Origin of the sequence: Deminuibacter soli (genome assembly GCF_003412455.1) — a bacterium.
GTDB lineage: Bacteria > Bacteroidota > Bacteroidia > Chitinophagales > Chitinophagaceae > Deminuibacter > Deminuibacter soli.
In genome coordinates this window covers 230,687-288,357 of the sequence record NZ_QTJU01000005.1, presented here as the reverse complement: position 1 = coordinate 288,357, position 57,671 = coordinate 230,687, and the positions used below count along the sequence as shown (strand labels likewise).

Below are 57,671 nucleotides of genomic sequence, written 5' to 3'. Positions count from 1 at the left end.
GTCCAATGTGCTTACGCGTGAAAACGGTTTGCCGCATGCGGAGCGGATCAGCGAACTGATAGATGAAATGGCTGCACTGAAGCAGCAGGGCATTGAAGTGATACTGGTATCATCCGGCGCAGTGGCAGCAGGCCGCAGCATGGTAAAAGTATCTGACAAATATGATATCGTTGCCGCACGGCAGTTACTGGCTTCTGTTGGACAAATACAGCTCATCAGCAATTACGAACGCCTGTTCAGGGCGCATGATATAACCTGTTCGCAGGTGCTGGTTACACGGGAAGACTTCCGTGACCGCCTGCATTACCGCAATATCTACAACTGTTTTGACATACTGCTAAAGCACAGCATCATCCCCGTGGTAAATGAAAACGATGTGGTGTCTGTTACAGAACTGATGTTTACCGACAATGATGAACTGGCCGGTTTAATTGCCTCTATGATGAAGGCAGACGCGCTCATCATTCTCACCAATGTAGATGGCCTGTATACCGGTCACCCGGCAGATCCCGCATCACAGCTCATTGAAGCGGTTACACCCGCCATGGATGACCTCGCTGCGTTTATCAGTTCAGAGAAATCGAACTTTGGCAGGGGCGGTATGCTCACCAAGTGCAACATGGCTCGTAAAATAGCCGGGCTGGGTATTGCGGTGCATATTGCCAACGGCACTAAACCCGGCATACTGCAGCAGGTGCTGAACAATAGCATTCCGCACACCAGCTTTTTGCCCTTTGAAGGCAGTGTATCGGGCAGCAAACGCTGGATGGCGCATGCAGGCAACTACGCCAAAGCCGTGGTACACGTAAACAAAGGCGCAGGCGAAGCACTCAGGGGAGAACGCGCAGCCAGCCTGCTGCCGGTGGGCATAACAGCCATTGAAGGCGAATTCAGGAAAAAAGACCTGGTACGTATTGTAGATGAAAACCATGCGGTGATAGGCGTGGGGATAGCGGAATACGGATCAGACAAAGCACAGTCCTTACTGGGCATGAAGAACCAGAAGCCGCTGGTGCATTATGATTATTTATACCTCCATCATCATTAATATGGAAGCCAACTACATACAATTGTTCAACGAAGCGCGTGCCGCTGCTGATGCATTGTCCTTGCTGGATACACCATTGATCAACCGGGTACTCAATGCCATTGCCGATAAGGTAACGGCGAATGTTGCGTCCATACTCGAAGCCAACCGGGCAGACCTGGAGCGCATGCATCCTGAAAATCCCATGTACGACAGGCTGCTGCTGAACGAAGCACGTATACAGGGCATGGCAGCTGAGCTGCGGCATGTAGCGCAATTGCCATCGCCTTTGCAGGCTGTATTGAGCGAACAGGTATTGCCCAACGGCCTGCAGCTGTCGCGCATCAGCGTGCCGCTGGGTGTTATCGGTATTATTTATGAAGCACGGCCCAATGTTACGCTCGATGCATTCAGCCTGTGTTTTAAAACAGGCAATGCGGTACTGCTGAAAGGCGGAACAGATGCGCATCATTCCAACCTGGCTATTGTACAACTCATTCACAGTGTACTGCAGCAATACCAGCTGCCACAGGCAGCTGTAACCCTGTTGCCGCCCGAGCGTATTTCTACAGAAACATTATTGCAGGCCACTGGTTATGTAGATGTGGTGATACCGCGCGGCAGCCAGCAGTTAATTGATTTTGTGCGAAAAAATGCCCGTGTGCCGGTAATTGAAACAGGCGCCGGTATTGTACATACGTTTATTGATGCCACTGCCGATACCGAAAAAAGCAAGGCCATTATCCTGAATGCGAAAACGCGCAGGGTAAGTGTATGCAATGCGCTTGATTGTTTGCTGGTACATGAGGAACAACTGATTGACCTGCCCAATTTATTACAACCGCTCGCTGCTAAAAATGTAAAGCTGTATGCAGATGAACGCGCGTATGTTGCACTGCAACCACACTATCCCGCAGATCTGCTGGCGCATGCAACGGAAGAACATTACGGTACTGAGTTTTTATCACTGCAGATGGCGGTGAAAACAGTAGCGGATATTCATGAAGCATTGCAGCATATTCAGCGTTTCAGTTCCAAACACAGCGAAGCTATTGTATCACAAAACAAAAACAATATCGCCTTGTTCCTGCGTGCTGTAGATGCTGCAGCTGTATATGCCAATGCTTCCACTGCTTTTACAGATGGTGCACAGTTTGGCCTGGGTGCAGAGATCGGCATCAGCACTCAAAAGCTGCACGCCCGCGGGCCAATGGCATTACAGGCGTTGACAAGCTATAAGTGGATAGTGGTGGGAGACGGGCAGGTGAGGTTGTGAGTGAAGCGAATTTTTAACCACTAATAACACAGAGAATATGTGCAAAGGGCACAAAGTTTAACGGATTCGCTTCGTTTCTTTGTGCGCCAAAGGCCGTATTGGTTTTAACCAGGCCGATCAGGCTGCGTATACACCGGAAGCCAGTCGCCCCACGCAACTGGCACAGCAGTTTGAGCAGTACAACCTGCTGGTGCCGGAGTTGCTGCGTGTGTGCATTAACCGGGTGCGATTGCTGTCCTATGGTTATAGCGAAAACACCGGCATACCTGTGCCCGATGTAAGTGGTACATTAATAAACCCTGTTGCAATGGCGCTTGAATTGGCATAGCTATTAGGGGCAACAGGATAAAAATAGCCGATTAGCAGTGAATGGGGTTGGCTTTGTAATAAACGGGGATTTTTTCACCAGGCTGGTGTACGCAGGTGTTTAACAATACTCTTTTCTGAATAACAAAAGGCTGCACGGGATGTTCCGTGCAGCCGTTTTGTTTGCTATAGATGTGGTGATTATTGCAGGCGGCTTTTTTTGAATATGCTTACATTACCTGCTGCAGATATTTCCAGTATCAGGGCTTCTTTGCCATTGTTGAGCGATACATAGTAGTTTCTGCCGTTGTTGGCATCATCCAGTTCGGCTGCTTCTGTAATAGCATAGGCTGCATATTTTGCCTGCAGTGTACCCTGTGCTTTCATGGGTAAGGTAGCAGGCATAATGGCGCGGCTGATGCCGAAGCGTTTGCCGTCTGTATCATAGAATGCCTGCATGTGTTCGTTGTTCCAGGTAAAGCTTACAACAGTATAGCTGTCATTGGTGCGAACGTTGATGTCTGCTGCTTCCGGGAACTCTTTCAGCAGGGCTACTTTCAGTGATGCATTGTCACGGGCTATAGCAGCAGAAGCAAGGCTAACAAAGAGGAGGGCGGCAAGGATAAACTTTTTCATACACTGTGTTTTATAATTTTTTGGATGTTTTGTTTTGATAATAGGTATAGTGCCAAAGCGGTGCCAGTAGAAAATTAGTGTTGTAATAGATTGATAATGAGTTTGTTTGTATTTTGTGCAGATGCCTTCCATGTTCGATAGCGGACATTTTTTTGTTCGCAACCGAACAGGTTTCGGTGTTTAGGGGCTACATTTGAAGCTAAGCCCAGATGATTCACTTAATTAATGTAATGGTATGAGAAAACTAATCCTGGCACTTGCTTTATTGCCCGGTGTATCGTGTGTAACCGCACAGAAAAAAGTAGCCCAATCAGGTAATCCTATTTTTAAGGGTTGGTATGCAGATCCTGAAGCTGCCATCTTTGGCAAAGAGTATTGGGTATATCCCACGTATTCTGCGCCTTACAAAGAGCAGATTTTCTTTGATGCATTTTCTTCAAAAGACCTGGTGCATTGGACCAAACACAGCCGCATTCTCGATTCCCAGCGTGTAAGCTGGGCGCATATGGCCATGTGGGCGCCTGCTATTGTGCATAAGGAAGACAAATATTACCTGTTCTTTGGCGCCAATGATATTCATGATCCTGCCAAAGAAGTTGGCGGCATTGGTGTGGCGGTAAGTGATGCACCCGGCGGACCATTTAAAGATTACCTCGGTAAACCGCTGATCAGCGAAATAAAGAATGGTGCACAACCGATCGACCAGTTTGTGTTTCATGATAAAGACGGCCAGTACTATATTATCTACGGCGGCTGGCAGCATTGCAATATTGCCCGTTTGAAAAATGATTTTACCGGCCTGCTGCCTTATGAAGATGGCACAGTATATAAAGAAATAACACCTGAACATTATGTGGAAGGCCCGCTGATGTTTTTGAAAGACAACAAGTATTACCTCATGTGGTCTGAAGGCGGCTGGACGGGCCCTGATTATTGTGTAGCCTATGCTATTGCAGATGCACCAACCGGCCCGTTCAAGCGCATTGGCAAAATATTGCAGCAGGATGCTTCGATCGCAAGAGGTGCGGGTCATAACTCCGTACTGCATGTACCAGGTACAGACAAATGGTATATTGTGTACCATCGCCGCCCGTTAACAGAAACAGATGGCAACCATCGCGAAACCTGTATCGATGAAATGCACTTTAACGAAAAAGGAGAAATACTGCCTGTAAAAATTACCAACGAAGGCGTGCGTGCGCAGGTGATTCCTTAGCAGTGAGTAGTGAGTAAATAAAAGGAGCGCCATGAGCTCCTTTTATTTTAGACAGCAGTGTCCTTGTGGCTTAAATACACTAAGATCTTCGCTTCGATCACTCACTACTTACTACTCACCACTCACCACCTCACCACTCCACAATCACTTTCACACACGCATTCAGCCCCATATTATAAATACCGGAGCGGCCGTTGGGGGAGCTGCTGTAGTACTCGAAATACTTAAGCCTGCTCAGGTTGGATTGATACACCGTATTTAGCAGGTTGTTTACCTGCAGCTGGCATTGCAGTGTTTTATTGCGGGCATAGGCAATGGTGGCGCCTGCATTAATATTGATAAGCTGGTAAGCGGCCGTGGCTGTTTCTGTGCTGTTTAATGCCAGGAAGCGGTTTTGTGCACCCGTATACTGCCATTCTGCACCGCAGGTGACGGCAGGCAGCCACCTGGGACCGGGAGAAAAGGTCTTGCTGATGATTGCTGTATTCTGGAAAGGCGGTATTAGCGGCAGGTATTCTCCATATATGCCCTTTTTTTGAAAATTGCTTTCTTTATTAAATCCGTAAATAAGCGAAAAACTGTTGCCAACGGTAATGCTGCGGTCTGCGAAAGGCGCTGTGCTTACATAAGCTTCCAGGCCGATAAGCTGTGCATCAGCCTGCCCGTAACGGTAGGTTCTGTTGCCGGGTACAATAATTACCGGGTCGCCATGTGCATCGCTTACCTGCGACAGGTAAATGTAGCTGGTGATGTAATTGTGAAACAGGCTTAAGCCGGCATGCAGCAAGGCGTTTTCGGCCAGCAACCCCAGATCTTCTTCCAGGCTAAATTCAGGCTGTGCCTGCCGGTTGCCAAGGTATACAATGTGTGCGCCGGGGTCTAAACCATTGGAAGCAATCTCCGCAATATTCGGTGCCCTGAAACCGCGGGCTATATTGGCTTTCAGCGTAAGCAGGGTATTAATGCGGTAAGTAAAGCCCAGGCTGTATGAGGTGCCGGAGAAGCTATTGCGCAATGCAGGAAATTGCAGGCTGGCGCCTGCAGTATCGGTTGGTGATGTGTGGTAGTCATAGCCGGTGGCCGTATCGTGCCGCACATAAAAGTCCTTGCTTCGCATCAGCCGCTTGTCTTGCCGTATGCCGGCACTCACCGTAAAACGGCCGGTTTTCCATTTGGCAAAACCGTATATGCCTGCATCGTATAAATGATAATCGGGAATGGGGAAATCGGTACCGCTGCGGTTTTGGTTTTGCTGGTACATGCCATTGATGCCGCCGGATAATTCCAGTGCAGCAGAAATGGTACTGCTCCAGCGCAGGGCAGACTGTATGGTTTGCAACTGAACAAACAAGCCTGGCTGCTGCGTTTGTAACGGGTGGTTGTATTCGCGGCGGGTGTTTTGCTGCCACGATAACAGGGCATTCCATTCACTGTTGCCGGTATGCAGCTGCGCATTGGTATATATGCGGTAGTGTTGTATGTGCTGGTGCAGCGGGCTGATGCGGTAACTGCTTAATTCCTTGCTGCTCACTGCTGGCCGGGTGGTGATGTCATCAGCCGCACCGTCTGCAACCTGTTTGGTAAACTGCCGGGTAGACGAATCGCGGCTGCCATCGGGTATGCCCTGGATATTATCGTATAAAGTGCCATTGATGCTGATGCTGCCGTTGCGGCCTGTATAACCGGCCATGGCTGCGGCATGCCGTTCGTTAAAACCGGTAAGGTATACGCGGCCGTCTGTTGCATTGCGGTAGTTTTTAGCCAGTCGTTGTGCAGCACTTGCCGTCCACCGCCAGTGTTCATTGCTGCTGTGCAGCCGTATACTGTTGCCCAGCAGGCCATTGTTGCTTTGGTATTCTGTTCCTGCACGGCCATGCAGCTTACCGTCTTTTTCAATGGGTACAAATGAAAAGAAACTTACCACACCTGCCAGTGCATCTGAACCGTATAACAGGCTGGCCGGGCCTTTTACCAGTTCCACCTTCTGCACCTGGTAGGGGTCCAGCTCAATGCCATGTTCATCGCCCCATTGCTGGCCTTCCTGTTTAATGCCGTCATACAGGGTAAGCACGCGGTTGTACCCAAGGCCACGGATAAAAGGCTTGGATATATTGGGCCCTGTTTTTACGGCTGCCACACCGGGCACCTGTTTGGCCAGTACGTCAATAATATTGGCATCCAGTGTACGGTCCAGTTTCCTTCCGCTGATAACGCTGATGCTAACCGGTGTTTCGGCAATGGTGGCACGCCGGGCAGCACCGGTAGTAACGAAAACGCTGTCCAGCCGCCGTGTAGCCGTGTCTTGTGCCGTTGCGGCCAGCGGGGCCAGGAAAAATAGAAACAGGTATTTCATGCAGCAGGTATTTGCTTACAAAAGTAATAAGTTAGATTAGTCTAACAAATGAATTTGATGAAAGGTTGCTTTTTACACCAAATCGGCTAATTTTAGGTGAATGATCACGTTAACAGAAGAAAACTACCTGAAAGCACTCTACCGCCTGTCTATGGGCCAGGAGCCTGTTTCAGTGAAAAGCATTGCCGGGCTGCTGGATATTAAAATGCCTACAGTAACCAGCATGGTAAACAAACTGGCAGAAAAAAAGCTGGTACGGTACGAAAAGTACAAGGCCATTGAGCTTACGGAACGGGGTAAAAAAGCAGCCCTGCATATTTTACGCAAACACCGTTTAACGGAATTGTTCCTGACACAGGTAATGGGGTTGGGTTGGGAGGAAGTGCATGATATTGCCGAACAGGTAGAACACATTCAAAGCGAACGTTTCTTTAACCGGGTAGATGAAATGCTGGGCTTCCCGCGGTTTGATCCGCATGGCGAACCTATTCCTGATGCCAGCGGCAAGCTGCCGGTAATGAATGCCTTCCCGCTGAGCAACGGTACGCCCGGTAAAAAATACAAACTGGCCGGTGTGCTTAACCACGAGCCGAGTTTTCTTACCTTTTTAAATTCCCTGCAGCTGGCCCTGGGTACTGCTATTGAAATAAAACAGGTGCAGGTTTTTGACGCTTCTATGGAAGTGGTACTGAATGGAAAAACAAAAACCGTATTCAGCTCACTCGTATGTGAAAACCTGCTGGTGCTGTAAGAATAAAACAATGAAGCAATAAAACAATTAACCCTGCTTATTTTTGCCGGATGAAACTCTACATCAGGAATATGGTATGCAACCGTTGCATAATGGCAGTGGAAAAACTGCTGGCAGACGAAGGTTTGCAGGTGCAGTCTATACAGCTGGGCGAAGTGGAAGTGGCAGGCAAACCTGAAAAGGCCGTACTGCAAAAGCTGGATGCAGACCTGCAGGCCATTGGTTTTGCATTAATGGATGATAAGAAAAGCCGGCTGATAGAGCGCATGAAAAATGTGATCATCCAACACGTGCATCATTCTGATATGCCGGGCGACAAACACCTGTCTGACCTGATTACCGAATCCATTCACAACGATTATAATTATCTCAGCAACCTGTTTTCAGAAGTGGAGGGCATTACGCTGGAGAAATTCTATATCCGCCAGAAAATAGAACGGGTAAAGGAACTGCTTGCGTATGATGAGGATTCCATTACCAATATTGCTTACCAAACCGGCTACAGCAGTGCTGCACACCTCAGCCGTCAGTTCAAGGAAATTACCGGTTTTACACCCTCGGCATTCAAAGCCCTGAAAGGGCACCGCAAGCCATTGGATAAGCTGTAAATTGTGCAAGGCTTACCATCAATTGTGCAAAGGTTCTCTTAAAATGCGGTGCACATTTGCTGTACAAAAACAGCAATATGGCCAACCTTTCATCCGCCACTGTTACACAAACTTTCCCGGTACTGCATTTATCCTGCGCCGCCTGTGCCGCAAGCACAGAGCGCATGCTGCAAAGTTTGCCGGGTGTTGATACGGCAGGCGTTAATTTCGCCAATGCCACGGCTACGGTGCAATACCATCCTGCACAGGCCAATCCCGCACAGTTTAAACAGGCATTGCAAAGTATCGGGTACGATATGCTTACCGATACTACTGCAGATAATAAAGAACAACTGAATATAATTCAGCAGCAGTATAACAAACAACTGAAACGTGCAGTGATCACCGCGGTGTTATTCAGTATGCCGCTGGTAGTGATCAGCATGTTTTTCATGCACATGCCTTTGGGCAATTACATCATGTGGGCGCTGGCTACACCTGTTGTGTTTGTGTCAGGCCGCCGTTTTTTTGTGCAGGCATGGAGCCAGGCCAAACACCGTACTGCCAATATGGATACGCTGATTGCACTGGGGGCCGGTGTGGCTTATTTGTTCAGCGTATTTAACACTGTGTATCCCGCATTCTGGGAGCAGCGCGGTTTACAGGCGCATGTTTATTTTGAGGCTTCGGCAGTGATCATCGCTTTTATATTAACGGGTAAGCTGCTGGAAGAAAATGCACGCGGTAAAACAGCTGCTGCCATCAAAAAACTGGTGGGTTTACAACCCCGGCAGGTAACACGGCAATCTGCAGACGGTACATTTACAGCAGTGCCGATCTCAGCTGTACAGCCGGGTAATGTATTGCTGGTAAAACCCGGCGAAAAAATCCCGGTAGATGGCGAAGTGTTAAGCGGTACTTCTTATGTAGATGAAAGCCTGCTGAGCGGCGAGCCCATGGCGGTGTTGAAAGAAGCGGGTTCCCGGGTGCTGGCCGGCACCGTAAACCAGCAGGGCAGCTTCAGTTTTACGGCCCGGAAAACAGGCAGTGATACCATGCTGGCGCATATTATTCAGCTGGTAGAACAAGCACAGGGCAGCAAAGCGCCTTTGCAGAAAACTGCCGATAAAATAGCGGCAGTGTTTGTACCTGTGGTTATCGGTATTGCATTACTGGCCCTGTTGTGCTGGTGGATATGGGGTGGTGAAAGTGGTTTTTCGCAGGGCATTATGGCGATGGTTACGGTACTGGTGATTGCCTGTCCCTGTGCATTGGGACTTGCCACGCCTGCTGCCATTATGGTAGGGGTTGGCAAGGGCGCCGGTAATGGTATATTGATTAAAAATGCCCGCAGTCTTGAACTCGCCAAACGCATAAATGCCGTGGTGCTTGATAAAACAGGCACCATTACCGAAGGTAAGCCTGCGGTGACAGACAGTTTTTGGCTGCAGGGTGATGAAACACTGCAGCACATATTGGCGGCGCTGGAGCAGCATTCAGAACATCCGCTGGCAGCTGCTGTGCTGGCGCATTTACCCGGGCCATTGGATTATACCGTGAAAGACTTTAAGCGCATTACCGGCCAGGGTGTGCAAGGCTTTATTAACGGCAGATTGTATATCGCAGGTAATGAAGCCTTGCTGCATGCGCATCAGCTTGCGTTGCCGGAAACCTTGCAGGCAAAAATCCACACCTGGTTGCAACAGGCGCGTACCGTTATCTTTTTTGCAGATGCAACCACCGTTATTGCAGCACTGGCCATTGCAGATACTGTTAAAGCAGGCGCTGCAGCAGCCGTACAGGCATTGCAGCAACAAGGCATTGCCACGTATTTATTAACCGGCGACAATGCAGCAGCAGCTGCTTTTATTGCCGCAGAAACAGGTATTGAACACTATCGTGCAGGTGTATTGCCCGCAGAGAAAGCTGCTTTCGTAAAAGAATTACAACAGCAGGGCAGGGTGGTGGCAATGGCCGGCGATGGCATCAATGATAGTGCCGCACTGGCACAGGCAAATGTAAGTATTGCCATGGGCAAAGGCAGTGATATTGCGATGGATGTGGCAGACATTACTATTCTTTCATCAGATCTGCGCCGCGTGCCGGAGGTGATCTGCCTGTCTGCTGCTACGGTGCGCACCATTCATCAAAACCTGTTCTGGGCCTTTGTGTACAATGTGGTGGGTATACCGGTTGCAGCAGGCGTGCTCATTCCTTTCACGGATTTTATGCTTAACCCGATGATTGCAGGTGCAGCCATGGCGCTGAGTTCTGTGAGTGTATTGCTGAACAGTCTTCGTTTACAAATCAAAAACTAAACATATGCAACAGGTACAATTCAAAACAAATATCAATTGTGGTGGCTGTGTAGCCAGGGTAACCCCGTTCTTAAATAAAGCGGCAGGCGAACAAAACTGGGAGGTAGCCACACAGCAGAAAGATAAAATACTCACTGTTACGACCAGTGCCTTATCAAAAGAAGAAATTATTGCAGTAGTTAATGAGGCCGGGTTTAAAGCGGAGGCTATTTAAGCAGTACCGATAATAAAGGCGTGGACTTGCATTGCAGGGTCCACGCCTTTTTTGTACAAGGTTTATTTAGTGAGAAGAATCGTGCCGTCTGCCTGCTGACGGTAACTTGCTTTGTACGTCAGCGCCAGCCAGTCGAGCACTGTTTTCAGGTCTGCATTTCGAAAGATGTTGCTGGCCTTTATTGTATTTGTCCAGTCACCTGTGGTAACCAGGTTTACACTAAACCAGTCATTGATTTTTTTTACAGCCGCAGCCGCGGTGAGCTGGTCCAGTACAAGCCTGTTTTCCATGTTCTCGCGCAACGCCGTGGTATCGGTGGTTTCCTTTTCCATCAGGTCAACTTCGCGGTTAAACAAAATCATTTCACCTGCGTGTAATGTCTCGGGCAGGGTGTCAAAAGCAGACCGGTAGTTTTTCTGTACAGTAGCTGTTCCGCTCAATACTTCTACGGTAGCGCCATTCTCTTTGTTAAACGAATTAATACGTGCTGCTGCCTGGTGCAGCTGAATAGTAAGGCTGCGTGTATGAATGGTTAAGCCGGTGTCGCGGGTTGTAAAAAAAGCGTCTCCGTTTAAATGAACACTGCCGGCAGGGGCACCGGTAACCTGTGAGTTGCCGGTGAGTAATGCCCTGCTGTTGGGGTTTACCTGCTGCCATTGCCTGCTGCTGTTGGTTTGCAGCGTACCGGCAGTTGGTTGGCAGGCAAGAAAAAACGTAGTGCTGAAAACAGCTGTTGCCACTAATTTGTGCATGTATGCGAAGATAATGCTCAAATGCCTGCAGCCGGTTCACACATGGGTAAAAACAGTCATTGTTCAACGGCAGTTGCGGTGGCTACTGCTTTCCAGGTGTACATATCGGTTTGTACGGCTGCAATTTTTGCACCTGCACGCTGGTAAGCATCTGCACCCAGGAAAAGACGCAGGGGCGGCTGCGCTGCAGCTGCGGCTTTCAATATGGCTGCCACACCTTTATGCGGATCCCCGTTTTGCAAGCCATCGTTCTTTTGAAACAGCTGTATTCTTTCACGAACCAGTTTGTAATCGCTGTTGCTGTTTTGCGGTACTGCAAGTGAATCGCCTGCCAGGAAATTGGTGCGGAAAGCGCCCGGTGCCACAATGGTAACATGAATGCCAAACTCTTTCACATCCTGTGCGAGTGATTCTGAAAAACCTTCCACGGCAAACTTGGTGGCAGAATAAACCGCGGTAGCAGAGGCTGCCTGGAAACCGGCGATGGAAGAGAAATTGAGGATATGCCCGCTGCCCTGTGTGCGCAGGTAAGGCAAGGCTGCTTTTACTACCTGGATGGTGCCAAACACGTTTACCTCGAAATTGCGGCGTATTTCGTCCATGTGCAGCTCTTCGGGTGTGCCCAGTAAGCCGTATCCAGCATTGTTTACCACTACATCAATACGGCCGAAATGCGCCACCGTTTGCTGTATGGATTGCCCGATGCTTTCTGCAGAAGAAAGGTTTACGGCCAGCGGTAAAAATTGTGCGGTATTGGCAGTAACGCTGCTTTTCAGCGTTTCCACGTCGCGTGAAGTGGCGGCTACACGGTTACCGGCAGCCAGCAGCTGTTGCACCAGCTCAAGACCGAAGCCTTTGGAGGCGCCTGTGATGTACCAGACTTTGTTGTTGCTCATACTGTTTGTTTTTTGCAATAACAAAGCTATGCCTGCTATAGCCGGGCACTATTATGATATTCAAACCAATGGTTGTAAAAATCAAACATTTCTGAAGTGCCGGGGTGTTTGCTGGGTTCTTTTCTTGAAGAAGTTGTGGAAATGCGAGGTGTCTTCAAAGCCCAGGCAATAGCTTATTTCGCCGATGTTCCAGTCTGTATATTTCAATAAGGCTTTGGCTTCCTGCACCAGGCGGTCGGCAATGAGTTCAGAGGTGGTTTTGCCGGTCACTTCTTTCAAGGCACGGTTCAGGTGGTTTACATGCACGGCCAGGTGCCGCGAAAAATCAGTGGCAGTACGCACGCCGATCTGTTGCATGGGCGATTCAATGGGGAACTGCCGTTCGAGCAGTTCAGTGAACAGGGAAGAAATGCGCGTGGCAGCGCTGGTATGCTGAAACATGGTTTGTGCAGGCTCCAGCTTAATGGCCTGGTGTATCAGCTCAAATACATAGTTGCGCAACAGGTCGTATTTATAGGCATAGTCGGAATCGATCTCTGTCTGCATGCGTTTAAACACCTGGGTTGCCTGTTCCAGCTGTTCGGGCAGCAGCTTGAATACAGAGCGGTGCCCAGGTTTGAACACGGGGAAATCCCGCAGCTTGATGCTGCTGTTGTGGTTCATGAATGCTTCGGTGAAAATGCAGAAATAGCCGCTCTGGTTTTCATCCAGCGGCTCCCAGTCATACGGCACCAGCGGGTTGCCGAATAGCAATGCATTGTTTTCAATTTCAATGCTTTTATCGGCATAATGGTACCGGTTGCGGCCAATAATGAGCGTGATTTTATAGAAATCCTTGCGCCGGTAGCTCACCTGTTGCTTGGGTTTGGCGCCCAGGAACTCATCGAGTTTAAACACATTGAAATGGCCTATCTGCGATTGCAAATTTTCGGGCAGCCACATCTTTTTACTGCGGTAAAATTCCTCGATGGTTTGTACATTGCTCATACCTAAAGGTACAAAATTCAAACATTGCCGGAAATTAAATACCAGCCAATGCCTGCTGTCAAAGCTCCTGTCAGGGTATTGAGGGTGTTTACCATATCGTTTCCTATTACCAGTTTTCGCTCCAGCGTGGCACCGAGCACCGAATCGGCCAGGTTACCCAGGGTACCTGCCAGTACAATGAGCAGCCAGGCGGCATCAAACCTGTTCAGCAAGGCATATACGGTAGCGATAATGGCTGCCCCGGCTGTTCCCAGCAGGGTGCCTTCCAGGCTGATCAGCCCGTCCAGTCCTTTTTCTTCCTGTTTAAAATGGAGAATATGGTAAAACCTGCGCCCGTATACCATGCCCAGTTCAGACGAGAGGGTGTCTGCTGTGGCCGATGCAAAACAGCCCGCAATCATTATCCCGGCCAGGTGCCGGTACCCGGGGAAACACCAGGCGATGAGGGCGATTGCGGCAGCCACCCCTGCATTGGCCAGCACCTGGCCTGCGTTGCGGGTGGTTTGGTGTGCATCTGAAGCGCGGCTGCTGCGTTTCTGTTCCTTTTTCCAGGAGCTGGCGGCTGTACCCAGTATAAAAAAGCCGGTCATCAGCAATATCCCGGTAAGTCCGCCACCCAGGTACAATACCGCCCCGGTAGCTGCGCCGGTAAAAGCTGCTGCCGGCGTAAGTTTCCGTTTCCATAGGCTGAACACAACGCCTGCAATAAGCAATACCGCTATCCATATGTCAGTTGGCTGTACCTGGTTAAACATAGGCAATGTTAGGGAATAATGCGTGAATCGTCAGACGTCAGTCGTGAGTGATCTGAGCGGGTACCAGTTTCGAGAATCGACACGTCGACACGTCGAGACTATCTGAGCGGGTATCATTTTCGAGAATCGACAGTCGACACATCGACACTATCTTAGCGAGTATCATGACTTTCGCCGGAGGCGATGTATGCCAGGCAAGCTATCAGCTGATCGCTTGAAGCTTGCAGCTGCTTTCCAGTCGTGAGTGATCTAAGCGGGTACCAGTTTCGAGAATCGACAGTCGACACTATCTGAGCGGGTATAAGTAACCGTTTACCATCGCCGGAGGCGATTTATGCCAGGCAAGCTATCAGCTGATCGCCTGAAGCTTGCAGCTGTTTTCCTTTGCTTACTGCTCACGGCTATTTCGTACCTTGCGCCCTTTACCACATGCATGAGATTACTGTTTACTTTTTGCTGTTTATTTATCGCTGCCGGCGCTTATGCCCAGCAAACCATCCGCGGAACTGTGCTGGATGCCCAAAGCCGTGAGCCGCTGGAGCAGGCCCTTGTACAATATGGCAATGCCTCTGTAACCACCAATAAACAGGGTGTTTTTGAAATTAGCGGTTCCGCCATTTCCCATATCACCGTTTCTTTTATCGGCTACCAGCCACAGCAGGTAATGCTTGGCCCGCAGCAACGTACTGTGCTGGTGCAGTTACAGCGGGGCGCACCCAACCTGGGCGATGTGGTGGTGAACAGCGCTGCGCCGCAGCAGGTGTTGCATATCATCAGCAGACTGGATTTGAATACCGAGCCCGTTAAATCGGCGCAGGAGGTATTGCGTAAAGTGCCCGGTTTGTTTATTGCACAACACCAGGGCGGCGGAAAGGCTGAGCAGTTGTTCCTGCGCGGGTTTGACCTGGATCATGGCACAGACATCAATATCAGCGCAGACGGTATCCCGGTGAATATGGTAAGTCATGCACACGGACAGGGATATGCCGACCTGCATTTTATTATCCCAGAGCTGGTGAAAGACATCGACTACGGCAAAGGCCCGTACTATGTGGGCTACGGCAACCTGGCCACAGCAGGGTACGTAAACCTGAGCACCATTAACAGTGCACCGCAAAATACTTTGAAGGCAGAAGGCGGCCGTTTTGATACTTACCGTGTTTTCGGCATGATGAACCTGGTATCTGCCAAACAACAGGAGCAGGGAACTTATGCACTGGCAGCAGGCGAATACCAGTACAGCAACGGTCCGTTTGTATTGCCGCAGCATTTTAACCGCATCAACCTGTTTGCCAAATACGGCACCCAGCTAAATACACGCAACCAGCTAAGCATAATGGCCAGCACACTCAGCAGCAGCTGGAATGCTACCGGGCAGGTACCTGAACGTGCCGTAACGGAAAAACTGATTGACCGTTTTGGGTACATCGACAGTATTGAAGGCGGCAACACGCACCGCACCAATGTGTCCGTATCGCTGAACACGCAGCTCAGCGATCATGTGTACTGGGATAACCAGGTATACTACACGCGCTATGATTTTAAACTGTTCAGCAATTTCACGTTTTACGCAACGGATACCATCAACGGCGACCGCATTCGCCAGCAGGAGGGGCGTAACCTGTTTGGTTACAATTCAAGGCTGCACAAACAGGTAAGCACCACCGCGGGTGCATATGATGCGGTATATGGTGCAGGCATGCGGCTGGATAAAACTAACGGCAGTTCTTTATCGCACATGTATAACCGTGATTCGCTGTTAGCTTATGCGCAATACGGCGACATAACCGAAAGCAATGAATGGCTGTATACAGATCAGTCGTTCAAAACAGGCAACTGGCTGTTCAATGCAGGCCTGCGCGCAGATGCACTGCAGTTTGCCTACCTCGATCGCATCAGCAACAGCAGGCTGCCTTCGCAAAGCAAGGCCACGCTAAGTCCGAAAGTAAATGTACAATACACCTTCAGCAACAGCTGGCAGCTCTATATAAAAGCAGGCAAAGGCTTTCACAGCAACGATACCCGTGCTGTAGTAATGCACCAGGGAACCGGCATATTGCCTGCAGCGTATGGCAGCGACCTGGGTGTGGTGTGGAAACCCGCGCCCCATCTCATTATCAACGCAGCATTATGGTACCTGTACCTGCAGCAGGAATTTGTGTATGCCGGCGATGATGGAACCATTGAACCTGCCGGCAGAACCAGGCGCACCGGTATAGACTTTAGTGCACGTTACCAGTTGTGCAAATGGCTGTTTGCAGATGCCAACCTCAATGCAGCCCGCCCGCGCAGCATTGATGCGCCCAAAGACGGCAACCGCATTCCGCTTGCACCCACCTTAACCAGCACAGGCGGTATCAGCTGGCATTTCAGCAACGGCATCAGCGGCGGCCTGCGTTACCGCTACATGCACAACCGGCCTGCCAATGAAAACAACAGCATTGTGGCACATGGTTACACGGTCACCGATTTCAGCTGCAGCTATACGCGCCGTTGTTATGAAATAGGAATTGCCATTGAAAACCTGCTGAACGTTCAATGGAATGAAGCACAGTTTGACACCGTATCAAGACTGAAAGGAGAAGCTGCACCTCTTGAAGACCTGAACTTTACGCCCGGCAATCCATTCAACGCCCGGCTGAAACTGGCGGTGTTCTTTTAACAGCGATGCATGAACAGCCGGTTATATTAGTGTTATTTTTCTTTTCGGTTGTTAAACTTGTGTTATCAGCAGGTGCTGTTATTTTGACACCTGTATAACCTGCAATACCCGCAAAACCTTATACAGCAGGCATTCTGTTGCCTGCAAAACAGGCGCTGGATAGAATTGGCGCTATTTATTTGTTATAAAATGCTTATCCTGCCTGCATTTGCGCGAAACAGATTTTTCTTGCCGGGCTTAAAGTGCTTTATTTGCGTAATTTTTCAGAAACAGCACGTATTAACCCATGTTGATTTTATTATTCTTCCTTGCACACTGGTTCCTTTCATTGTTTTTCCAAACATTTTTCCTGCATCGCTATGTTTCGCATAAAATGTTTAAGACAAATAAGTACTGGGAGCGGTTCTTTTACTTCTGCACTTTTATCTTCCAGGGTTCTTCCTTCCTCAATCCACGTGCCTACGCTATTATGCACCGCATGCACCATGCATACAGTGATACTGAAAAAGATCCGCACTCTCCGCATTTTATCAAGGATATCTGGGGTTTGATGATGAAAACAAAAGATATTTACCTCGAATACCGCCAATATAAAACAGAACCCGAGCCTGCATTCCGTGACAGGTACCCAACCTGGCCACTGATCGACCGCGTTGGCGATATGTGGATCACGCGTCTTGTTTTTGCTGCGGGTTATATAGCATTCTATGTCGCTTTTGCCAGTTATTGGTGGATGTTCCTGCTGTTACCTGTGCATTTTCTGATGGGCCCTGTACACGGCGCTATTGTAAACTGGTGCGGACACAAATACGGTTATTCCAACTACGATAACGATGACCACAGCAAAAACACCCTGCCGCTTGATTTCCTGATGATGGGTGAGCTGTTCCAGAACAATCACCACAAACGCCCCAACGATGCGAACTTCGCGAAACGCTGGTTTGAGTTTGATCCCACTTATCCCATTATGCGTTTAATGCACCGTTTGCATATTATCCGTTTGAGGAAGACGGCGTAGCGCTGTTGACGATAAATTTCAATACAGTTAATAATAAGGTATTACAACAGTGTACGGCAGTAACCGGCACGGGTGTAATACCTTTGTTGTTTTTGAGAATGATGGTAACAGCAACGCATGGTATATTTGTTAACCAAACCGCAGCCTCATGCAAGCCATCGAACGCACCTTACACTATATTCAGCAGCACTTTAAAGACGATCTCAGTCTTGAGCAACTGGCTGCGCATGCGAATTATTCGCCTTTTCATTTTCAGCGGCTGTTTAAGCAATATGTGGGTGAATCGCCCAAGCAATATATGCTGCGGCTGCGTTTGCAGCGGGCGGCGAAAGACCTGTTTTTTTATCCTGATAAAACCATCTATGCCATTGCCATGGATACCGGCTTCAGTTCGCAGGCGGTATTTGCGCGGGCCTTCAAGGCCAGGTATGGGGTAAATGCCGAAACTTACCGCGCAGAAGAATTGCTGGCCGTGGAGTATAAACACCAGCAGGCGAATGTAATGAATGAACCGCCACCTTTCAGTATCCAGCGCATAGAGCGTTTTGAAATGGCGTATGAAACTGTATACATGCAAAATGAGGAAGATGTAATGCAGGCATTCAAACGCATTGGTAACTGGGCTGCTGCAAGGGATATTGCAGGTGCCGATCCCCTGTATTGCGGCGTATACCTTGATTCGCCCATCAGCACGCCGGCTGACAAATGCCGTTACCTTGCCGGTATAAAAATCAATACAAGCAACCCGGATTACCGTGAAAGAATATACACCTGTGAGGGCGCCAAATACGCACAGATTCCCTTCTGTGGCGGCTTTGATACCGTACTGGATTATGCCCTTTATTTTAAGAAAAAGCAATTGCAGGAAACCGGTTATTCACTGGTAGAAGGAGTGCGCGGCTTTGAGCTGTTTGCCGAAATGGACTTCAGCAAGCCCTACCGGGAACAGTTTCGCACGCTATGCGTAGCCGTGCAGCCCAAATAGCAAGAAATGCAAAGCGAATAGCAAGATCTGCTTCTATAAGCCTGCTGCTGCATGCTAGTTTTGACCTATCAAAATCAAACAACATGAGCACAGCAAACAGCACTATCGTAATAGCAGGAGGCACTTCAGGCATCGGTTTGGCAACAGCAAAAAGACTGGCAGCCACAGGCGCAAAAGTTATTGTAACAGGCCGTAACCCCGAAAAACTGCAACAGGCAGTTGCTTCCATTGGCGGCAATGCAGCAGGACAAATACTCGACAGCAGCGACCGCAACAGCCTGCAACAGGCATTTGAAAAAATTGGTAAAATAGATCACCTTGTTATTGCCGTAAGCGGTGCCAAGGGGGCAGGCTTGTTTAAGGAGCTTGACCTGCAGGTGCTACTGGCAGGCTTTGAAGAAAAGCTGGTGCCGCAAATGCAAACCGCACAGGTGGCACTTCCGTTTATGCATCCCAAAGGCAGCATCACTTTCGTCAGTGCAGTAAGTGCAAGAGCCAAAACACCCGGTGTGGCCGGCCTCGGCGCTATTAATGGTGCCATCGAAATTATGGTGCCCGTCATGGCCAAAGAACTGAAGCCTTTACGCATCAATGCCGTTTCTCCCGGCGTAGTTGATACAGACTGGTGGAATTTTATGAGCCCGGAAGTAAAGAAAGCAAGCTTTGAACAATACGCAGCTATCACACCTGTTGAACGCGTTGGCCTGCCCGACGACATTGCACAGGTAATTGAATTGCTCGTCTCCAACACCTTTATCACGGGCCAGGTGATTGCTGCTGATGGCGGGTTGGCCTTGTAAATAACAAACCATTGAACCATTAAACACTGAAACTATTGAACCTTCTTAATCCCCCAACGCCTGCTCGATGGCTGCCTTATTCGGGATCGTCATCCCATAATTGGTTTCCAGCGTTTGCAGGTCTTCTTTGAAACGCACCTTGCCGGGCGACATATCATCATTGAAGTTCCGGTTCTTCCAGTGGCCGTATACTTTCAGCGCTTCGGGCAGGTTGTTGGTGAAAACCAATCCCAGTGCAAGGTTGGTGTTAATCCACTGCTGCTTTTGCGTGGGCTGGTCAATCTGCAATGCAATGCGCGCTGTATCCAGTGAGTTGGTGTACAGGTGGTTTAGCAACAGGTACCACGATAACGATCCAAGCGTTTTTGCTTTCAGGTTATTGTAAGCGGCAGGGTTATTGGAGATACGCAGCAGCGAATCTGCATACAGGGCCATCTTGCGCGTATAATCCAGCTGGGTAGCCATGTTGGCAGGTGTGGCATCCAGGTCGAGCATGCGGTTGTAGTATGCATTGTACAGGTACTGATAACAGTTTATTTTTTGTGCAGGCTGTTTGGTCATGGCCAGCAGCTGGTGTGTAAGTTTAATCGCCGTATCGTATTGCCGGTTGTTGTATGCTTTGGGTATTTCCTGTTCCAGGTATTGAACAGGGAATAACTGTTTCAGCGAACTGTTGCCGCTGCCATCGTTTTCCAGGTATTTCTGGTACAGCGGCAGACTGGTGGTGGCCAGCCATTCAGGCTCGTTGCTTAATACAGGGGCCGGACTTTTTTTGCTGAGGTTGTACAGTTTTATGCCAAAGGCATTATAAATGGCCACAATTGAATCGCTCAGGAACAAAGGCGTTGCCGCATAAAACCTCGAAGGACTTACCGAAGAAGTAGCGCCTGTAGTGGCAGCATTTACCAGCAGGTATTTCTTTTCTCCTGTTGCGGTATAGTAAATGGTGTACATGTCCGGGTAATTGCGGAACAGTATATAGTTGCCCTGCGGTGATAAAATGGGAATGAAATTATCTGCCAGGTCGCTGATCACATTTTTAGTTTGCTCAATATTATTGGCCAGTGTAGAAATGCGCGTGAGATAGGCCTTGTCAAAATAACAGTTCACCACCAGGTTCGTGTCCAGCGCCATCGATGCATTGGGAAAACCGGGCAGTTCGGTTACGTTGCGTTCATAACGTATTTTGTTTTTGTCTTTGTCTTCGAGCAGCAGCACATTTTTGCGGTTCACATCTAGCAGCGTTTCCGTAGTGTCTATCTGTTTGGTAATAACTTGTCCGGCAGGTGTTACATAATACAGGGTTTGCCCGCTGCAGAAATAGTTGTTATTGGATAACAGTCTTGGAAAAAAACTGCCGGGCCTGGTATCTGCCAGCTGCATGCTTTGCATAGGTGTAAAAGTGTTATTGCTAACATCGTACAGCTGTGCCTTACCGCTGGCCGATACCGCCATTACCTGGTTAGGTGCAAACCCGCATACCAGCACTATGCTGAAGCTGATGGCCTTCGTGGTTAAAGGGGCCCCTGCATCGCTCAATAAACACAGCGTATCATTTTTATACAGAATGTATTTGCACGGCGCATTGTTGCCTGGTACTGCTGCCAGTGAAGGTACCGGTAATTGTGGCTGACGTACGGTGTTGCCCGGCAATGCAGCAGTGGCGGCCACCAGCGATGCAGGTAATAGAAAGGTATTGATGCTGGTGCTTTTGCCGGGCTGCCGGTAATTCATGGCTTCTACCAGGCCATTGTTGTGGATGATAAAATACATACCGTTCTGCGCTGCTATTAACCGGTTAATGCGGTTGGGCAAACCTGTGGGCGGGGTAATGTATTGTGCCGGCAGCAATGTTCTGCTCAGCTGGCTGTCGAGTATCTGCCGGGTAATACTGTTTTTGTTAAACAGGTAACCCAGTGATGCGGCTGCAATGGCGGTGCTGTATTCGCTTTTCTTGATATAATCGTAAGTATCTGCAGATATGGCAAAGGCATTTCTGAACGCCTTATAATCTGTTGAATCTTTACCCAGCCGCATCAGCGTATCAGTGATCCGGTCGCGCAGGTCTTGCCGGGGTATTTTCTGAAACCATTCTTTTTCAGTGGAGGCAATGTTTTGTCTTCTCTTTTCTACTTTGGCCGTGTGGTAATAAAAAACAGCGTAACATGCCATTAGCAGCAATATAAAACTCATCCCCATTACAATGCGCCGTATTTTCAGCCTGCGTTTTGTTTCCTGGGCTTCTGCGGCAGCAACTGCCAGTTGTTCCTCGGCGCGTTCCTTTTCCTGCTTTTTACGGTTAATGTAAGGGATCATGGCCTCACTCACAATCTCGTAGTAAATGCCACCTTGTCTTACCTCGCGGCGTATCACCTTAATGCTGTATTCCAGCTTGTCAATGGCGGCCTGCACTGCTTCAGGTGTGTATTGCCGCAGGTGGTGAATAATTGCGTCTTTGTGAAAAATATTGCGGGTACGTTCATTCAATACCAGCAGCGATAATATATCAATGGCTACCGGCCGGTCTTTTTCATTAATGCTGTTCAGCAGTTCAAGGTAAAAGTTCTGCAGTATATCGCCTACGCTGTGTTGTTGCAGTGCTGCTGTGCGTTGTTCATTGCCGGGTATATTGTACAGCTGCAGGCAAACGATCTGCATTTCGGTTAAATCAATATTGCCATCCGGATACTGCAGTGTCATTTTCTGGCTGATGTTTTTACACAGCTCCGCAGAAAAAGGATTACTGAAATGCTGCTGTTTCTCTGTGTCATCAAAGGGCCGGTAAATAATGCTGTTGATCTGGTCTGTCGTAAGCGGTTTAATGCGCAGGTAGTGATCGCGCAGGTCGGGAATGGATTTAAAGAGCCGCGCAAATTTGGCCAGGTAATCTTCCCTGAACACAAATACCAGCTTAACCGGCAGTGTTTGTGAAAAGTAGCAACGGGTAAGCAGCTGTACAATCAATCCCTGCATCTGCCTGCGTTTGGCCATGGCAGCGGGAAAGCGGGTGTCTTCTTCAAACAGGGTGATCAGTTCTTCAAACTGGTCAAATATCAATACCACGCTGCGGTCTACCTTGGGCAGCAGTTTGCAGGCGTTCTCATCTGTGCGGTTGCGCAGATCAAGCAGGCGGATGGTTTCCTTGAATTCACGGAAAGAGACATTGATCTTCTTACTGTCTGTAGCATCGGTTTCCCTGAACTGGTCAAATATAGATGGCTGCCACTTGTCTTTTTCACAACGTATTTTGCTTACCACGAAGGTGCCGTTGAGGTCAGGGTTTAGCCGCACCACTTCTGGCTGAAAATCATCTTCCAGCAAAGTAGGGAATACACCTGCATTCATCAGTGAGGATTTGCCTACGCCGCTATCGCCATATATCAGCAACCCGCGGTACAACAGCAGCAGTTTGCTGATCTTCTGTATTTCTGTATCCCTGCCAGCATAAATATTCCGGTCTATCAGGCGAAACGATTTCATGCCCCTGTACGGCAAATCGGGTAACACTTGTGGCATGGCGGTTATTCTTTGGTCACTTCCTTGTACAGCAGCGGTATAATCTTCCAGGCGTCTAATACAATAAAGTGTGTTTTGTAATTGTCTTCAAACAGCAGTTGAATCAGGTGGTTGGGAGCGGGGTCAATGGAATAGTTCTTGGGCAGGGTAATCGGGTCGCGGCCCCAGCGAAGTGTTTTAAACAACAGGCGCAGGTTATAATCCATCAGCCGGTAACCGATAAACAGGATGGATTTGCTGGTAAGCGCATCGGTGAAGGATTGCGGAATGGGATTGTAGTTTTCCTTATCACTCATGCGTAAAATGAATTGTATATAATCCTCATCCGTGATCACGATAGATGACCTGGAATCGATATCGCCATGCACTTTGTATACAAAGGGCTTTTCGGTGGTAATCTGGTTGGGCGGCACATCAAAGGTCAGCTTATCGCGCTGGCGGTTGTATACACCCACATAGGGTTCTTTCTTCACAGCGCGCAAAGCTGTTTCAAACAGCTGATCGTAATTGGTGGTCATTACATACTGAAAGGGCATGCTGGCCAGGTAATACAACAGGGGAGAAGGCGATTTGCCTGTTTTGATTTCTTTGGTCAGCAGGTCGGTGAGTGAATCAAACGATCCCTGTTCCAGTTCGTGATACTGGGCTATTTCGCTGAGGTTGGCGGTGTCTTTCAGCATATCGCGGTGTACCAGTTCGGCTTTTATTAACTGTGCCAGCTCCCAGCCGGTGGGTGGCCGCTGCTCCCGTTTGTACAGTTTTTCATTTTCGTCACTGCAATAATTTACCCCTGCACCCAAAAACAGGATACACCTGCCTCTCTTGATATTGGCAGCAATGGTCTGTATAAAATTATAATCAGATGGCGCTATTTCGGCAGACGCATCCGGTATCAGCGTTGTGTCAAATGGAAAACTCATAGCATTATGTATTCTGTAGACTAAGAACCTAGGGCGGCTGTTCTTGAAAGGGGAGCGGGTTTGGGTGTATATGCACAGCTTATATAAAAGTAATAGATATAAAATGCAATGTCAAGGGTTAAACAACAGGCCCGGGCTGTGCATTTTCACATGGCCCGCGTTTTCATTATGATAAAAACCTTTCCATTTTGAAAGGGTTGCTCCTGTCTTTCTCAGCACTGGCATGGATTATTTTGTTCTTCAATATGCTGGGAATCAATCAGGTGTATTCTTTTTTTAACAGAAAGCGGCCTGCAGGTATATCGTTTGACCCCATTGTTGTCAAAATCACAACAATGAAACGCAGGTTGAGCAGCAGGTTGTTTGGCAGTCCTTACAGGATTTTTCTCACCGTGCTGCGTTGCGTGGCTATTTGTGGTTTGCTGTATCACCTCATAGCATAATAATATTTTTTATATGATGAACCAATATGAAGTACCGGCCCTGCTTGCAGATGAACTGCCAGCCATTGGTGCAGAACTGAAAATGGTGAAATCCTTTGGCAATGTACTGGGCAGCGTGCGCATTTTTACCGAGTACACCAACAAAATGGTGGCCATCCACCAGCTGGAAATGGTGAAGCACTGTATGTGCCTGGCCGAGCAGTTGTATGTAAAAGGCAACAACCTTACCCGCAACGCCATTGAAAATGTATTTGTATACGCCATCTCATCCATGCGTTGCTGCTGCAGCAAAGGAGAATGGCAGCACATTCAGTCACAGATGCCTGTAACACTGCACTCGCTGTATGTACAACAGGTATTGAAGTCAGGTTTATAAAACAGCATATATGATAGCCTTAGTGTATCTCGCAATTGCCCTTATTTGTTTTGTGGTGTTCTTCAAAGCCATCGATTTCTTCGACAGGATATAACACCTAACCTTTTTGTGAAGCTTTTAAATTTTGAATGTTATGATGAATGCGTTGCTTATTTTATCGATACTGGTTTTCATTTACCTGGTATACGTTTTACTTAAACCCGAGAAATTTTAACTGTACAACCATTAGAATATGAATGCTGAAATTTTAGGTGTTGTAGTCACTTTCCTGCTCTCCGTTGCATTGGCCGTTCCACTGGGGCGTTACATTGCAAAGGTGTTTGCAGGTGAAAAGAATAGCACCGATTTTATGGGCCCGCTTGAACGTTTGATCTTCCGGTTTTGTGGCATTGACCCAACTAAGAAGATGGATTGGAAATCTTTCCTCAAAGCGCTGCTTACCGTGAACCTGGTTTGGCTGGTATATGCCTTTGTAATGCTGCTGGTGCAGAACAGGCTGCCGCTGAACCCCGATGGCAACCCAGGGCAAACGCCTGACCTGGCTTTTAATACGGCCATCAGTTTCCTGGTTAACTGCGATCTGCAGCACTACTCAGGCGAAACAGGTGTTACCTACCTTACACAGCTGGCAGTAGTTACCTTCCTGCAGTTTGTAAGTGCTGCTACTGGTATCGCCGCACTGGTTGGTTTGCTGAATGCCATCCGCGAAAAAACAACCAACAACATTGGTAATTTCTGGCTCTTCTTTATCAAATCACTCACCCGCATATTGCTGCCTTTGTGTATCATCTGGGCGGTGTTCCAGGTGTTCAACGGCACACCTGCCAGCTTTGCAGGCAAGGATACCATTGTTACACTGCAGGGTGATACGGTTAATGTATCACGCGGCCCGGCTGCCGGCATGATTGCCATTAAACACCTCGGCACCAATGGCGGCGGCTGGTTTGGCGCCAACTCTGCGCACCCGCTCGAGAACCCCAGCTACTTTACCAACATGCTGCAGCTGATCGGTCAAACCCTGCTGCCAATGGCCATGATTTTTGCTATGGGCTTTTATATTCGCCGCAAAAAACTGGCCTGGGTTATTTTCGGTATCATGACCATCGGTATGCTGTGTTTGCTGGTGCCCACCGTTGTAAGCGAAGTGCATGGCAGCCCTGCCATTGCCAGGCTCGGCGTAAGTCAAAGCACAGGTGCCATGGAAGGTAAGGAAGTGCGCTTTGGTCCGGCAAGTACGGGCTACTGGAGTATTATTACCACCATTATCTCTACCGGTTCGGTCAACTCCATGCACGACAGTTCCATGCCTATGTCTGGCTTAATGCAAATGCTCGGCATGATGATCAATGCCTTTTACGGCGGCTGCGGCGTGGGCATACTCAACTATTTTATCTACATCATTATCGCCGTATTTATATCAGGATTAATGGTAGGCCGAACACCCGAATTTATGGGCCACAAGGTAGAAGCGCGTGAAGTAAAAATTGCTGCGCTGGTAACCTTGCTCTCTGCCTTTCTCATTAAAGCAGGTGCCGCGCTGGCAGCTTATTTCGTGGCGCATCATCCCGATATGGCCTGGTCGGTGAAACCATCCGGCTGGCTCAACAACCCCGGCTACCATGGCTTCTCCGAAATGCTGTACGAATTCACTTCGTCCAACGCCAACAACGGCAGTGGCTTTGAAGGACTGGGCGACAACAATATTTTCTGGAACGTTTCAACAGGCATCGTATTAATACTGGCGCGCTTCCTGCCTATTATTGGTCCTGTGGCCATTGCAGGTATACTCGCCAATAAAAAATATATACCCGAATCGGCCGGTACATTAAAAACAGATTCACTCACATTCGGTGCAATGACGTTTGCGGTGATTCTTATCATCAATGCCCTGTCGTATTTCCCGGCATTGGCACTGGGCCCGCTGGCAGAATATTTCAGTATGTAAACAGTCAGGGCCAATTCAGTTAAGCGCCTCTGTGCGTCCTGTGATTTTTTCTTTGCGCCTTTGCGTTGAAAAAAAAGACAAAAGAACTTAACTGGATGGCCTGATGTAACCGCCGTACAAAACCATTCCACCTTAATTGAAGAAAATGAAACCGAATAACGCATTGTTTGCAAAAGAACTGGTGATGCCTGCGCTGAAACAGTCTTTTGTTAAACTGAATCCTAAAAGCATGTTCCGCAACCCGGTAATGTTTACCGTAGAACTGGGTACTGCCATCATGCTGTTTGTTACCGCCTGGTCGTTCCGGGTAAAAGATGCTACTGTTGGCAGTTTTGGATATAATCTCGCCATATTTATCATTTTACTGCTTACCCTGCTGTTCGCCAATTTTGCGGAAGCCATTGCAGAGGCACGTGGTAAAGCCCAGGCCGATAGCCTGCGCAAAACCAGGGAAGAAACACCTGCTAAAAAACTCATGGCAGCAGGCGGGATCTTCACCGATGAAATAAGAACCGTGCCTTCCTCACAGTTGCAGAAAGGTGATGTGTTTATCTGCGAAGCAGGCGATACCATTCCCATGGATGGTGAAATTATACAGGGCCTGGCCACCATTGATGAAAGCGCCATTACCGGCGAAAGCGCGCCCGTAGTACGTGAAGCGGGTGGCGACAAATCATCTGTAACCGGCGGCACCAAAGTGCTCAGCGATAAAATTAAAGTGAAAGTAACCACCGAACCTGGTGAAAGCTTTCTCGACAAAATGATTGCACTGGTAGAAGGTGCTTCACGGCAGAAGACCCCTAATGAAATTGCCTTAACCATCCTGCTGGCCAGCTTCACACTCATCTTCGTGATCGTGTGTGTAACACTGAAGCCTTTCGCCGACTATGCAAACACCACCATCAGCATCGCTGCTTTTATCTCCCTGTTCGTTTGTCTGATACCCACTACCATCGGTGGTTTACTGAGTGCCATTGGTATTGCCGGCATGGACAGGGCGCTGCGTGCCAACGTGATCACCAAAAGCGGTAAGGCAGTAGAAACTGCAGGTGACGTAGATGTGCTGCTGCTCGATAAAACAGGTACCATCACCATCGGTAACCGCAAAGCCACCCATTTCTGGCCCACAGCCGGTGTAGATGACAACAGCTTTACCGAAGCCTGTGTGCTGGCTTCCCTGGCAGATGAAACACCGGAAGGTAAATCCATCATTGAACTGGCAGGCGGCATCAATGGCCACGCCTATTCAACCAATGGTGCGCGTTTTATAGAATTTACCGCAGAAACAAGAAGCAGTGGTATTGATCTGCCTTCAGGTATCCGTGTACGCAAAGGTGCATTCGATGCCATCCGCAACCTGGTAACCAAAGCAGGCAACAACTTCCCGAAAGATACGGCAGACAGGGTACGCGACATCGCCTCAAATGGCGGTACACCGCTGGTGGTAAGCCGCAACGAACAGGTGCTGGGTGTTATTGAGCTGCAGGATATTATTAAACCCGGCATACAGGAACGTTTTGAACGCCTGCGCAAAATGGGCGTAAAAACCGTGATGGTAACAGGTGATAACCCCCTCACCGCAAAATTCATTGCAGGCAAAGCAGGTGTAGATGATTTTATTGCAGAGGCCAAGCCGGAAGATAAAATGAACTACATCAAAAAAGAACAGGTGAGTGGCAAGCTGGTGGCAATGATGGGCGATGGTACCAACGACGCACCCGCACTGGCACAGGCCGATGTTGGCGTAGCCATGAACAGCGGTACACAGGCTGCAAAAGAAGCCGGTAACATGGTCGACCTTGACAATGACCCCACCAAGCTCATTGAAATTGTAGAGATCGGTAAACAGCTGCTCATTACACGCGGTACCATCACTACCTTCTCCATTGCGAACGACGTGGCCAAGTATTTCGCCATTGTGCCTGCGCTCTTCATTACATCTATTCCGGCCCTGCAGGGTTTGAATGTGATGCACCTGAAAAGCCCCGAAACAGCGATACTGGCGGCGGTTATTTTCAATGCACTCATCATTCCTATCCTTATTCCGCTGGCTTTGCGTGGCGTGGCTTACAAACCCATCGGCGCAAGTGCGCTGCTGCGCCGCAACCTGCTGCTATATGGTGTAGGTGGTGTTGTTGCACCATTCATTGGTATCAAACTGCTCGATCTGCTGCTGGGTGTATTTATGTAACCGGCTCAGTTAATAAGAATTGTATTGTTCGAAGCATGCGGCTCGAAGCGCGCAGCTCAGTTTAAACTTTCGTAACATGAAAAAGTATTTGCTCCCCTCAATAAAAATAACCGTGGCTTGCCTGGTGTTGTTTGCAGGCATTTACCCGCTGCTTATTGCAGCTGTTGGTAAACTTGCTCCCGGCGGCGGTGATGGTGAAAAAGTAATGGTAAACGGCAAAGTAGTGGGTTACGCCAATATAGGGCAGAAGTTCACAGCCGATAAATATTTCTGGGGCCGCCCTTCTGCGGTAGACTACAATGCTGCCGGCTCGGGCGGTTCAAACAAAGGGCCTTCTAACCCTGATTATCTCAAAACCGTACAGGATCGCATCGACACCTTCCTCGTACACAATCCCGGTGTGGAGAAAAATGAAATCCCTGCCGAACTGGTAACCGCATCAGGCAGTGGCCTTGATCCCGATATTTCACCTGAAGGTGCTTATGTGCAAATCACCCGTGTGGCTGCTGCACGCAAAATGCCCGCTGCTGCCGTGCGCCAGCTGGTAGATGCAAGCATCCGGAAACCCCTCCTGGGTATGCTCGGCCCTTCAAAAGTAAATGTATTGAAACTGAACGTAGCACTGGATAAGCTGAAATAATACAATCAAACCGGCAGTGGTTGCAGGCTGTTTTGTTGACCTGCCTGTTGTATGATCAATGGCTGCTGTTTTTGCAAGCCCTAAACCCTTGCCTGCAGCTGCTCCCGGTTTGTTTAACTATTGATAACATGAATTACTACCGCATTATACTGGTGATCGCCGCTTTTATACTCGCCGCTATAAAAGCACGTTCACAAACCGTATTGTACAATGGGTTGCTCAACGGCGATACTTCGCAGCCCGCCAGGTTAACGCTGGAAGGCTATGTAGATGCCTATTTTGCATTCGATGGCAACCAGCCCAAAACATCAGACAGGTTGTATGTTGTATCCAATTCACGGCACAATGAAATCAACATCAACCTGGCCTATATCAGTCTCAAATACACGGCCGCCCGTTTCAGGGCTACGTTAACGCCGGGCTTTGGTACTTACATGAATGCCAACTATGCTGCCGAGAAAGTAACCCTCCGTAACCTGGTAGAAGCCAACATCGGTTTTAAACCTTTTGCAGGTAAAAACATATGGGTGGATGTGGGCGTACTGCCCTCGCCCTACACATACGAATCGGCCATTTCTTTTGATCAGCTCCTGTACTCAAGATCCATGGCTGCCGAGAATGTGCCGTACTATTTAACAGGCGCAAGGGTAAGCGTACCGCTTACGGCAAAACTTACTGCCAACCTGTACCTGCTCAATGGCTGGCAGGTGATCAACGATATAAACAACCCGCTCGGTTTCGGCAGCAACCTCGAATACAAACCAACCGGCAACCTTGCCCTGGACTGGAATGTGTATGCAGGTAACGAAGGTTCTGAAACACATCCTGATTTTAAAAACAGGTACTTCACCGACATATATGCCAACTGGCAGCCGGGTGAAAAAATCAGCCTGTCTGCCGATGTGTACGGTGGCATACAACAGCGGCACCTCGCAGATCATAGCCTCGGTAAAGACAAATGGTGGCAGGCCAATGCCGCGGTGAAATATGCCTTTAACAAAGTGCATTCCCTGTCTGCAAGGGCAGAGTATTTCAGTGATCCGCACGATGTGTTGTTGCAGCCCGTAACCAATGTAACCGGCTTTAGTACGTATAGCGAGAGCTTGTGTTATAACCTCAATATCGATCAGCATGTATTGTTCCGCGTGGAAGGCAGGTACTTCCAGTCGCCCGGCAGCGTATACGTTTCTGCTGATCAGCACCCCGTAAAAAACAACTTTTTGATAGTAGCTGGCTTAACAGCAAGATTTTAAATTTCAACAGACAAATGAAAAAGCAATTGCTCTCAGGCGCGTTGGTGCTTGGTTCGGTAATAGCGAACGCACAAACTGCAGAACCCAAAACAGAACGGCAGATTATTGTAGAAGAGGTAAAGAAGGAACTACTTGATTCCCTGAAAAAAAATCCCTCACTGCTGGATAAAAATGAAGAGCCGGCTGCTGTTACTACCAAAGGTGAATCCTTTGCAGATGGTGATTTCAGCTGGATTAACGGTAACGACCGCAGGCATAAATCTTTGCTGGATACCAGGTATTTCACCCCCATCTTTATGTTCGATGGAAACTACAACTACTCCTTTCACAACCCCATTGATCATACCGTAGTTGGCTCAACCGCCCTTGCACGTACCAACGAGTTCCAGGTTTCTGACATTGTGATTGGTGGTGAGTTTCATGCAAACAACGTGCGTGGTAAACTGGTTACGCAGTTCGGCACCCGCTCAACAGTGGTGCCCCGTAACGATTACAGCATTTATCGTGGCCAGTACGACCTCGCCAATGTGTACCGCTACATCAGCGAAGCATACGGCGGGTATCATTTCAACGCGCTGCATGGCATTAACGTGGATATGGGTTTATTCATGTCGTACGTTGGCTTGTTCAGCTACTACAACAACGAGAACTGGGCTTACCAGCCATCCTTTACTTCAGACAATACACCGTGGTTCTTCAACGGTATGCGTATACAGATTTTCCTGAGCAACAAACTGAAGATAGAACCCTGGATCATCAACGGCTGGCAGTCATACGGCAAGTTCAATGAAATGCCGGGCTTCGGTGGCCAGGTATTATGGCGCCCGAAAGAATACCTGCAGTTATTGTCTAACAACTACTACGGTGCCGATGCAGCAGGTATTCCAGGCAGAAAGCGTTACCATACCGATAACAGCTTCCTGTTGCGTTATTACAACAAACCGCAGTCAAAAGGCTTAAGCCGTGCAGCCTTCTCCGTTACAGGTGATCTGGGTTTTGAAAATGGTGGTGGTGTGCAGCCCTTTGGCGGAGATTCTTCCAAGCCGTCACAGAACTTCATCAGCGGCATGGTGTACAACAGGCTTTGGTTTAACAAAAACACAATCGGCGTAACGCTTGGTGGTGGTTTTATTCACAACCCCGGCCGTTACCTGGTATTGCTGCCAACAGGCGATGCCAGCCCGCTGCCCAACCCAAACAACCCTACGCAAACAGTAGGTACACATCCTTTCACCGCAAACCCTGGTGATAAATTCAATGGCTTTGATTGCTCTGCCACGTTCGACTGGATGCCGAACGATTATATTACCTGGCGCCTTGAATTTGTAAACAGGAATGCCGATGTGCCTTATTTCGCAGGCCATGGCGGCGTAACCTCGCCTACAGGTTATACCACAACACCGGTTCCTGCAGACTGGCGCCCCGACCTGGTTAAACATGAATCAAGACTGGTACTGGCTGTACTGGTTCGCCTGTAAGCGGTCCGGATTCAATTTGAGGCAAAGCAAACGCATTGCGTTCCCGGCAAGAAGGGAACGTAATGCGATTTGCTTTTACGGAAAGCCCGGTTAACCGTGCAGCCGTTGCACTTTCAACTATCTTTGTTAAAGCAGAATAATCGCATATGCCCGAAGAAAACAGCGCCGATCAGCATTTCCTTGACCTGATCCGCAAAAGCAGGAGGGGTAAATTCAAAATCTATATTGGCATGAGTGCCGGTGTAGGTAAAAGCTACCGTATGCTGCAGGAAGCCCAAACCCTGATACGCAATGGCATCGATATAAAAATCGGTTATATTGAAACACACGGCCGCATTGAAACAGCAGCCCTGCTCGATGGCCTGCCTGTAATACCGCGCCGCCGCCTGTTTTACAAAGGCAAGGAGCTTGATGAAATGGACTTCCAGGCCATTCTTAATTTGCGTCCCGAAATAGTCGTGATCGATGAGCTGGCGCATACCAATATCGAAGGCAGCAAAAATGAAAAGCGCTGGCAGGATGTAATGGACATCCTCGATGCAGGCATCAACGTAATCACAGCCGTAAACATACAGCACATCGAAAGCCTCAACGATGATGTGCGCGAAATAACCGGCGTGGAAGTAACCGAGCGCATTCCCGACAATGTACTCCGCATGGCCGATGAAGTAGTTAACATCGACCTTACGGCAGATGAACTCATCAGTCGTTTAAAAGCCGGTAACATCTACGCAAAGGAAAAAGTACCCATCGCACTCAGGAACTTCTTTCAGCCCGAGAAAATACTGCAGCTGCGCGAACTGGCATTGAAAGAAGTAGCCTCGCAGGTAGAAAGGAAAATCGATACCGAGATTCCCCGCAACATCCAGAACCGCGCCGAAAGGCTCATGTGCTGCATCAGCAGTAACCACAACGTATCCAAAAACATCATCCGCAAAACAGCCAGGCTCGCCACTTACTACAACGCCAAATGGTTTGTGCTGTACGTGCAAACACCCCGTGAAGAAGCCGATAAAATTGGCCTCGCCGCACAACGGCATTTAATCAATAACTTTAAGCTGGCTACCGAAATGGGCGCCGAAGTAATACGTGTTAAAAACAGCATTGTGGGTGCCGGTATACTGGAAGCAGCGGAAGCCAATAAAATAACCACGCTTTGCATTGGAAAACCCCATATTACACTGCGGAGTATTATTTTAAGAACCGCTATTTTTAACCAGCTGCTGAAAAAGCTGAGCAGTTCTGATATTGACCTGATTATTTTATCTGAATAATATGCGATTAAAAACGAAATTGACCCTAGGGCTTGTGTTCCTGTTTATCGTAATACTCTCGTTTGGTATCATGGGCATTGTGTACATCAACCTGCTTAGTAAAGACGCGCGGCTGATTTTAAAGGATAACCACATTACGCTGGAATATTGCAACAATATGCTCAAATCACTCGAATCTGTTTCCCGCGATACTGGTGCAGTCACCGTATTTGAGCACAATTTATCCATGCAGGAAAAAAATGAAACCGAAGTAGGGGAGCGCAATGCAACCATAGAATTGCGTAAAAATTTCGACAGGCTGAAAGCCAGTCCGGGCGACAGCACTTACGCACACAACATCCGCAACGCAATTTACCGCATACAGGATTTAAACCAGCTGGCCATCCTGCGTAAAAACAAAACGGCCTCCGCCACAGCAGAGAATGCTACCTTCTGGTTAACCATCATCGTTACCATACTCACCATTGTCGCATTCACCTTTATCATCAATTTCCCCGGCATTATCTCTGCCCCGCTGCAGGCTTTATCAGAAGGTATTACAGCCATTGCAGGCAAAAACTACAGCAAACGCATATATCTTAAGCAGAGTGATGAGTTTGGCGAACTGGCCGGTGCATTCAATACCATGGCTGAAAAGCTTGATGAATATGAACACAGCAGCCTGTCGCAGATTCTGTTCGAGAAAACACGCATTGAAACCATCATCAACCAGATGAAAGATGGCATCATTGGTTTTGACGAAAAAGGGCACGTACTGTTCATGAATGCAGTAGCCGAAAACCTGTTCGGGTTGAAAGAAGCGGAAATTACCGGTCAGTACAATGCCGATATTGCCATCCGCAACGATCTTATGCGCACGCTGCTGCAAGACAGGGAGAAGAAAGAACTGAAGATCTACGCAGACGGCAAGGAAAGCTTCTTTATCAAAGATCCCATCACCGTAAACAACGGCGAACAGCTGATAGGCGAGGTAATTGTACTACGCAACATCACACCGTTTCACGAACTGGACGAAGCCAAAACCAATTTCATCGCCACCGTATCGCACGAACTTAAAACGCCCATGTCATCTATAAAAATGAGCACCCGCCTGCTCAACGATACCCGCGTAGGTGACATGAATAAAGAACAGCAGGAACTGGTAAAAAGCATCGACGATGATATAGACCGCCTCCTTAAAATCACCGGCGAACTGCTGAACATGGCGCAGGTAGAAACCGGCAACATCCAGTTGAAACTGCAGCAAACCACGCCCGAACAAGTAGTGGAAGTGGCACAGCTGGCCGTGGCTACACAGGTTGCACAACGCAACCTGCAGCTGCAGCTGTTCGTGCAAAATAACCTGCCACCCATTATGGCCGACCCGGAAAAAACATCCTGGGTACTCATTAACCTGCTTACCAATGCCATCAAATACTCCCATGAAAACGGCACCATCGAGATCACTGTAAAGCGCGACAACAACAAGGTCTTATTCGCCGTAGCTGATCATGGCAGGGGCATTGAAGAGAAATACCTCGCCCGTGTGTTCGACCGCTATTTCAAAGTACCCGGCAGCATTGAAAAAGCAGGCACCGGACTTGGCCTCGCCATATCACGCGAATTTATAGAAGCACAAGGCGGCCAGATATGGGTAAGCAGCTCCTACGGAGAAGGCAGCAGGTTTGTGTTTAGTTTGCCAGTGGTTTGATGTTTGAAGTTGCATGTTTAACGTTTCATGTTTCATGTTTAATGTTTAACGTTTCATGTTTAACGTTGCGAGTACCTTGTTATCGTATTCCCTAACTTTAAACTTCAAACTTCAAACTTCAAACATTAAACTTCAAACGATTAAGCAAAAAAACGTAGATTTAAGGTCATAGCTGCGTTCATATGAGCAAATTGTGTCAGGCATTTTTTGCCTTGTTGTTATCACCGTTCCTGGTACAGGCCCAGTCTGTAGATTCCCTGCCCGCATGGGCTTTTGGCGGTTTTGTGCGCCCGGACAGTATCAATCCCGTTATTGCACCGGTAGATAATGTATATTTTAATTGCCCTGTACTAAAACAGGCAGTGCCCTGGGAATCGAATGATACGTTTAACCCCGCAGCAGTTGTGAAAAACGGGAAGATAGTGGTGTTATACCGTGCAGAAGACCGTTCCGGCAAAGGCATTGGCGAACGTACTTCGCGCATTGGCTATGCCTCCAGTGCTGACGGACTTCACTTTGAACGCCGCGCCACACCGGTGCTGCACCCCGATAATGACGCACAAAAAGTACATGAATTTCCCGGCGGCTGTGAAGACCCGCGGGTGGCTGTTACGGAAGACGGCACCTACGTTATGTTTTACACGCAATGGAACCGCAAAGTACCGCGGCTTGGGGTGGCTACTTCAAGGGATTTGCTGCACTGGACAAAATTCGGTCCTATTTTCAGGAAGGCCTACAACGGAAAATTTTACGATACTGCCACCAAATCTGCTTCCATCGTTACACGGATAGCCAATGGCAAACAGGTGATCGCCAAAATCAAGGGTACCTACTTTATGTACTGGGGTGAGCATGGTGTGTATGGCGCAACCTCAACCGACCTGGTAAACTGGAAACCGGTATTGGATAGTGCCGGTGCATTGAAACCTTTTATCTCACCGAGGGACGGCTATTTTGACAGTGATTTAACCGAATGCGGTCCGCCGGCAGTGATCACACCGCGCGGCATATTGCTCGTGTACAATGGCAAAAACAGCGCCACCACAGGTGATAGCCGTTTTACGTCCAACAGCTATTGTGCAGGCCAGGTGTTGTTTGATATAAACGATCCCACACAGCCTGTAGCACGCCTCGACGTGCCATTTCTGCGCCCTGTGGCCAGCTTTGAAAAAAGTGGCCAGTATATAAACGGTACAGTGTTTACGGAAGGACTGGTGTACTTCAACAACAAATGGTTTTTATATTATGGCTGCGCCGATTCGCGCGTAGCTGTTGCCGTGTATGATCCTGAACATCCGGCGCTGCCCGATGCCCTGCCCGCTACTTTTACACCGCCGTTTCGCAAAAGGGCTATGGCTGCGGTTATAAAATAAGCACCAGCGTACCGCCAATGATCAGTGATGCGCCTGCAATGGTTTTCAGCGTAAGCTGCTCACCCAGGAATACAAACGACAGGATAATCGCCAAAGCCACGCTCAGCTTGTCAACCGGTGCCACCTGCGATACCTTGCCCATTTGCAATGCCTTGAAATAACAGATCCACGACAGCCCGGTAGCCGCGCCAGACAGCAACAGGAACAACCAGTTCTGTTTAGATAAATGCGTAATGCCGCTGCCGCTGCCCTTCACCAGCACAATAGCCCAGGCAACCAGTAAAATCACCACAGTCCTGATAGCCGTAGCCAGGTCAGAATCCATTTGGCGGATACCCATCTTCGCAAATACCGCCGTCAGCGCCGCGAAAAAAGCCGATAATAAAGCATACCACCACCACATAAGCTTGTTGAATTTGTTGTACTATAACTAACTGTTGTAAGTGTGCACTTGTTGTAACAACCACAATATTTATTACACCTTCAAAATGTCTTCAGAAATTCCCGGTATGTTTGCCACCAGTTATGAATACAATGGCAATAAAACGTTGGATGATCCTAGGCAGCCTGCTGTGCTGTTTGTTAGTGAAAACATGGGCGCAACCCGCTGCGGGCGCAGGTTCTGTTGAAGGTAAAGTAAAAGATTCGCTTACGGGACAGCCTGTTGAATACGCAACCATCACGCTGCTTGCTGCCGGGAGCGCCAAAGCCGTAAACGGCGCGACCACCGATGCTGCAGGTAATTTCAGCATTACAGAGGTGGCCGCAGGCACCTATTCCATACAAATTGGTTTTATCGGTTACAGCACGCAAACACTGCAGCGCATTGTTGTTGCCGCAGGCGGTACAAAAAAACTGGGCAGCATTACACTGTATAAAGAGCCCGCTGCACTGCAGGGTGTAACGGTATCTGCCACGCGCAGCCTGGTAGAAAACAAGCTGGATAAAATGGTATACAATGCCGAAAAGGATATCAGTTCCCAGGGTGGTGTTGCTACCGATGTGCTGAAAAAAGTACCGCAGATATCAGTTGACGCAGATGGCAATGTAGAACTGCAGGGCAACGGCAATATCCGCTTTCTCATCAATGGCAAGCCTTCCAGCGTTTTTGGCGCCAACCTCTCCGATGCACTGCAATCCATACCGGCCAGCCAGATTAAGAGCATAGAAGTGATCACCAGTCCGGGTGCGCGCTACGATGCAGAGGGCACCGGTGGTATCATCAATATCATTTTAAAGAAAAGTACCGTGCGTGGCATCAACGGTAACGTTAACCTTACCGGCGGTTCCCGCCTCGAAAACGGATCGCTGAACCTGAACATGCGCGAAGGCAATTTCGGTATGAATGCATTCTTCAGCGGCAACGCACAGCTGCGCAGCACTACCCGCAACAGTTTTGAGCGGCATGCCACCGATTCAACCAATACCATGCTGCTCCAGAACGGCAGCAGTGAATTTACCCGCAATGGTTTTGAAACAGGGCTGGGCTTCGACTGGAACATCACACCAAAAGACAACCTCAGCGGTAATATTGGTTTTGATCATTTCGGCACACACAATAACAGCACCAGCTATTTGCAGCAATACGCAAAGGCAGGAGACGACCCGCTCCACACCACCACGCTTGCAGCCAACAGGCTGCGGTTTAATACAGTTGACTGGGGACTGAGCTATAAAAAAACCTTTAAAAAAGAAGGAGAAGAGCTCGACGTGTTGTACAACGCCAGTTACGGCAACAACCATGTATACTACCAGCAAACCCAGCAAACTGCTGCCGGCGCTGCATTTGCGGGCAACAGTGGCGATAACCCGGGAACAGACAGGGAAATCAACATACAGGCAGATTACACCAACCCGCTTTCAAAAAGCTTCACCCTCGAAACCGGTGTAAAAGGAACTTTCCGTTCCATCGCCAGCAATGCGGCAGTACAAGCACTGGATGTCACCAACGGCGAATACCTGTACGATACCGCGCAATCCAACCAGCTGCAGTACAAACGAAAAGTATATGCAGCCTATGTTTCAGGCACGTTCGCATTGTTCCATCACTTTCTCGATGTAAAAGCCGGTACCCGTTACGAGTACACGCATGTAGATGCAGCCTACTCGCAGGCGCCGGATGTAACCGTGCCCGATTTCAGCACCTGGGCGCCTTCTGTTACCTTATTGCATAAATTGAATGAAGAGGCTTCTGTAAAACTGAGCTATACACACCGCATACAGCGTCCTGATTACCGCGTGCTCAACCCGTTTGTAAACACCGCCGATCCCAAGAATATTTCACATGGTGATCCACTGCTGAAACCCGAAATCGGCGACAACATTGAAGCAGGCTACAACCAGTCATTCAAAGGCGGCGCCAGTCTCAATGCAGCATTGTTCTATCGCAGATCCAACCACGATATACAGCCCTACGTAGTCTATTACCCCGAATACCTCGTGGGCGATTCTACCTACACCAACACGTCAGTAACCACCTATGCCAACATAGGGCTCGAAGAAAATACGGGCTTAAGCTTATATGGTTCTGTACCCATCACACATGCACTCAGCCTGCGTTCGAACGTAATGTTGTTTGAAAGACATATCATCAACCGCATCAACACCGGCAATTCAATCAGCAGTTTTAACTACCGCATCAACCTGAACGCCACTTACCAGGTCACCAGCACACTTACGGCAGAATTGTTTGGCAACTTCAATTCAGCGCGCAACGAAGTGCAGGGCAGGTATCCCTCGTTCACCTTTTATAACCTGGCCGTACGCAAACAGCTATGGCACACCAAGGGCAGCCTGGCATTAACCACCACCAACCTGTTCAACAAATACGTAAACCAGCTCACTGCTATCCGGGGAACAGGTTTCACGCAAAACACCCTTCGCCAGATACCTTTCCGTTCCATCGGTATCAGCTTTACGTATAAATTCGGCAAACTCAGCTTCAAAAAAGAAGAAGAAAAACACAACGACAGCGGCGAACCACAGCTATAGCGTGAATCGTCAGTCGTGAATCGTCAGTGCGTAAGCAAAGCTTGCACAACAAAGCATAATACAAAAGAGCGCCCCGGCGCTCTTTTGTTATTCTCCACAGCCCTTGCCGGTGTTCCCACCGGCAACACACCTCGCTAAGATCACCTCCGCAAAGGTCAACGTTAAACATCAAACATTAAACCTTAAACCATCCCGCTCAGATCATTCACTATTGCCTATTCACCAGTGATCACCACTCACCAGTAATCTCCCTGCACATCTTCTCCCTGAACTGCACAAGGTAATCCGCATTCGCCCGGGCCATTTGCTTACCTGCGGCAGTATTCATCAACGCAGGCAACTGCAGCAGTTTCACAGTAAAATGATCAAGTGCATACCTGCTGTCATTCAAAGGCCGGTTTTCACCCATCGGGTCTTCCGCGTTGAACATCGATGAATGCATAAGGCCGGCAGTATAAAACGTGCGTGCAATACCGATGGCGCCAAGCGCTTCCATGCGGTCTGCATCCTGCAGTATTTGTGCTTCATAAGTTTCGGTAGGGATACCCGCTGAAAAACTGTGTGCATGAATCGCATGATGAACCGCGGCAATTTTATCTGCAGGAAAACCCGTGAAATGTTCCTTCAGCAGAACAGCAGTTTGGTCTGCACTCAATAGGGAAGAGCAGCTTCTGTCAGGATGATTTTTGGGAAAGGAAACCAGGTCATGAAAATAGGCGGCAGTAAGTAGTACCAGGTCATCGGCCTTGTTACCTTCAGTCTGGTTAATGGCGCGACAGTTTTGCCATACACGATTAAAATGCCCCATATCATGCGCGCCGTCATCACTGTTGGCATGTGTAGTTAAATAGCTGATGAACTGTTGTTGCCAGTAAGTAAGAAGTTGCATGTCCATAACGGCTAAAGTAGCAAAAATGCGCTAACCCTGCTCAGCTGTTGAAATGAATCAGCAGCATTACAATAAAACAACCCAGCGTAACCAGGTACAGCAGACAGTGTTCAAGGGCTTCCGCCAAGCTCAACGCCCCCCCTAAATGCCATTGCCCGGTGTCCCCACCGGCAACAAATCCCCGCTTCGATCTCCGCCAAGTTCAACAGTAAACATCAAACCTTAAGCGTTAAACCATCTCCGCAAAACGGGCGAAAGCAACAACAGGTAAACCGCCTGCCGCAGGCGGTAAACACAATTGCTGCGGCGGTGGGCTTGTGGTATCTTTATCACAGAAACTGTTTACCGATTATGACAGCTGATACAATACCGGTATATGCGCTGGATGAGCACGACGCTACTGCACCTTTCATGGTTGAATACAGGGAGGGTAGGGACGATTCGGCAGATCGTACCGGCAGGGTTATGCGCCCTCACCGGCATGATTACTACGGGGTATCACTGGTAAAACAGGGATCGGGTGTGCACAGCGTTGATTTTACCGAATACCGCATACAACCCGGCACTATTATATTCATGAGCCCCGGCCAGGTACATCATGTACAGCGCGGTGCGGATGCGGATAATAAAAACACGCAGGGTATACGTATCGCCTTTACGGCCGCCTTCGCCAGGAACCACCCATTGTTGCAGCCGGGCGCCTGGGAAACCGGGCACCTGCAACCCGGTGATGCAGCCTTTGCACAACTCTGGGATATGTGCATGCAGCTGTTCGAAGAATACCGGGAGCAACAATCGCTGGGTAAGCGTATTATGGAGAACTACCTGGATATTGTGTTGTCGCGCATTTATCGCTTGTTGCAGCAGGGAGCGGAACAAACACTGCAGCCCGGCAGCAATGCAAAAATGACGCGCGACTTTCGCTCACTGGTACAGCAGCATTTTATGGAATATCGCCAGCCTGCAGCCTATGCGGCCATGCTGCATGTGTCTGCAGGCCATTTGAATGATGTGGTTAAAGCACAGACAGGCAAAACCGCCTCGCAATGGATTGCCGCCCGCGTATTGCTCGAAGCACAGCGCATGCTGGTGCATACGCACGAACCCGTAAAAGCCATTGCAGCCCTGCTGCAGTTCAATGAAGTATCCTATTTCTACCGCTTCTTTAAAAAACTTACACAGCAAACACCCGAGCAGTTCAGGGAACAAATCCGTGAAAAGTATACCTGAACCGGTATCCGGTGTACCCATTGCCTGAAAGGTATTGTTCAACTTTGTGATACAAACAACAACACATGTATCACACAATTTCCACCACAGCGCCCGTGCTCGATGTTATTCAGCAACGCTGGAGCCCCAAAGCATTTACAGCACAACCCGTAGGTAAAGCACAGCTGCAGCCTTTGTTTGAGGCGGCACGCATGGCCGCATCAGGTTTTAATGAACAGCCCTGGCAGTTTATCGTGGGTTGCAAATATGAAGATGAAACCCAGTATCAGCGGGTATTGCAATGTTTCAACGACGACAACCGCGCCTGGGCACAAACCGCACCGGTAGTAATGATCGTACTCGCCAAACTCTATTTCGATAAAAATGGTATGCCCAACCCATGGGCCTGGCACGATGTAGGATTGGCAGTAGCCCAGTTAAACCTGCAGGCTGTAAACGAAGGCATGCAGTTGAGCCAGGCCGCAGGTATACTGCATGATAAAGTGCGCGAAACATTTGGTGTGGGCGAATTGTACCAGCCCTGCACCGGCATTGCATTGGGCTATCCCGGCACCGGCGACGGGCTGAACGATAGCCTGCGCGCCAAACACCGCCATGTACGCACACGCAAACCGGTAAGCAGCTTTGTACACTACGGCATGCCGCAGTTGCCAGGGTTGACAGATGAGCAGCAACTGCAGACTTACCATCTGCTGAAAAATAAAATTGCGTTCGGCAACCTGCAGCCGATGATCGATTTCTTTCGCGGGAAGAAAGAAACAATCTGATTATTTTATTTTTGAGTGTTCGTTCAAGTATATATATTTGCTGCATGGCACGAAACAAGGCATTTGATCCTGAGGAGCGCATGCGGCTGGCGAGGAATGTTTTCTGGGAGAAGGGCTACCACGCCACTTCCATGAGCGACCTTTCAGAAGCCATGCAGTTAAACCCGGGAAGTATTTACGATACCTATGGCAGTAAACATGCCTTGTTTCTGCAATGCCTGGCAGATTATGCAGCAGAGGCGCTGGCCGATTACAAAACTGCAGCCAGCGTAACCAATTCCCCGCTGAAGGCTGTGCATTGTATCATATACCGCGCCGCAGCCAAGGTTTCGGCCGGGAAAAAGAAAATGTGCCTGGTGCCGAAAGCTACTTTTGAATTGGCCGGTGCGCATGAAGATGTGCTGGAAGTACTCAGGAAAAACAACCAGCTGGTGCAGCTGGTAAAAACGCTGCTGCAAAAAGCGCAGCAGGCAGGTGAGCTGGGCCGTGAGAAGGATGCAGGTGTGCTGGCTCATGTAATTGTAGGCAATTTTGCCGGTTTCTGGCAAATGCATGTAACAAATGAAAACAGTAAATTACTCAGGCAAATGGCCGATTGCCTGGTGCAGATGATCAGTTCCTGATCTCTTTTTTTGCTAAATATCTGAACGATCATTCAAAATAAAAATCCCAGTATGCAGAGATTACAAAACAAGGTTGCCCTGGTAACAGGAGGCAGCAGGGGCATTGGCGCGGCTATTGTAAAACGTTTGGCAGCAGAAGGCGCTGCAGTTGCTTTTACTTTTGTACACAACGAAGCAAAAGCGCAGGAAGTAGTGGCGCAGGTAGTGGCAGATGGTGGCAGGGCCATTGCAATCAAGGCCGATAATACCAATGCCGCAGAACTCACGGCTGCTGTAGATAAAGCAGCGGCACAGCTGGGCGCACTGGATATATTGGTGAACAATGCCGGCATCTTCAGCGCAAAACCTGTTGACGCCTATTCGCTCGCTGAGTTTGATGAAATGATGTCTGTAAACGTGCGCGCCGTATTTATAGCAGTCCAGGCCGCACTCAAACACCTCCCCGCAGGCGGCCGTATCGTAACTATTGGCAGCAATGTGTCTGTGCGGCCCGGGCGCCCGGGCATGAGCGTATACGCCATGAGCAAGTCTGCATTGATCGGCTTAACCAGGGGGCTCGCGCGCGACCTGGGTACGCGCAAAATTACGGTGAACCTGGTAGAGCCTGGTCCTACCGATACGGATATGAACCCTGCTACCGGTGAAAAAGCCGATTTGCTGCGCCAGGCCATGGCCATTCCGCAATACGGCAAAGCCAGCGATATTGCTGCCATGGTAGCCTTGCTGGCATCTGGGGACGGCAGTTTTGCAACGGGTGCTGTGTTAACGGTTGACGGGGGATTAACTGCTTAGCGATGATGCTGGTATAATTAAGTAATGCGTGGCCGGCCGGTAAGGAGGAAAAAAATTTCAAGAAATATCGAATTATTTCAATATTTCTATTTAGTTTTATGCTGAATTACCGGCCACCATGGATAACAGGAAGTTTGAGAAAATATCAAAAGCCTTGAGCGATGCCAGCAGGCTCTCTATTCTGCAACAGTTTAAAAAGAAGCAGGATTGCGTGTATTGCACGGAGGTGCATGATCTGCTCGACCTGGCGCAACCTTCCATCTCTCATCACCTGAAACAGCTGGTAGACGCAGGTTTGCTGATTCCCGAAAAGGAAGGGCGTAACCTGAAGTACACCCTTAACGAAACCGTGCTGGATGACTACATTACCAGCCTGCAGCGATTGAAATTGTGATCCGGTTCCTGATTTTTCTGCGTACTTATTGATGCGTTCTTGCCACCAGTAACATGCCGCTTGCGGTGCTGTACTGCTTTCCCTTTAGCTTATTAATTGAAACATTTAGATATTTAGATGAAAAAATCAATCTACATCATGGCGCTTGGCGCCTTCGGCATCATCACCACCGAATTCGGGGTAATCGGGATAATGCCTGCCATCGCAAAATCATTTGGCATATCTATAGATACAGCGGGCTGGCTGCTCAGCGGCTTTGCCCTTACCATAGCATTAACCGGTCCGTTCACCACCTTGCTTACCGCGAAAGTGAACCGTAAAACCATGATGTGCCTGGTGCTGGCCACGTTTGTGCTGTCCAATGCCTTGTCTGCCGTGGCCCCCAATTTTACCGTACTCATGATTGCACGCATTCTGCCCGCTTTTCTGCACCCGGTGTTCTGGGCAGTGGCAACAGTGGCCGCTTCAAAACAGGTTGAGCCGAAAGATGCACCAAAGGCCGTATCGGTTGTGCTGGGTGGTTTAAGTATTGCCACAGTACTCGGTGTGCCCATTACAACCTATGTGGCCGATGTGTTTAACTGGCAGACTTCCTTCGTGGTTTCAGGTATAATTAACCTGGTGGCTTTTGCAGCGCTGGTGTTGTTTGTTCCATCCATGCCTGTAACTGAAGATACTTCTGTGCGCCATCAGCTGGTTATCCTGCGCAAACCACAGCTGTGGCTGAATCTTACCGCTACACTCATTATGATAGCAGGTATGTTTTCAACCTATGGTTACCTCGCCGAATACCTCGGCAAAATTACCCGGATGAATGGCGGTGAAATAAGCCTGATGTTATTGTTGTTTGGTGCAACAGGTATTGTGGGCAACTGGCTTACCGGTATTGCGCTGAGTAAAAATGTGCTGCTTACTACCCGTTTGTTTTTATTGTCGCTGGTGCTGGTGCATCTGCTGGCTTACAGTTTCGGCGGTTTGTTTGTGCCCATGGCCATCATTATTTCCATCTGGGGTTTTATTCATACAGGCGGTTTCCTGATTGGCCAAACGCGCTCTACTTCAGAAGCACCCGAAGCGCCGGAGCTGGCTGCAAGCCTGATGGTATCGTTCGGCAACGCAGGTGTAACGCTGGGTACGTTATTGGGTGGCGCCATTATTACCTTATATAATGTGCATGAAATTATATGGATAAGCATGGCGTTGTTTATGCTCACATTCGGTTTAAGTTTTATTACCATCGGCCAAAAGCGAACAAGTGTAAGTGAGGAAGAAACGGTAAACAGTCCTGCACCGCAACCCGTTTTAGAGTAGCCATTGCTTCCTCTAATAAATCAATATTTTTTCGATCATCTGTTCAAAAAAACGGGTTACATCTTAAAATTTAACTACAAATGCCTAAATTTTATGTGAATCCTTTCGGGTAAGCGGAGGGCGTTGCGTTTTTCAGCGTAACTTTGCGGCACTTTAAAGATTATACGATGAGAAGCGGTAAATCTTCAGGAACAGATGCCGATGTGGTATTAATTGGTGCCGGCATTATGAGTGCTACGCTTGGTATGTTGTTGAAACAATTGCAGCCTGATTTAACGGTTGAAATTTTTGAGAGACTGGATATAGTAGCTGCCGAAAGTTCGGATGCCTGGAACAATGCAGGTACAGGACACTCGGCCCTATGTGAGCTCAACTACACTCCGCAGCGTGCAGATGGTACCATTGATACCAAAAAAGCCATCAAAATCAACGAATCGTTCGAAGAATCAAAAGAGTTCTGGGCATACCTGGTTCAAAATAACCTGGTAGATGCACCGCAGACATTTATCAACAGCATTCCGCACATGAGTTTTGTGTGGGGCGAAGAGAATGTTACTTATTTGAAGAAACGCCACGAAGCGCTGAGCAACTCGCACCTGTTCAGGGGCATGCAGTATTCTGAAGATCACGCTGTGCTGCAGAAATGGATTCCGCTGGTAATGGAAGGTCGCGACCCAGGCGAAAAAGTGGCTGCTACACGCATGGAAAGCGGTACCGATGTAAATTTCGGTGCGTTAACCCGCAGCCTGTTTGCAAAACTGCAGGCCATGAAAGGGGTAGGCATGCACATGCACCACGAAGTGCGCGACCTGGAAAAACAGGAAGACGGTACCTGGCTGCTCACGGTGAAAAACCTCACTACCAAAAGAAAACGTGATATCCGTGCAAAATTTGTTTTCATCGGTGCAGGTGGTGGTTCACTGCCCCTGTTGCTGAAATCTGATATTCCGGAAGGCAAAGGTTTTGGTGGCTTCCCGGTAAGCGGCCAATGGCTTAAATGTACCAACCCCGAAGTAATAGAACGCCATGCTGCCAAAGTATATGGCAAGGCGCCGGTTGGTTCACCACCCATGTCGGTTCCGCACCTCGATACCCGCATGATCGACGGTAAAAAAGCACTGCTGTTTGGTCCGTATGCAGGCTTCTCTACCAAGTTCCTGAAAAACGGTTCTTTGCTTGATTTGCCTTTGTCTATTAAGTTAAACAACATCCGCCCCATGCTGGCAGCGGGTTTTGACAATATTCCGTTGACCAAGTACCTGATTAACCAGGTACGCCAGTCACCCGAAGACAGGCTGGAAGCGCTGCGTGACTTTTTGCCCAATGCGCGCATGGAAGACTGGGAGCTGGAAGTTGCCGGTCAGCGTGTACAGGTAATCAAAAAAGATGAAGAGCATGGCGGTATCCTGGAGTTTGGTACCGAAGTAGTAACAGCGGCAGATGGTACCATTGCTGCCTTACTGGGCGCATCACCCGGGGCATCAACATCAGTATCTATCATGCTCGACCTGATAAAACGTTGTTTTAAAAGCAAGGAGCAAACGCCGGAGTGGCAGGCAGGGTTGAAGAAGATGATACCTTCTTACGGGCAGTCACTTGCAGCCAACAACGCCTTGTTTGAAGAAACCAAAGCCTGGACAAGCGAGGTATTGCATTTAAAAACGGCTGCTCCCGTGGGGCAGGTGCCTGCATAAAGTGTATTAATAAGAATCAGTTTACTATAAAAATGAGTGAGCCTGTTACAAAAGTGACAGGCTCTTTTATTTTATTGCGTAAAAAAGGTGTTTTTAAGAAAGAAACACTGTAGTTTAAAAAAAATTAATAACGTAAGTACATCGACTTGATGTAATTACAACGACACAATAATGCAGGCAGAACAGATGAAAGTTTTAACATTGTTGTGATTAATGTAATGCTTGCTGGCAAAGGGTTACATGATTTGTAATAAAAGTGCTGACATTAATGTTTATACATTGTAAATAAATAAAATTTATAGAAACCGATAATGTATTTTAATTGCTTTTTCAGTATTATTTATAAAAAATTTATTCTTTTAATTTGTTTTTTTTGTTCGATATACATTCGCCTCCTATATTTGTTAAGAGAGTTTTAAAAGAAGAGTGTTTCGTGTTTTTATTCCGTGGCCCTGAACCTTAAAAACAATGTCCTATGCTAAAGCTGAAGCTTCTGAGCTTAAAGGTAAGCTTGGGCTCCTACGAAACTTTATTGTGCCACATTGTGAACCTTGCAAAGCAACATAAACCGAGTTATGTATGCATCGCGAATGTTCATTCGGTAGTAGAAGCCCGGCGAAACCGATCCTTCCGTGAGGCACTTACAAGTGCTGACATCGTTGCTCCAGATGGGATGCCTTTATCTAGGTCAATTAAACTATTACATGGAATTAAACAGGAGCCGCAGGTAGCGACTGAATTGCTCAATGGCTTATTTGCCAGGGCAGAGGAAGAACAGTTACCCGTGTTTTTCTACGGCGGTTCTTCAGAGGTGTTGAAAAGGGCATCCGACTATATTACACAGCATTATCCATCATTGCAAATCGCAGGTAAATATTCTTATCCTTTCCGTTCTTTAACAGAGCAGGACAAGGAAGATATTGCGAATAAAATAACCAAATCAAAAGCCCAGATAGTTTTTGTGGTATCGGGAGTGCGCCGCCAGGAGAAATGGATGTATGAAATGAGGGGCAGGATACCAGGCGTAATGGTAGGTATAGGCGATGCCTTGCCTGCACTGGTTGGTATTAAAAAACGCGCACCGAAATGGATGAAAAACGGGAATATGGAATGGGCTTACAACATGGCCAACGAACCCCGTAAAATTTTTACAAGCTACCTCGCTACCTATGCAGTTTATACCACACTTGTACTAAGTGAGAAAATCAGGTTACTGATGATGAAGAGTACAAGTACAAAATTCACCCAAAGAGAAATTATAGAACCACTGGTGCAGTGATAACTATGTCGGCGTTTTGTCTGGCAGTTTCAACCCTAAACCCAACTCTTACAGCCAGTTTACAAACGCCAGCTTACAACATTGCAAGTGATTAACTAAACGGTAATATTAACGATTAGCCGTAATGTTATTGCTGTGTCTGGTGTAAGGCAAAGACAAAGGCCAGGCTGCCATAAACGGCTGCCTGGCTAATGTTATTTCTGCTAAGGTTATCTGAATATTGCATTGCTTGCCCTAAGAAAAGGTGCTATTAACCGAATTTATTAATGTTTGTTTTGTATAACTATTTCTTATACGTGGATGGATTGATTTTGTTGGGGAAGCGAGTATATTAATTTATTTATACCAGATGAAGCATGTGCAAATTGATTGATAAAAGCAATAGATTTGCGACACTGTTATAACCCGATACCTTTAAAGAATGTGTTTTTAAACCCTAAACATCCAATGGGAAGCCGCTTTGCTTATCTTTTACGGATTACTTTGCTTGTTAGCGATTTCATTATCGTTAACGGCTCCTGGATTGCATCCTATGCATTCTTTCATCAGTTGAAAGATCCTTCAATTGCTTATTACACTCCGCTTAATTTTATCGTTTATAATGTCAGCTGGTTAATGGCTGCATTCTTTCTGCGTTTATACCAGTACGATACACTGAACAGGCTTGAAAGCATTTTGCGCCAAACAGCTAAAACAACACTCGTTCATATTTCTTTCCTGGCTATGTTTTTACTGATCTCCAGTGAAGACGTGATGTTTAAAAAACTGTTGCTTGTTTGTTCAGGCATACTTGGATTGGCTTTTGTAATAAGCCGTTTTTTTGTTACTTACATTGTTGAGTTTATCATAAAGAAGGCCAAGCTGCAAATGAAAACAGCCATCATTGGTTATAATCAAACCGGTGTAAGGCTGGCAGAATATTTTGAAGGCAACAGCAATATTTATTCATTCGAAGGCTTCTTCGATAACGGAAGTCATTTAAGTAATTCTGCCATTAACAGGGAAGGGGATATTGTTGGTCCTATTGAGCAGTGTATTGAGTTTGCCGTTAAAAATGATATCCGAGAAATCTATTCTACTTTATTACCCGGCCAACATACCGAAGTAACCAAACTTGTAGAAGTTGCAGATAAATATTGTGTGCGCGTGAAGTTCGTAGGCGACTTTAACGAGAAACAGGAAACCTCTTTATCGTATGTTGAATACCTCGACAGTATGCCTGTTCGCAGCCTGCGTGCAGAGCCGCTGAACATGCTTAATAACCGGGCCAAGAAAAAAATATTCGACGTGGTAATGAGCTTCCTGGTAATAGTGCTCGTATTGTCATGGCTGGTACCCATTATAGGTTTGCTGATTAAACTGGAATCGCGCGGGCCGGTATTTTTCAGGCAGCTGCGTTCAGGTAAAAACAACAAGCCTTTCTGGTGTTACAAGTTCAGGAGCATGACGGTGAACGAACGCAGCGACGAAGTGCAGGCTACTAAAAATGATATACGTGTCACCAGGATAGGTGCTTTTTTGCGTAAAACAAGCCTGGACGAATTTCCGCAGTTTTTCAATGTGCTGAAAGGTGATATGAGCATTGTTGGCCCGCGCCCGCACATGCTTAAACATACAGAAGAATACAGTGCGTTGATCAATCAATACATGGTTCGCCAGTTTTTAAAACCCGGTATTACAGGCTGGGCGCAGGTAAATGGTTACCGCGGTGAAACAAAGCAAACCAGGTTAATGAAGAAGCGTGTGGAGTGTGATATCTGGTATATGGAAAACTGGTCATTAATGCTGGATATACGCATCATTTTTATGACTGTGATTAATGTGTTCAGAGGTGAGGATACAGCTTATTAGTATTTAGTGTTTTTAGATAGTGTTTTAACCCGAAGTTTTGTTTAATAAACCCGTATTATGAAGTCATTATTGGCAATACTAGCCCTGTTGTTAACTGCCGGCATTAATGCCAGCGCGCAATTTTACGATAAGCCTTCGCACGTTTCGCTTGAAGTGCAAGGCGTAATGCCTATGGGCGGCTATTTTGCCCAGAGCCAGAAAACCGGTGGCGGTGCCGCGGCTAAATTAATTATGCCGCTGAGTGAATCGGCCGACCTGGTTGTGTCTGGTGGGCTTTTTATCTTCCCCGGCAAAATGGTGCCGCGCGGTAAGACAATGATAAATGCCGGTTATCTTAAGCCAATATCGCTTTTAGCCGGGTTCAGGTATTCGTTTACTCCAACAGACGTATTGTATGATGACGAGGCTATGAATACTTTTTATATAGAGCCCAGATTGGGCTTTAGCGTAATAAGATCAAAGAGCTGGGTGCCTACGTATGCACCAACTATTGGTTACCTGATCAGGGATAAAGTAGATATCAGCTTCAGGTACCAGGCAACATCATCGAGTAATAAATATAACCAGGAAGCCATGCTTGTATTTGGCGTCGCTTACGGTCTTGATTTTTAGCATTGTTGGTACAAAGTCCTGCAATAAAAAAGGTGCATTGTTTTTTCTGCAGGCAGGTATTGAAGCTAGATGAATTTCGGATTCCGCAGGCATATCGAAGCCATCAGGGATAGTGTTAGCCAATAACACGATTCCGGATGAGCTGCCTTGATTTTATCTGCCGCTGTCGCACATATGTCTGTACACTACGCAGACGGGCCCTTTTATAAAATTAGTGCCTGCTAATTATTGTAAAGGGGAACATACGGCATACTGAACCAGGTATTGCCAGGTAAGTAATCATTACGACGGTCATTAAATTGACGGCTGTGACTGAGATGGCGAAGCCGTACCGGGTATACCCGGCATCCTTATTTCCTCCTGTTTTGAATAACAACTTGGTACAACACGCTTGTTTTCATTAGTATCGCGCTTTCGCGCCATTTTATATATATCATATTTCAAACCAATTAATCTCATGAAAATTGTTATTGTAGGAACTGGTTATGTAGGTTTAGTAACTGGCGCTTGTTTGGCTGAAGTGGGTACCGAAGTTGTTTGTGTGGATGTAATGGAGCAGAAAATTGAAAACCTGAAGAAAGGTATTCTGCCAATTTATGAACCTGGTCTGGATGCCATTGTACAGCGCAATTTTCAGAAAGGGCGCCTGCAGTTTAGCACCAGCCTGGCTGAATCAATACTAGGAGCAGAGGTGGCATTTATTGCAGTAGGTACACCTCCCGGTGAAGATGGTAGTGCCGATTTGAAATATGTATTACAGGTTGCTGAAACCATTGGTGCGCATATGCAGAATTACCTGGTAGTGGTAACAAAAAGCACTGTTCCTGTAGGTACTGCTGCCAAAGTAAAAGGTGCCATTGCCAATGCATTGGCAGCACGCAAGTCAAACCTTTCATACGATGTGGCTTCTAATCCTGAATTTTTGAAAGAAGGCGCGGCAATCGACGACTTTTTAAAACCAGACAGGATTGTTATCGGCGTTGAATCTGCCCAGGCAGAAGAAAGGCTGAGAAAGCTGTACCATCCGTTTGTACTGAATGGACACCCCATTTTATTCATGGACATTCCCTCTGCGGAAATGACCAAGTATGCAGCCAATGCGATGCTGGCTACAAAAATTTCGTTCATGAACGACATCGCTAATTTGTGTGAGCTCGCAGGCGCCAATGTAAACGAAGTGAGAAAGGGTATAGGCTCTGATCCGCGCATTGGTAATAAGTTCATCTACCCCGGCATTGGTTACGGCGGTTCCTGCTTTCCCAAAGATGTAAAAGCACTGGTACGCACGGCAAAAGACTATGGTTATCAGCTGCGCATTCTGCAATCTGTAGAAGATGTAAATGATGATCAGAAAAATGTGCTGTTCAATAAAATCAAAAAACACTACGGCAACGAAAGCCTGGCCGGCAAAACATTTGCATTGTGGGGGCTTTCTTTTAAACCAAATACCGATGATATGCGCGAAGCGCCTTCACTGGTACTGATTGAATCTTTACTGGCTGTGGGTGCAAAAGTTCAGGCTTATGATCCTGTGGCAATGAAAGAAGCGAAACATATGCTGGGCGATAAAATAACTTATGCGACAGACGCTGCCGGTGCGCTTACGAATGCTGATGCACTGCTGCTGGTAACTGAATGGAATGAGTTTCGCCTGCCAGACTGGAAACAGGTGAAGGAAAACCTGAAAGATGCAGTGCTTTTTGACGGACGCAACATTTATGAAGCAAAAGAACTTGCAGAAAAAGGCTTCACATATTATTGCATAGGCGTAAACAATTAATGCCGGTTTCAAAAATCCAATATCAACTTCTGAAGTATTTACAATAATGAAAAAACGAGTTTTAATTACCGGTGCAGCCGGCTTTCTGGGTTCTCATCTTTGCGACCGTTTCATCGCAGAAGGGTATCATGTTATAGGCATGGATAATCTTATTACAGGTGATAAACAGAATATCGAACACCTGTTTGCCCTGCCTGATTTTGAGTTTTATCATCATGATGTAAGCAAATTTGTACATGTTCCGGGTAAACTGGATTATATATTGCATTTCGCTTCTCCTGCAAGTCCCATTGACTATCTTAAAATACCCATTCAAACCCTGAAAGTCGGCGCAATGGGTACGCACAACCTGCTTGGTCTTGCAAAAGAAAAGAAGGCGCGTATTCTCGTGGCTTCTACTTCAGAAGTATACGGAGATCCTGCCGTTCATCCGCAAACCGAATCTTATTGGGGTAACGTAAACCCCGTGGGTCCGCGCGGTGTGTACGACGAAGCAAAACGTTACCAGGAAGCCATTACTATGGCCTACCATACTTATCATGGCCTTGAAACAAGGATCATCCGCATTTTCAATACCTACGGCCCACGTATGCGATTGAATGACGGCCGTGTATTGCCTGCATTCATTGGACAGGCATTGAGAGGAGAAGATCTAACTGTTTTCGGTGATGGCAGCCAGACACGTTCTTTCTGTTATGTTGATGACCTGGTAGAAGGCATTTACCGTTTGCTGATGAGTGACTACGCATCGCCGGTAAACATTGGCAACCCTTCTGAAATTACCATCAGGCAGTTTGCAGAAGAGATACTGGCATTAACAGGTGCAAAACAAAAGGTGATTTATAACCCGCTTCCCACAGATGATCCCAAGCAACGCCAGCCCGATATAACCCTGGCGAAGCAATTGCTTGGATGGGAACCAAAAGTATCCCGCCAGGAAGGTTTGGCTAAAACCTATGCCTACTTCCAAACGCTTACGCAGGAACAGCTGTATAAAAAAGATCACAAGGATTTTACAGGTTATACTAAATAATAACACCACAGTGATAACGGCCGGCAGCCGGTTATTTCATTTAAACACATACAAGATGCGCATTTTTTCAGGGAAAATCCCGTTGCAATTTATTTTACTCGGGATTGTGATATCAAGCTTATCAGTAGCATGCAGCACCAATAAGAAAATTGCTTATTTCCAGGACGTGCCGGATTCGTTATACCTGAAGGTTCATGAAAACCAGGTGAAGAAATTCGTTGACCCTGTTATCCAGAGCAACGATATTTTACAGGTAACTATCTTAACACTTGACCCGGGCGAAAACAGTGTGTTGTCGAACACGAACAGTGCAGCATTTCCTGTACAGCCTTCTTCCGGTGGTGGTGCAAGCCTGCCTGTAAACGGCTTTATGGTAGACAGGGACGGGCTGATTGAATTGCCTATTGTGGGAAAGATTAAAGTAAGCGGGTTAACAACCGCGGCGGCACGCGATACCATACATAATATTGTGGCCAAATACTATAAAACACCGGTTGTAAATGTACGCTTCACCAATTTCAGCGTTTCGGTGCTGGGGGAAGTACAGCGCCCCGGTACCTATACGGTGCCTAACGAAAAGGTAAGCGTATTGGACGCCATCAGCATGGCCGGGGATCTGTCTATTTTCGGAAGAAGGGAAAATGTAATGGTTATCCGTGATTCTCTTGGCAGCAAGAAAGTAGTGCGGCTAGACCTGAACAATCTTTCGCAAACCGTGCAGTCCCCCTATTTTTATCTGAGCCAGGGAGATATGGTATATGTTGAGCCTAACAAAGCTAAGATCGCTTCTACTGATGCATACCGTGCAAGAAATCTTACCATCGCCGTTTCAGTTATTTCATTATTAATTATCATCATTTCAAGACTTTAAACAAGATGCAAAAAACTATTCCGGCCGATATGCCTGTTCAGGAAGATAAAGTACAGGACAGCTCGGTGTTTTTTACAAAGTTTATTGGAAAATTGGTGGCACTCTGGCCCTGGTTACTTGTCTCAGTTGTAGTTAGTCTTGCTCTTGCTTTTCTAAGTCTTGTAGTTAACACTCCTGCATATAAAATACATGCATCAATATTGGTGAAAGACGGTAAAAATTCGTCCAGCGTAGGGGAGGAAAGCGTACTGCAGGATCTCGGTTTTTTATCGAATAAAAATAATGTAGATAACGAGGTTGAAATATTGAAGAGCCGTTCCCTGATGCAGGATGTGGTTCGCCGCCTTGAATTGAACGTTCGTTATTTTGCGCCTGGGAAGCTTAAAAAAACGGAAATCTATAACAATAAGCCGGTAAAACTGAGGTTTTTGTCATACGATTCGGCTAAAGGACCAGTGGCTGACGCATATACGGTAATCCGCAAAAAGGATGGAAGCGGCTATACCTTAAAAACTGCGGACGAAAAGCAATATAATGCACTATTCGGTGATTCATTGCATATCGGATCATCGGTAATTGCACTGTTACCTGGCGAGAGTTTTGACCGCTGGCAACCTTCGCAATCTGTTATAATCTCTGTAGGCTCTATTGATGCCGCAGCACGCCAGTACGGTGGACTTTTAGGTGTTGCTGTACCTAACAAGCAGGTAACCATCATTAATCTTTCTCTTGAAGAGAGTTTGCCCGACCGCGGAGAGCAGGTGCTTAACACACTTATTGATGCTTACATGCAGGCCAATGTTAACGACAAAAATCGAATGGCCGATAGCACGGTCAAGTTTATCGACGAGCGGTTAGGGCTGGTGTTTAAAGAGCTGTCGGTAATTGAAAAAGACATTGAGGGCTTTAAAACATCAAATAGGTTAACTGATATAAGTGAACAGTCTAAGCTGCTGCTTGAGAATACAAGTGATTTTGCAAAACAGGAGACTGCGCAGGAGGTTCAGTTGAGTGTGGTTGAATCATTGGAACGGTTTATTGCAGCGAATGAAAACAACAGCCGTGTAGTGCCAAGTTCACTGGTTATGCAAGAGCCGAGTTTTGTGGCACTGGTACAACGGTACAACGATATACAGTTGCAGCGCGATAAAATGCTGATGAGCCAAACGCCAGATCACCCCTCTATCATAACCGTTGACGAGCAGCTGCGGAATCTCCGGAAAGACCTGATGAGCAGCATTCAGTCGATTAAAAACGGTATCCGTGCAAGCATCAGTGAATTAAAGAAACGTACATCAGGTTTTGAATCTCAAATAAGCAAAGTGCCTGTTAAAGAGCGCATTTTTCTAGACTATTCACGCCAGCAGGAAATAAAACAGGAGCTGTATTTGTTCCTGCTTAAAAAAAGAGAAGAGACAGCAATCTCAAAATCGTCTACAATCGCAGATGCACGGGTTATTGATACTGCACAGGCTGATATTCTTCCATTCAAACCCAACAAGAAATTTATAGTCATCGGCTGGTTTATTCTTGGTTTACTGGTACCATTCGCCATCGCATATGTGAAAGAATTCCTGAATAACCGTGTTTCCTCGATGCAGGATATTACGAATATTACCCGCACACCAATACTGGCTGAAATTGGACATCATGATGATGATGAAAATGTAGTAGCCATAACGTCAAAAACAAAATCAGTTATATCAGAGCAACTGCGTGCCTTGCGTACCAATCTTGAATATGTGCTTACCGGAGAAGAAGATAAGGTTATACTGATTACATCAAGTATGAGCGGAGAAGGTAAGTCCTTTCTATCTATTAACTTGTCTATTGCCATTGCTATGGCTAAAAAGAAAGTCATATTGCTGGAAATGGATTTGCGAAAGCCAAAGATTACAGAGAATCTTGGTTTGCAGGTCAGGGGCTTCAGTAATTTTACGGTGTCAAAAGATCAGAACTGGCAGCAATGGGTACAGCCATCAGGTATACAGGAAAACCTGGATGTACTGTGCAGCGGACCGATACCGCCAAACCCTTCCGAACTGCTGATGCTTCCCAAAGTAGCAGTGATGTTCGAGGAGTTAAAAAAGCATTATGATTACATCGTGATCGATTCCAGCCCGGCTGGCCTGGTAACTGATGCACAATTGCTGGCCAAATATGCGAATGTATCGCTGTACATGGTTCGACATCACTATACGTATAAGCGTCAGCTACAACTCATCGAAAAGATATACAACCGCAAAACCATGTGCAAGCTTAATATAGTAGTGAATGATATCCGGTTTAAAAAGGGATATAATAGCTATAACTATAATTATACGTACGACTACTATGGTTATGCTTATGACCAGGACGATAACAAAGACAAGAAAGAAAAAAAGAAGAGAAAAGCGAATCAGGATTAGTTCAATATTTTACAATTATAAACGCAACAATACATGAAAATCGCATTGATCACCGGTGTGAATGGACAAGATGGAGCTTATCTTGCCGAATTATTGCTTGAAAAAGGATATATGGTTCATGGTATTAAAAGAAGGTCTTCTTTGATTAATACCGATCGTATTGATCACTTATACCAGGATCCGCACGATAAAAATGTGCGTTTTAAACTTCATTACGGCGATCTTACAGATTCAACGAACCTCATCAGGATAATAGCTGAAACCCAGCCAGACGAAATATACAACCTGGCCGCCATGAGCCATGTAAAGGTAAGTTTCGATACGCCCGAATACACCGCCAATGCTGATGGTATCGGAACACTGCGTATTCTTGAAGCCTTGCGCATTCTTGGACTTACAAAGAAGACGAAGATTTATCATGCTTCTACTTCTGAATTGTATGGCCTGGTGCAGGAAATCCCTCAAAGGGAAACTACTCCTTTTTATCCGCGCAGTCCTTATGCTGTTG

Annotated in this window: 48 protein-coding genes (2 of these 48 running past the window's edge); 38 read left to right on the top strand and 10 right to left on the bottom strand. The window is 47.6% G+C overall.

What is annotated here, in order from left to right; all coding sequences use genetic code 11:
* The 3 genes from proB to DXN05_RS15620 form a co-directional block, all read left to right on the top strand.
* Window positions 1-1,048, top strand: partial view of a glutamate 5-kinase gene (gene proB / locus DXN05_RS15630; protein WP_116848205.1) — the 3' portion only. The gene continues 35 nt to the left of window position 1, outside the view; the window shows 1,048 of its 1,083 coding nt (coding positions 36-1,083); its start codon lies off the left edge, out of view; the stop codon is at window positions 1,046-1,048.
* Entirely contained in the window at window positions 1,020-2,303 is a 1,284-nt protein-coding gene (locus DXN05_RS15625; RefSeq protein WP_245975224.1) for a glutamate-5-semialdehyde dehydrogenase, read from the top strand. The genes proB and DXN05_RS15625 overlap by 29 nt, the downstream gene beginning before the upstream one ends.
* A gap of 79 nt (window positions 2,304-2,382) precedes the next feature.
* Complete coding sequence (locus DXN05_RS15620) at window positions 2,383-2,631, top strand: hypothetical protein (protein WP_116848204.1); 249 nt, start codon at window positions 2,383-2,385, stop codon at window positions 2,629-2,631.
* Window positions 2,632-2,810: 179 nt separating this feature from the next.
* Here DXN05_RS15620 and DXN05_RS15615 read toward each other — a convergent pair whose 3' ends face one another.
* Window positions 2,811-3,245, bottom strand: coding sequence for a hypothetical protein (locus DXN05_RS15615; RefSeq protein ID WP_147313937.1), 435 nt, complete (start codon window positions 3,243-3,245; stop codon window positions 2,811-2,813).
* A gap of 235 nt (window positions 3,246-3,480) precedes the next feature.
* Here DXN05_RS15615 and DXN05_RS15610 point away from each other — a divergent pair, with 235 nt between their 5' ends.
* Complete coding sequence (locus DXN05_RS15610) at window positions 3,481-4,461, top strand: glycoside hydrolase family 43 protein (RefSeq protein ID WP_116848202.1); 981 nt, start codon at window positions 3,481-3,483, stop codon at window positions 4,459-4,461.
* Between the two features lie 130 nt (window positions 4,462-4,591).
* On the opposite strand, the gene DXN05_RS15605 is transcribed toward DXN05_RS15610, so the two are convergent.
* Window positions 4,592-6,814: a TonB-dependent receptor gene (locus DXN05_RS15605; RefSeq protein WP_116848201.1), complete on the bottom strand. Its 2,223-nt coding sequence runs from the start codon at window positions 6,812-6,814 to the stop codon at window positions 4,592-4,594.
* Window positions 6,815-6,914: 100 nt separating this feature from the next.
* Between DXN05_RS15605 and DXN05_RS15600 the strand changes: the two genes are divergently transcribed.
* The 4 genes from DXN05_RS15600 to DXN05_RS15585 all read left to right on the top strand — a co-directional run bounded on the left by DXN05_RS15600 (window position 6,915) and on the right by DXN05_RS15585 (window position 10,684).
* Window positions 6,915-7,565, top strand: a complete 651-nt coding sequence (locus DXN05_RS15600) for a metal-dependent transcriptional regulator (protein ID WP_116848200.1) — start codon at window positions 6,915-6,917, stop codon at window positions 7,563-7,565.
* A gap of 92 nt (window positions 7,566-7,657) precedes the next feature.
* Window positions 7,658-8,173, top strand: coding sequence for a helix-turn-helix domain-containing protein (locus DXN05_RS15595; RefSeq protein ID WP_245975223.1), 516 nt, complete (start codon window positions 7,658-7,660; stop codon window positions 8,171-8,173).
* A 77-nt stretch (window positions 8,174-8,250) separates the two neighbouring features.
* Window positions 8,251-10,470 carry a heavy metal translocating P-type ATPase gene (locus tag DXN05_RS15590; RefSeq protein ID WP_116848278.1) on the top strand — a complete coding sequence of 740 codons (2,220 nt, stop codon included), beginning with the start codon at window positions 8,251-8,253 and terminating at the stop codon, window positions 10,468-10,470.
* Window positions 10,471-10,474: 4 nt separating this feature from the next.
* Complete coding sequence (locus tag DXN05_RS15585; protein WP_116848198.1) at window positions 10,475-10,684, top strand: heavy-metal-associated domain-containing protein; 210 nt, start codon at window positions 10,475-10,477, stop codon at window positions 10,682-10,684.
* Between the two features lie 62 nt (window positions 10,685-10,746).
* Here the strand turns inward: DXN05_RS15585 and DXN05_RS15580 are convergent, their stop codons facing one another.
* The 4 genes from DXN05_RS15580 to DXN05_RS15565 form a co-directional block, all read right to left on the bottom strand.
* Window positions 10,747-11,436 carry a DUF4974 domain-containing protein gene (locus DXN05_RS15580; RefSeq protein WP_116848197.1) on the bottom strand — a complete coding sequence of 230 codons (690 nt, stop codon included), beginning with the start codon at window positions 11,434-11,436 and terminating at the stop codon, window positions 10,747-10,749.
* A gap of 56 nt (window positions 11,437-11,492) precedes the next feature.
* Window positions 11,493-12,332: an oxidoreductase gene (locus tag DXN05_RS15575; RefSeq protein WP_116848196.1), complete on the bottom strand. Its 840-nt coding sequence runs from the start codon at window positions 12,330-12,332 to the stop codon at window positions 11,493-11,495.
* An 81-nt stretch (window positions 12,333-12,413) separates the two neighbouring features.
* Window positions 12,414-13,319: a helix-turn-helix domain-containing protein gene (locus DXN05_RS15570; RefSeq protein ID WP_116848277.1), complete on the bottom strand. Its 906-nt coding sequence runs from the start codon at window positions 13,317-13,319 to the stop codon at window positions 12,414-12,416.
* A gap of 17 nt (window positions 13,320-13,336) precedes the next feature.
* On the bottom strand, window positions 13,337-14,074 hold the full coding sequence (locus tag DXN05_RS15565) for a DUF92 domain-containing protein (RefSeq protein ID WP_116848195.1): 738 nt from the start codon (window positions 14,072-14,074) through the stop codon (window positions 13,337-13,339).
* A 433-nt stretch (window positions 14,075-14,507) separates the two neighbouring features.
* Here DXN05_RS15565 and DXN05_RS15560 point away from each other — a divergent pair, with 433 nt between their 5' ends.
* The 4 genes from DXN05_RS15560 to DXN05_RS15545 all read left to right on the top strand — a co-directional run bounded on the left by DXN05_RS15560 (window position 14,508) and on the right by DXN05_RS15545 (window position 19,539).
* The gene (locus DXN05_RS15560) at window positions 14,508-16,736 is read left to right on the top strand and encodes a TonB-dependent receptor (RefSeq protein WP_116848194.1); all 2,229 of its coding nucleotides are present in this window, start codon (window positions 14,508-14,510) and stop codon (window positions 16,734-16,736) included.
* 286 nt (window positions 16,737-17,022) lie between these two features.
* Window positions 17,023-17,754 (top strand): acyl-CoA desaturase, encoded by a 732-nt coding sequence (locus DXN05_RS15555; protein WP_116848193.1) that lies wholly within the window; start codon window positions 17,023-17,025, stop codon window positions 17,752-17,754.
* A gap of 148 nt (window positions 17,755-17,902) precedes the next feature.
* The gene (locus DXN05_RS15550; protein WP_116848192.1) at window positions 17,903-18,739 is read left to right on the top strand and encodes a helix-turn-helix domain-containing protein; all 837 of its coding nucleotides are present in this window, start codon (window positions 17,903-17,905) and stop codon (window positions 18,737-18,739) included.
* 83 nt (window positions 18,740-18,822) lie between these two features.
* Window positions 18,823-19,539 (top strand): SDR family oxidoreductase, encoded by a 717-nt coding sequence (locus DXN05_RS15545; RefSeq protein WP_116848191.1) that lies wholly within the window; start codon window positions 18,823-18,825, stop codon window positions 19,537-19,539.
* A 45-nt stretch (window positions 19,540-19,584) separates the two neighbouring features.
* Here the strand turns inward: DXN05_RS15545 and DXN05_RS15540 are convergent, their stop codons facing one another.
* Together DXN05_RS15540 and DXN05_RS15535 are read right to left on the bottom strand one after the other, a co-directional pair.
* Window positions 19,585-23,055 carry an ATP-binding protein gene (locus tag DXN05_RS15540; protein WP_116848190.1) on the bottom strand — a complete coding sequence of 1,157 codons (3,471 nt, stop codon included), beginning with the start codon at window positions 23,053-23,055 and terminating at the stop codon, window positions 19,585-19,587.
* A 5-nt stretch (window positions 23,056-23,060) separates the two neighbouring features.
* Window positions 23,061-23,975, bottom strand: coding sequence for an SIR2 family NAD-dependent protein deacylase (locus DXN05_RS15535; RefSeq protein WP_116848189.1), 915 nt, complete (start codon window positions 23,973-23,975; stop codon window positions 23,061-23,063).
* A 456-nt stretch (window positions 23,976-24,431) separates the two neighbouring features.
* On the opposite strand from DXN05_RS15535, the gene DXN05_RS15525 reads away from it, so the two are divergent.
* From DXN05_RS15525 to DXN05_RS15480, 10 genes are all read left to right on the top strand, one after another.
* Window positions 24,432-24,794, top strand: coding sequence for a DUF7674 family protein (locus DXN05_RS15525; RefSeq protein WP_147313936.1), 363 nt, complete (start codon window positions 24,432-24,434; stop codon window positions 24,792-24,794).
* A 133-nt stretch (window positions 24,795-24,927) separates the two neighbouring features.
* Window positions 24,928-25,008 (top strand): K(+)-transporting ATPase subunit F, encoded by an 81-nt coding sequence (gene kdpF / locus DXN05_RS15520; protein ID WP_116848186.1) that lies wholly within the window; start codon window positions 24,928-24,930, stop codon window positions 25,006-25,008.
* Window positions 25,009-25,026: 18 nt separating this feature from the next.
* Window positions 25,027-26,739: a potassium-transporting ATPase subunit KdpA gene (kdpA, locus tag DXN05_RS15515; protein ID WP_116848185.1), complete on the top strand. Its 1,713-nt coding sequence runs from the start codon at window positions 25,027-25,029 to the stop codon at window positions 26,737-26,739.
* 145 nt (window positions 26,740-26,884) lie between these two features.
* A complete protein-coding gene (kdpB, locus tag DXN05_RS15510) occupies window positions 26,885-28,930 on the top strand; it encodes a potassium-transporting ATPase subunit KdpB (RefSeq protein WP_116848184.1) in 2,046 nt (681 codons plus the stop codon).
* A 76-nt stretch (window positions 28,931-29,006) separates the two neighbouring features.
* Window positions 29,007-29,570, top strand: a complete 564-nt coding sequence (locus DXN05_RS15505; RefSeq protein ID WP_116848183.1) for a K(+)-transporting ATPase subunit C — start codon at window positions 29,007-29,009, stop codon at window positions 29,568-29,570.
* Window positions 29,571-29,698: 128 nt separating this feature from the next.
* Entirely contained in the window at window positions 29,699-30,823 is a 1,125-nt protein-coding gene (locus DXN05_RS15500) for a porin (RefSeq protein ID WP_147313935.1), read from the top strand.
* A 14-nt stretch (window positions 30,824-30,837) separates the two neighbouring features.
* The gene (locus DXN05_RS15495; protein ID WP_116848181.1) at window positions 30,838-32,301 is read left to right on the top strand and encodes an outer membrane beta-barrel protein; all 1,464 of its coding nucleotides are present in this window, start codon (window positions 30,838-30,840) and stop codon (window positions 32,299-32,301) included.
* A 146-nt stretch (window positions 32,302-32,447) separates the two neighbouring features.
* A complete protein-coding gene (locus tag DXN05_RS15490; protein WP_116848180.1) occupies window positions 32,448-33,575 on the top strand; it encodes a sensor protein KdpD in 1,128 nt (375 codons plus the stop codon).
* Between the two features lie 19 nt (window positions 33,576-33,594).
* Window positions 33,595-35,265 (top strand): sensor histidine kinase, encoded by a 1,671-nt coding sequence (locus DXN05_RS15485; RefSeq protein WP_245975222.1) that lies wholly within the window; start codon window positions 33,595-33,597, stop codon window positions 35,263-35,265.
* Window positions 35,266-35,447: 182 nt separating this feature from the next.
* Entirely contained in the window at window positions 35,448-36,638 is a 1,191-nt protein-coding gene (locus DXN05_RS15480; protein WP_116848178.1) for a glycoside hydrolase family 130 protein, read from the top strand.
* Here the strand turns inward: DXN05_RS15480 and DXN05_RS15475 are convergent.
* Window positions 36,628-37,041 carry an EamA family transporter gene (locus DXN05_RS15475; RefSeq protein ID WP_116848177.1) on the bottom strand — a complete coding sequence of 138 codons (414 nt, stop codon included), beginning with the start codon at window positions 37,039-37,041 and terminating at the stop codon, window positions 36,628-36,630. The two genes, DXN05_RS15480 and DXN05_RS15475, sit on opposite strands and share 11 nt — an antisense overlap.
* A 149-nt stretch (window positions 37,042-37,190) precedes the next feature.
* Here DXN05_RS15475 and DXN05_RS15470 point away from each other — a divergent pair, with 149 nt between their 5' ends.
* The gene (locus DXN05_RS15470; RefSeq protein WP_158559271.1) at window positions 37,191-39,629 is read left to right on the top strand and encodes a TonB-dependent receptor domain-containing protein; all 2,439 of its coding nucleotides are present in this window, start codon (window positions 37,191-37,193) and stop codon (window positions 39,627-39,629) included.
* Between the two features lie 229 nt (window positions 39,630-39,858).
* Here DXN05_RS15470 and DXN05_RS15465 read toward each other — a convergent pair whose 3' ends face one another.
* Window positions 39,859-40,524, bottom strand: a complete 666-nt coding sequence (locus DXN05_RS15465; RefSeq protein WP_116848175.1) for a phosphohydrolase — start codon at window positions 40,522-40,524, stop codon at window positions 39,859-39,861.
* 345 nt (window positions 40,525-40,869) lie between these two features.
* On the opposite strand from DXN05_RS15465, the gene DXN05_RS15460 reads away from it, so the two are divergent.
* The 15 genes from DXN05_RS15460 to gmd form a co-directional block, all read left to right on the top strand.
* Window positions 40,870-41,748, top strand: a complete 879-nt coding sequence (locus DXN05_RS15460) for an AraC family transcriptional regulator (protein ID WP_116848174.1) — start codon at window positions 40,870-40,872, stop codon at window positions 41,746-41,748.
* Between the two features lie 65 nt (window positions 41,749-41,813).
* Window positions 41,814-42,515: a nitroreductase family protein gene (locus tag DXN05_RS15455; RefSeq protein ID WP_116848173.1), complete on the top strand. Its 702-nt coding sequence runs from the start codon at window positions 41,814-41,816 to the stop codon at window positions 42,513-42,515.
* A 44-nt stretch (window positions 42,516-42,559) separates the two neighbouring features.
* A complete protein-coding gene (locus DXN05_RS15450) occupies window positions 42,560-43,138 on the top strand; it encodes a TetR/AcrR family transcriptional regulator (RefSeq protein WP_116848172.1) in 579 nt (192 codons plus the stop codon).
* Window positions 43,139-43,189: 51 nt separating this feature from the next.
* Window positions 43,190-43,930, top strand: a complete 741-nt coding sequence (locus DXN05_RS15445; RefSeq protein ID WP_116848171.1) for an SDR family NAD(P)-dependent oxidoreductase — start codon at window positions 43,190-43,192, stop codon at window positions 43,928-43,930.
* Between the two features lie 118 nt (window positions 43,931-44,048).
* Window positions 44,049-44,324, top strand: a complete 276-nt coding sequence (locus DXN05_RS15440) for an ArsR/SmtB family transcription factor (RefSeq protein ID WP_116848170.1) — start codon at window positions 44,049-44,051, stop codon at window positions 44,322-44,324.
* A gap of 117 nt (window positions 44,325-44,441) precedes the next feature.
* On the top strand, window positions 44,442-45,635 hold the full coding sequence (locus DXN05_RS15435; RefSeq protein ID WP_116848169.1) for an MFS transporter: 1,194 nt from the start codon (window positions 44,442-44,444) through the stop codon (window positions 45,633-45,635).
* A gap of 167 nt (window positions 45,636-45,802) precedes the next feature.
* Entirely contained in the window at window positions 45,803-47,329 is a 1,527-nt protein-coding gene (locus tag DXN05_RS15430; protein WP_116848168.1) for a malate:quinone oxidoreductase, read from the top strand.
* Window positions 47,330-47,804: 475 nt separating this feature from the next.
* The gene (locus tag DXN05_RS15425) at window positions 47,805-48,608 is read left to right on the top strand and encodes a WecB/TagA/CpsF family glycosyltransferase (RefSeq protein WP_116848167.1); all 804 of its coding nucleotides are present in this window, start codon (window positions 47,805-47,807) and stop codon (window positions 48,606-48,608) included.
* Window positions 48,609-49,055: 447 nt separating this feature from the next.
* Window positions 49,056-50,459, top strand: a complete 1,404-nt coding sequence (locus tag DXN05_RS15420) for an undecaprenyl-phosphate glucose phosphotransferase (protein ID WP_116848166.1) — start codon at window positions 49,056-49,058, stop codon at window positions 50,457-50,459.
* A 57-nt stretch (window positions 50,460-50,516) separates the two neighbouring features.
* Entirely contained in the window at window positions 50,517-51,071 is a 555-nt protein-coding gene (locus DXN05_RS15415) for a hypothetical protein (RefSeq protein ID WP_116848165.1), read from the top strand.
* A gap of 457 nt (window positions 51,072-51,528) precedes the next feature.
* Window positions 51,529-52,851: a UDP-glucose dehydrogenase family protein gene (locus DXN05_RS15410; RefSeq protein ID WP_116848164.1), complete on the top strand. Its 1,323-nt coding sequence runs from the start codon at window positions 51,529-51,531 to the stop codon at window positions 52,849-52,851.
* A 46-nt stretch (window positions 52,852-52,897) separates the two neighbouring features.
* The gene (locus DXN05_RS15405; protein ID WP_116848163.1) at window positions 52,898-53,884 is read left to right on the top strand and encodes a UDP-glucuronic acid decarboxylase family protein; all 987 of its coding nucleotides are present in this window, start codon (window positions 52,898-52,900) and stop codon (window positions 53,882-53,884) included.
* Window positions 53,885-53,939: 55 nt separating this feature from the next.
* The gene (locus DXN05_RS15400; protein WP_116848162.1) at window positions 53,940-54,755 is read left to right on the top strand and encodes a polysaccharide biosynthesis/export family protein; all 816 of its coding nucleotides are present in this window, start codon (window positions 53,940-53,942) and stop codon (window positions 54,753-54,755) included.
* 5 nt (window positions 54,756-54,760) lie between these two features.
* Window positions 54,761-57,163: a GumC family protein gene (locus DXN05_RS15395; protein WP_116848161.1), complete on the top strand. Its 2,403-nt coding sequence runs from the start codon at window positions 54,761-54,763 to the stop codon at window positions 57,161-57,163.
* Between the two features lie 33 nt (window positions 57,164-57,196).
* On the top strand, window positions 57,197-57,671 hold the beginning of the coding sequence (gene gmd / locus DXN05_RS15390) for a GDP-mannose 4,6-dehydratase (RefSeq protein ID WP_116848160.1). It continues 623 nt past the right edge of the window; 475 of the gene's 1,098 nt are visible here — the first part of the coding sequence; it begins with the start codon at window positions 57,197-57,199; its stop codon lies off the right edge, out of view.

Excerpts from the sequence above, each read along its gene's own strand:
- kdpF (WP_116848186.1), top strand. The coding sequence starts at position 24,928 with ATGATGAATGCGTTGCTTATTTTATCGATACTGGTTTTCATTTACCTG.
- DXN05_RS15625 (WP_245975224.1), top strand. The coding sequence starts at position 1,020 with ATGATTATTTATACCTCCATCATCATTAATATGGAAGCCAACTACATA.
- DXN05_RS15545 (WP_116848191.1), top strand. The coding sequence starts at position 18,823 with ATGAGCACAGCAAACAGCACTATCGTAATAGCAGGAGGCACTTCAGGC.
- DXN05_RS15460 (WP_116848174.1), top strand. The coding sequence starts at position 40,870 with ATGACAGCTGATACAATACCGGTATATGCGCTGGATGAGCACGACGCT.
- DXN05_RS15490 (WP_116848180.1), top strand. The coding sequence starts at position 32,448 with ATGCCCGAAGAAAACAGCGCCGATCAGCATTTCCTTGACCTGATCCGC.
- DXN05_RS15415 (WP_116848165.1), top strand. The coding sequence starts at position 50,517 with ATGAAGTCATTATTGGCAATACTAGCCCTGTTGTTAACTGCCGGCATT.
- DXN05_RS15550 (WP_116848192.1), top strand. The coding sequence starts at position 17,903 with ATGCAAGCCATCGAACGCACCTTACACTATATTCAGCAGCACTTTAAA.
- DXN05_RS15570 (WP_116848277.1), bottom strand. The coding sequence starts at position 13,319 with ATGAGCAATGTACAAACCATCGAGGAATTTTACCGCAGTAAAAAGATG.
- DXN05_RS15445 (WP_116848171.1), top strand. The coding sequence starts at position 43,190 with ATGCAGAGATTACAAAACAAGGTTGCCCTGGTAACAGGAGGCAGCAGG.
- DXN05_RS15560 (WP_116848194.1), top strand. The coding sequence starts at position 14,508 with ATGAGATTACTGTTTACTTTTTGCTGTTTATTTATCGCTGCCGGCGCT.
- DXN05_RS15565 (WP_116848195.1), bottom strand. The coding sequence starts at position 14,074 with ATGTTTAACCAGGTACAGCCAACTGACATATGGATAGCGGTATTGCTT.
- DXN05_RS15540 (WP_116848190.1), bottom strand. The coding sequence starts at position 23,055 with ATGCCACAAGTGTTACCCGATTTGCCGTACAGGGGCATGAAATCGTTT.
- DXN05_RS15420 (WP_116848166.1), top strand. The coding sequence starts at position 49,056 with ATGGGAAGCCGCTTTGCTTATCTTTTACGGATTACTTTGCTTGTTAGC.
- DXN05_RS15450 (WP_116848172.1), top strand. The coding sequence starts at position 42,560 with ATGGCACGAAACAAGGCATTTGATCCTGAGGAGCGCATGCGGCTGGCG.
- kdpB (WP_116848184.1), top strand. The coding sequence starts at position 26,885 with ATGAAACCGAATAACGCATTGTTTGCAAAAGAACTGGTGATGCCTGCG.
- DXN05_RS15555 (WP_116848193.1), top strand. The coding sequence starts at position 17,023 with ATGTTGATTTTATTATTCTTCCTTGCACACTGGTTCCTTTCATTGTTT.
- DXN05_RS15575 (WP_116848196.1), bottom strand. The coding sequence starts at position 12,332 with ATGAGCAACAACAAAGTCTGGTACATCACAGGCGCCTCCAAAGGCTTC.
- DXN05_RS15405 (WP_116848163.1), top strand. The coding sequence starts at position 52,898 with ATGAAAAAACGAGTTTTAATTACCGGTGCAGCCGGCTTTCTGGGTTCT.
- DXN05_RS15605 (WP_116848201.1), bottom strand. The coding sequence starts at position 6,814 with ATGAAATACCTGTTTCTATTTTTCCTGGCCCCGCTGGCCGCAACGGCA.
- DXN05_RS15475 (WP_116848177.1), bottom strand. The coding sequence starts at position 37,041 with ATGTGGTGGTGGTATGCTTTATTATCGGCTTTTTTCGCGGCGCTGACG.
- DXN05_RS15535 (WP_116848189.1), bottom strand. The coding sequence starts at position 23,975 with ATGAGTTTTCCATTTGACACAACGCTGATACCGGATGCGTCTGCCGAA.
- DXN05_RS15440 (WP_116848170.1), top strand. The coding sequence starts at position 44,049 with ATGGATAACAGGAAGTTTGAGAAAATATCAAAAGCCTTGAGCGATGCC.
- DXN05_RS15580 (WP_116848197.1), bottom strand. The coding sequence starts at position 11,436 with ATGCACAAATTAGTGGCAACAGCTGTTTTCAGCACTACGTTTTTTCTT.
- DXN05_RS15600 (WP_116848200.1), top strand. The coding sequence starts at position 6,915 with ATGATCACGTTAACAGAAGAAAACTACCTGAAAGCACTCTACCGCCTG.
- DXN05_RS15495 (WP_116848181.1), top strand. The coding sequence starts at position 30,838 with ATGAAAAAGCAATTGCTCTCAGGCGCGTTGGTGCTTGGTTCGGTAATA.
- DXN05_RS15500 (WP_147313935.1), top strand. The coding sequence starts at position 29,699 with ATGAATTACTACCGCATTATACTGGTGATCGCCGCTTTTATACTCGCC.
- DXN05_RS15430 (WP_116848168.1), top strand. The coding sequence starts at position 45,803 with ATGAGAAGCGGTAAATCTTCAGGAACAGATGCCGATGTGGTATTAATT.
- DXN05_RS15615 (WP_147313937.1), bottom strand. The coding sequence starts at position 3,245 with ATGAAAAAGTTTATCCTTGCCGCCCTCCTCTTTGTTAGCCTTGCTTCT.
- kdpA (WP_116848185.1), top strand. The coding sequence starts at position 25,027 with ATGAATGCTGAAATTTTAGGTGTTGTAGTCACTTTCCTGCTCTCCGTT.
- DXN05_RS15395 (WP_116848161.1), top strand. The coding sequence starts at position 54,761 with ATGCAAAAAACTATTCCGGCCGATATGCCTGTTCAGGAAGATAAAGTA.
- DXN05_RS15410 (WP_116848164.1), top strand. The coding sequence starts at position 51,529 with ATGAAAATTGTTATTGTAGGAACTGGTTATGTAGGTTTAGTAACTGGC.
- DXN05_RS15585 (WP_116848198.1), top strand. The coding sequence starts at position 10,475 with ATGCAACAGGTACAATTCAAAACAAATATCAATTGTGGTGGCTGTGTA.
- DXN05_RS15465 (WP_116848175.1), bottom strand. The coding sequence starts at position 40,524 with ATGGACATGCAACTTCTTACTTACTGGCAACAACAGTTCATCAGCTAT.
- DXN05_RS15480 (WP_116848178.1), top strand. The coding sequence starts at position 35,448 with ATGAGCAAATTGTGTCAGGCATTTTTTGCCTTGTTGTTATCACCGTTC.
- DXN05_RS15505 (WP_116848183.1), top strand. The coding sequence starts at position 29,007 with ATGAAAAAGTATTTGCTCCCCTCAATAAAAATAACCGTGGCTTGCCTG.
- DXN05_RS15525 (WP_147313936.1), top strand. The coding sequence starts at position 24,432 with ATGATGAACCAATATGAAGTACCGGCCCTGCTTGCAGATGAACTGCCA.
- DXN05_RS15455 (WP_116848173.1), top strand. The coding sequence starts at position 41,814 with ATGTATCACACAATTTCCACCACAGCGCCCGTGCTCGATGTTATTCAG.
- DXN05_RS15470 (WP_158559271.1), top strand. The coding sequence starts at position 37,191 with ATGATCCTAGGCAGCCTGCTGTGCTGTTTGTTAGTGAAAACATGGGCG.
- DXN05_RS15425 (WP_116848167.1), top strand. The coding sequence starts at position 47,805 with ATGCTAAAGCTGAAGCTTCTGAGCTTAAAGGTAAGCTTGGGCTCCTAC.
- DXN05_RS15435 (WP_116848169.1), top strand. The coding sequence starts at position 44,442 with ATGAAAAAATCAATCTACATCATGGCGCTTGGCGCCTTCGGCATCATC.
- DXN05_RS15400 (WP_116848162.1), top strand. The coding sequence starts at position 53,940 with ATGCGCATTTTTTCAGGGAAAATCCCGTTGCAATTTATTTTACTCGGG.
- DXN05_RS15590 (WP_116848278.1), top strand. The coding sequence starts at position 8,251 with ATGGCCAACCTTTCATCCGCCACTGTTACACAAACTTTCCCGGTACTG.
- DXN05_RS15610 (WP_116848202.1), top strand. The coding sequence starts at position 3,481 with ATGAGAAAACTAATCCTGGCACTTGCTTTATTGCCCGGTGTATCGTGT.
- DXN05_RS15595 (WP_245975223.1), top strand. The coding sequence starts at position 7,658 with ATGGCAGTGGAAAAACTGCTGGCAGACGAAGGTTTGCAGGTGCAGTCT.